At 44.9% G+C, this 55644-nt stretch carries 67 protein-coding genes, 2 tRNA genes and 1 pseudogene (2 of these 70 running past the window's edge); 11 read left to right on the top strand and 59 right to left on the bottom strand.

Annotated features, from left to right (window positions below; genetic code table 11):
* From H6798_03265 to H6798_03505, 49 genes and pseudogenes are all read right to left on the bottom strand, one after another.
* Positions 1-335, bottom strand: partial view of an RluA family pseudouridine synthase gene (locus H6798_03265; protein MCB9821529.1) — the 5' end (the start) only. Its footprint begins 547 nt before the window's first position; 335 of the gene's 882 nt are visible here — the first part of the coding sequence; its start codon is at positions 333-335; its stop codon lies beyond the left edge, outside the window.
* A 179-nt stretch (positions 336-514) separates the two neighbouring features.
* Positions 515-913 carry a 30S ribosomal protein S9 gene (gene rpsI, locus H6798_03270; GenBank protein MCB9821530.1) on the bottom strand — a complete coding sequence of 133 codons (399 nt, stop codon included), beginning with the start codon at positions 911-913 and terminating at the stop codon, positions 515-517.
* Positions 913-1353 (bottom strand): 50S ribosomal protein L13, encoded by a 441-nt coding sequence (gene rplM / locus H6798_03275; protein MCB9821531.1) that lies wholly within the window; start codon positions 1351-1353, stop codon positions 913-915. The genes rpsI and rplM overlap by 1 nt, the downstream gene beginning before the upstream one ends.
* Positions 1350-1904: a 50S ribosomal protein L17 gene (gene rplQ / locus H6798_03280; GenBank protein ID MCB9821532.1), complete on the bottom strand. Its 555-nt coding sequence runs from the start codon at positions 1902-1904 to the stop codon at positions 1350-1352. The genes rplM and rplQ overlap by 4 nt, the downstream gene beginning before the upstream one ends.
* A 1-nt stretch (position 1905) precedes the next feature.
* Positions 1906-2844 carry a DNA-directed RNA polymerase subunit alpha gene (locus H6798_03285; protein MCB9821533.1) on the bottom strand — a complete coding sequence of 313 codons (939 nt, stop codon included), beginning with the start codon at positions 2842-2844 and terminating at the stop codon, positions 1906-1908.
* Positions 2845-2864: 20 nt separating this feature from the next.
* Positions 2865-3482, bottom strand: coding sequence for a 30S ribosomal protein S4 (gene rpsD, locus H6798_03290; protein MCB9821534.1), 618 nt, complete (start codon positions 3480-3482; stop codon positions 2865-2867).
* 2 nt (positions 3483-3484) lie between these two features.
* Positions 3485-3925, bottom strand: coding sequence for a 30S ribosomal protein S11 (rpsK, locus tag H6798_03295; protein ID MCB9821535.1), 441 nt, complete (start codon positions 3923-3925; stop codon positions 3485-3487).
* A gap of 13 nt (positions 3926-3938) precedes the next feature.
* Positions 3939-4325 carry a 30S ribosomal protein S13 gene (gene rpsM / locus H6798_03300; GenBank protein ID MCB9821536.1) on the bottom strand — a complete coding sequence of 129 codons (387 nt, stop codon included), beginning with the start codon at positions 4323-4325 and terminating at the stop codon, positions 3939-3941.
* Positions 4326-4442: a 50S ribosomal protein L36 gene (gene rpmJ / locus H6798_03305; GenBank protein MCB9821537.1), complete on the bottom strand. Its 117-nt coding sequence runs from the start codon at positions 4440-4442 to the stop codon at positions 4326-4328.
* A 23-nt stretch (positions 4443-4465) separates the two neighbouring features.
* Positions 4466-4684: a translation initiation factor IF-1 gene (gene infA / locus H6798_03310; GenBank protein ID MCB9821538.1), complete on the bottom strand. Its 219-nt coding sequence runs from the start codon at positions 4682-4684 to the stop codon at positions 4466-4468.
* Positions 4685-4715: 31 nt separating this feature from the next.
* Positions 4716-6242 (bottom strand): preprotein translocase subunit SecY, encoded by a 1527-nt coding sequence (gene secY / locus H6798_03315; protein ID MCB9821539.1) that lies wholly within the window; start codon positions 6240-6242, stop codon positions 4716-4718.
* A 50-nt stretch (positions 6243-6292) separates the two neighbouring features.
* Positions 6293-6769, bottom strand: a complete 477-nt coding sequence (gene rplO / locus H6798_03320) for a 50S ribosomal protein L15 (protein MCB9821540.1) — start codon at positions 6767-6769, stop codon at positions 6293-6295.
* Complete coding sequence (rpsE, locus tag H6798_03325) at positions 6769-7242, bottom strand: 30S ribosomal protein S5 (protein ID MCB9821541.1); 474 nt, start codon at positions 7240-7242, stop codon at positions 6769-6771. Before rpsE ends, rplO begins: the two co-directional genes overlap by 1 nt.
* A gap of 46 nt (positions 7243-7288) precedes the next feature.
* Positions 7289-7639, bottom strand: coding sequence for a 50S ribosomal protein L18 (locus H6798_03330; GenBank protein ID MCB9821542.1), 351 nt, complete (start codon positions 7637-7639; stop codon positions 7289-7291).
* A gap of 3 nt (positions 7640-7642) precedes the next feature.
* Positions 7643-8182 carry a 50S ribosomal protein L6 gene (gene rplF, locus H6798_03335; GenBank protein ID MCB9821543.1) on the bottom strand — a complete coding sequence of 180 codons (540 nt, stop codon included), beginning with the start codon at positions 8180-8182 and terminating at the stop codon, positions 7643-7645.
* An 18-nt stretch (positions 8183-8200) separates the two neighbouring features.
* A pseudogene (gene rpsH, locus H6798_03340) lies at positions 8201-8602 on the bottom strand (30S ribosomal protein S8).
* A 9-nt stretch (positions 8603-8611) separates the two neighbouring features.
* Entirely contained in the window at positions 8612-8881 is a 270-nt protein-coding gene (gene rpsN / locus H6798_03345) for a 30S ribosomal protein S14 (GenBank protein ID MCB9821544.1), read from the bottom strand.
* A complete protein-coding gene (gene rplE, locus H6798_03350; GenBank protein ID MCB9821545.1) occupies positions 8881-9459 on the bottom strand; it encodes a 50S ribosomal protein L5 in 579 nt (192 codons plus the stop codon). Before rplE ends, rpsN begins: the two co-directional genes overlap by 1 nt.
* Positions 9459-9770, bottom strand: a complete 312-nt coding sequence (gene rplX, locus H6798_03355; protein MCB9821546.1) for a 50S ribosomal protein L24 — start codon at positions 9768-9770, stop codon at positions 9459-9461. The genes rplE and rplX overlap by 1 nt, the downstream gene beginning before the upstream one ends.
* Positions 9771-9787: 17 nt before the next feature.
* Positions 9788-10156, bottom strand: a complete 369-nt coding sequence (rplN, locus tag H6798_03360; protein MCB9821547.1) for a 50S ribosomal protein L14 — start codon at positions 10154-10156, stop codon at positions 9788-9790.
* Position 10157: 1 nt separating this feature from the next.
* Positions 10158-10436, bottom strand: a complete 279-nt coding sequence (gene rpsQ / locus H6798_03365) for a 30S ribosomal protein S17 (protein ID MCB9821548.1) — start codon at positions 10434-10436, stop codon at positions 10158-10160.
* Between the two features lies 1 nt (position 10437).
* Complete coding sequence (locus H6798_03370) at positions 10438-10647, bottom strand: 50S ribosomal protein L29 (GenBank protein MCB9821549.1); 210 nt, start codon at positions 10645-10647, stop codon at positions 10438-10440.
* Entirely contained in the window at positions 10647-11060 is a 414-nt protein-coding gene (gene rplP, locus H6798_03375; GenBank protein ID MCB9821550.1) for a 50S ribosomal protein L16, read from the bottom strand. The genes H6798_03370 and rplP overlap by 1 nt, the downstream gene beginning before the upstream one ends.
* Complete coding sequence (gene rpsC, locus H6798_03380; GenBank protein MCB9821551.1) at positions 11060-11692, bottom strand: 30S ribosomal protein S3; 633 nt, start codon at positions 11690-11692, stop codon at positions 11060-11062. Before rpsC ends, rplP begins: the two co-directional genes overlap by 1 nt.
* The gene (rplV, locus tag H6798_03385) at positions 11692-12069 is read right to left on the bottom strand and encodes a 50S ribosomal protein L22 (GenBank protein MCB9821552.1); all 378 of its coding nucleotides are present in this window, start codon (positions 12067-12069) and stop codon (positions 11692-11694) included. Before rplV ends, rpsC begins: the two co-directional genes overlap by 1 nt.
* A 3-nt stretch (positions 12070-12072) precedes the next feature.
* Complete coding sequence (gene rpsS / locus H6798_03390) at positions 12073-12342, bottom strand: 30S ribosomal protein S19 (GenBank protein ID MCB9821553.1); 270 nt, start codon at positions 12340-12342, stop codon at positions 12073-12075.
* A gap of 3 nt (positions 12343-12345) precedes the next feature.
* Positions 12346-13182 carry a 50S ribosomal protein L2 gene (rplB, locus tag H6798_03395; GenBank protein MCB9821554.1) on the bottom strand — a complete coding sequence of 279 codons (837 nt, stop codon included), beginning with the start codon at positions 13180-13182 and terminating at the stop codon, positions 12346-12348.
* On the bottom strand, positions 13182-13505 hold the full coding sequence (gene rplW / locus H6798_03400) for a 50S ribosomal protein L23 (protein MCB9821555.1): 324 nt from the start codon (positions 13503-13505) through the stop codon (positions 13182-13184). The genes rplB and rplW overlap by 1 nt, the downstream gene beginning before the upstream one ends.
* A 2-nt stretch (positions 13506-13507) precedes the next feature.
* Positions 13508-14140, bottom strand: a complete 633-nt coding sequence (gene rplD / locus H6798_03405; protein ID MCB9821556.1) for a 50S ribosomal protein L4 — start codon at positions 14138-14140, stop codon at positions 13508-13510.
* Positions 14137-14757 (bottom strand): 50S ribosomal protein L3, encoded by a 621-nt coding sequence (gene rplC, locus H6798_03410; GenBank protein ID MCB9821557.1) that lies wholly within the window; start codon positions 14755-14757, stop codon positions 14137-14139. Before rplC ends, rplD begins: the two co-directional genes overlap by 4 nt.
* A 237-nt stretch (positions 14758-14994) precedes the next feature.
* Positions 14995-15615 (bottom strand): hypothetical protein, encoded by a 621-nt coding sequence (locus H6798_03415; GenBank protein ID MCB9821558.1) that lies wholly within the window; start codon positions 15613-15615, stop codon positions 14995-14997.
* 38 nt (positions 15616-15653) lie between these two features.
* Positions 15654-15977: a 30S ribosomal protein S10 gene (rpsJ, locus tag H6798_03420; protein MCB9821559.1), complete on the bottom strand. Its 324-nt coding sequence runs from the start codon at positions 15975-15977 to the stop codon at positions 15654-15656.
* Positions 15978-16142: 165 nt separating this feature from the next.
* Entirely contained in the window at positions 16143-17597 is a 1455-nt protein-coding gene (locus H6798_03425; GenBank protein ID MCB9821560.1) for a hypothetical protein, read from the bottom strand.
* Positions 17598-17713: 116 nt separating this feature from the next.
* The gene (tuf, locus tag H6798_03430) at positions 17714-18898 is read right to left on the bottom strand and encodes an elongation factor Tu (GenBank protein MCB9821561.1); all 1185 of its coding nucleotides are present in this window, start codon (positions 18896-18898) and stop codon (positions 17714-17716) included.
* Between the two features lie 156 nt (positions 18899-19054).
* On the bottom strand, positions 19055-19696 hold the full coding sequence (locus H6798_03435; protein MCB9821562.1) for a hypothetical protein: 642 nt from the start codon (positions 19694-19696) through the stop codon (positions 19055-19057).
* Between the two features lie 958 nt (positions 19697-20654).
* The gene (gene fusA, locus H6798_03440) at positions 20655-22745 is read right to left on the bottom strand and encodes an elongation factor G (protein ID MCB9821563.1); all 2091 of its coding nucleotides are present in this window, start codon (positions 22743-22745) and stop codon (positions 20655-20657) included.
* A 102-nt stretch (positions 22746-22847) separates the two neighbouring features.
* Positions 22848-23237: a hypothetical protein gene (locus H6798_03445; GenBank protein ID MCB9821564.1), complete on the bottom strand. Its 390-nt coding sequence runs from the start codon at positions 23235-23237 to the stop codon at positions 22848-22850.
* A gap of 52 nt (positions 23238-23289) precedes the next feature.
* The gene (locus H6798_03450; protein ID MCB9821565.1) at positions 23290-23925 is read right to left on the bottom strand and encodes a hypothetical protein; all 636 of its coding nucleotides are present in this window, start codon (positions 23923-23925) and stop codon (positions 23290-23292) included.
* Positions 23925-24404, bottom strand: coding sequence for a 30S ribosomal protein S7 (gene rpsG / locus H6798_03455; GenBank protein ID MCB9821566.1), 480 nt, complete (start codon positions 24402-24404; stop codon positions 23925-23927). Before rpsG ends, H6798_03450 begins: the two co-directional genes overlap by 1 nt.
* A 322-nt stretch (positions 24405-24726) precedes the next feature.
* Positions 24727-24987, bottom strand: coding sequence for a hypothetical protein (locus tag H6798_03460; GenBank protein ID MCB9821567.1), 261 nt, complete (start codon positions 24985-24987; stop codon positions 24727-24729).
* Entirely contained in the window at positions 24988-25395 is a 408-nt protein-coding gene (gene rpsL / locus H6798_03465; GenBank protein ID MCB9821568.1) for a 30S ribosomal protein S12, read from the bottom strand.
* Between the two features lie 62 nt (positions 25396-25457).
* The gene (rpoC, locus tag H6798_03470; GenBank protein ID MCB9821569.1) at positions 25458-29279 is read right to left on the bottom strand and encodes a DNA-directed RNA polymerase subunit beta'; all 3822 of its coding nucleotides are present in this window, start codon (positions 29277-29279) and stop codon (positions 25458-25460) included.
* Between the two features lies 1 nt (position 29280).
* Positions 29281-32856, bottom strand: coding sequence for a DNA-directed RNA polymerase subunit beta (locus tag H6798_03475; protein MCB9821570.1), 3576 nt, complete (start codon positions 32854-32856; stop codon positions 29281-29283).
* A 246-nt stretch (positions 32857-33102) separates the two neighbouring features.
* Positions 33103-33720 (bottom strand): ATP-dependent Clp protease proteolytic subunit, encoded by a 618-nt coding sequence (locus tag H6798_03480; protein ID MCB9821571.1) that lies wholly within the window; start codon positions 33718-33720, stop codon positions 33103-33105.
* A gap of 48 nt (positions 33721-33768) precedes the next feature.
* On the bottom strand, positions 33769-33969 hold the full coding sequence (locus tag H6798_03485) for a hypothetical protein (protein MCB9821572.1): 201 nt from the start codon (positions 33967-33969) through the stop codon (positions 33769-33771).
* Positions 33969-35252 (bottom strand): trigger factor, encoded by a 1284-nt coding sequence (gene tig, locus H6798_03490; protein ID MCB9821573.1) that lies wholly within the window; start codon positions 35250-35252, stop codon positions 33969-33971. The genes H6798_03485 and tig overlap by 1 nt, the downstream gene beginning before the upstream one ends.
* Before the next feature lie 12 nt (positions 35253-35264).
* Positions 35265-35900, bottom strand: coding sequence for a hypothetical protein (locus tag H6798_03495; GenBank protein MCB9821574.1), 636 nt, complete (start codon positions 35898-35900; stop codon positions 35265-35267).
* 47 nt (positions 35901-35947) lie between these two features.
* On the bottom strand, positions 35948-37255 hold the full coding sequence (locus tag H6798_03500; protein ID MCB9821575.1) for a histidine--tRNA ligase: 1308 nt from the start codon (positions 37253-37255) through the stop codon (positions 35948-35950).
* 2 nt (positions 37256-37257) lie between these two features.
* Positions 37258-37806 (bottom strand): hypothetical protein, encoded by a 549-nt coding sequence (locus tag H6798_03505; protein MCB9821576.1) that lies wholly within the window; start codon positions 37804-37806, stop codon positions 37258-37260.
* A 297-nt stretch (positions 37807-38103) separates the two neighbouring features.
* Between H6798_03505 and H6798_03510 the strand changes: the two genes are divergently transcribed.
* Together H6798_03510 and H6798_03515 are read left to right on the top strand one after the other, a co-directional pair.
* The gene (locus tag H6798_03510; protein MCB9821577.1) at positions 38104-38796 is read left to right on the top strand and encodes a hypothetical protein; all 693 of its coding nucleotides are present in this window, start codon (positions 38104-38106) and stop codon (positions 38794-38796) included.
* Between the two features lie 253 nt (positions 38797-39049).
* Complete coding sequence (locus H6798_03515) at positions 39050-39847, top strand: hypothetical protein (protein MCB9821578.1); 798 nt, start codon at positions 39050-39052, stop codon at positions 39845-39847.
* Positions 39848-39955: 108 nt separating this feature from the next.
* Here the strand turns inward: H6798_03515 and H6798_03520 are convergent, their stop codons facing one another.
* The 3 genes from H6798_03520 to H6798_03530 form a co-directional block, all read right to left on the bottom strand.
* Positions 39956-40672: a hypothetical protein gene (locus H6798_03520; protein MCB9821579.1), complete on the bottom strand. Its 717-nt coding sequence runs from the start codon at positions 40670-40672 to the stop codon at positions 39956-39958.
* Positions 40673-40747: 75 nt separating this feature from the next.
* Entirely contained in the window at positions 40748-41851 is a 1104-nt protein-coding gene (locus H6798_03525; protein ID MCB9821580.1) for a hypothetical protein, read from the bottom strand.
* 286 nt (positions 41852-42137) lie between these two features.
* The gene (locus tag H6798_03530) at positions 42138-42443 is read right to left on the bottom strand and encodes a hypothetical protein (GenBank protein MCB9821581.1); all 306 of its coding nucleotides are present in this window, start codon (positions 42441-42443) and stop codon (positions 42138-42140) included.
* An 87-nt stretch (positions 42444-42530) separates the two neighbouring features.
* Here H6798_03530 and H6798_03535 point away from each other — a divergent pair, with 87 nt between their 5' ends.
* The 3 genes from H6798_03535 (at position 42531) to H6798_03545 (ending at position 43681) form a co-directional block, all read left to right on the top strand.
* The gene (locus H6798_03535) at positions 42531-42965 is read left to right on the top strand and encodes a hypothetical protein (GenBank protein ID MCB9821582.1); all 435 of its coding nucleotides are present in this window, start codon (positions 42531-42533) and stop codon (positions 42963-42965) included.
* A gap of 263 nt (positions 42966-43228) precedes the next feature.
* A tRNA-Leu gene (locus H6798_03540) sits at positions 43229-43313 on the top strand.
* A 282-nt stretch (positions 43314-43595) separates the two neighbouring features.
* Positions 43596-43681, top strand: a tRNA-Leu gene (locus H6798_03545).
* Between the two features lie 39 nt (positions 43682-43720).
* Here the strand turns inward: H6798_03545 and H6798_03550 are convergent.
* The gene (locus H6798_03550) at positions 43721-44290 is read right to left on the bottom strand and encodes a nicotinate-nicotinamide nucleotide adenylyltransferase (GenBank protein ID MCB9821583.1); all 570 of its coding nucleotides are present in this window, start codon (positions 44288-44290) and stop codon (positions 43721-43723) included.
* Positions 44291-44375: 85 nt separating this feature from the next.
* Between H6798_03550 and H6798_03555 the strand changes: the two genes are divergently transcribed.
* A complete protein-coding gene (locus tag H6798_03555; protein MCB9821584.1) occupies positions 44376-46283 on the top strand; it encodes an NAD(+) synthase in 1908 nt (635 codons plus the stop codon).
* Between the two features lie 7 nt (positions 46284-46290).
* Positions 46291-46965, top strand: a complete 675-nt coding sequence (locus H6798_03560; protein ID MCB9821585.1) for an NUDIX hydrolase — start codon at positions 46291-46293, stop codon at positions 46963-46965.
* Here the strand turns inward: H6798_03560 and H6798_03565 are convergent.
* Positions 46954-47928: an ADP-ribosylglycohydrolase family protein gene (locus tag H6798_03565; GenBank protein ID MCB9821586.1), complete on the bottom strand. Its 975-nt coding sequence runs from the start codon at positions 47926-47928 to the stop codon at positions 46954-46956. The genes H6798_03560 and H6798_03565 overlap by 12 nt on opposite strands.
* Positions 47925-48743 (bottom strand): histidine phosphatase family protein, encoded by an 819-nt coding sequence (locus H6798_03570; protein ID MCB9821587.1) that lies wholly within the window; start codon positions 48741-48743, stop codon positions 47925-47927. Before H6798_03570 ends, H6798_03565 begins: the two co-directional genes overlap by 4 nt.
* A 111-nt stretch (positions 48744-48854) precedes the next feature.
* Between H6798_03570 and H6798_03575 the strand changes: the two genes are divergently transcribed.
* Genes H6798_03575 through H6798_03590 form a run of 4 tightly spaced genes read left to right on the top strand, consistent with a single transcriptional unit; the run spans position 48855 to position 52447 of the window.
* Positions 48855-49589, top strand: coding sequence for an isochorismatase family protein (locus tag H6798_03575; GenBank protein ID MCB9821588.1), 735 nt, complete (start codon positions 48855-48857; stop codon positions 49587-49589).
* Positions 49576-50814 (top strand): nicotinate phosphoribosyltransferase, encoded by a 1239-nt coding sequence (pncB, locus tag H6798_03580; GenBank protein ID MCB9821589.1) that lies wholly within the window; start codon positions 49576-49578, stop codon positions 50812-50814. Before H6798_03575 ends, pncB begins: the two co-directional genes overlap by 14 nt.
* Positions 50811-51530, top strand: coding sequence for an NUDIX domain-containing protein (locus H6798_03585; protein ID MCB9821590.1), 720 nt, complete (start codon positions 50811-50813; stop codon positions 51528-51530). Before pncB ends, H6798_03585 begins: the two co-directional genes overlap by 4 nt.
* Positions 51527-52447, top strand: coding sequence for a phosphotransferase (locus H6798_03590; protein MCB9821591.1), 921 nt, complete (start codon positions 51527-51529; stop codon positions 52445-52447). Before H6798_03585 ends, H6798_03590 begins: the two co-directional genes overlap by 4 nt.
* Positions 52448-52449: 2 nt before the next feature.
* On the opposite strand, the gene H6798_03595 is transcribed toward H6798_03590, so the two are convergent.
* The 4 genes in view from H6798_03595 to H6798_03610 are tightly spaced (at most 45 nt apart) and all read right to left on the bottom strand, a layout consistent with a single transcriptional unit that may run on beyond the window.
* The gene (locus tag H6798_03595; protein ID MCB9821592.1) at positions 52450-53067 is read right to left on the bottom strand and encodes a hypothetical protein; all 618 of its coding nucleotides are present in this window, start codon (positions 53065-53067) and stop codon (positions 52450-52452) included.
* A 45-nt stretch (positions 53068-53112) separates the two neighbouring features.
* Complete coding sequence (locus tag H6798_03600; protein MCB9821593.1) at positions 53113-53646, bottom strand: RsmD family RNA methyltransferase; 534 nt, start codon at positions 53644-53646, stop codon at positions 53113-53115.
* A gap of 12 nt (positions 53647-53658) precedes the next feature.
* Positions 53659-54456 (bottom strand): hypothetical protein, encoded by a 798-nt coding sequence (locus H6798_03605; GenBank protein ID MCB9821594.1) that lies wholly within the window; start codon positions 54454-54456, stop codon positions 53659-53661.
* A gap of 18 nt (positions 54457-54474) precedes the next feature.
* Positions 54475-55644, bottom strand: the 3' portion of a protein-coding gene (locus tag H6798_03610; protein ID MCB9821595.1) for an ATP-dependent DNA helicase RecG. The gene runs 864 nt beyond the window's last position; the window shows 1170 of its 2034 coding nt (coding positions 865-2034); its start codon lies beyond the right edge, outside the window; it ends in the stop codon at positions 54475-54477.

The following is a 55644-nucleotide window of genomic DNA, read 5'->3' on the forward strand; positions in this document are numbered from 1 at the left end:
GCCACGGAAGGTTCATCCCAATACTTTCCCCTAGAGTGTGTAATAACCCCAGAGGGTTTGTTGATAACAATGATATGTTTGTCTTCATAAACCGTCTCCAGATCAAGCTCAGGTATATTTTCTAATTGTGTCATGTCGTAATCTAATACAAGTAGCCCGGTTTGACGTAATTTATAACCGCAACTAACAGGCTGATCATTAAATTTTAGACGGTTTTCTTTGGCAAGTTTCTTAATAAAACTTCGACTGAGCATCGGAAAATTTCGTGAGATTACATTATCTGCACGTAAATTTTTGTCATCAATGGTTATATTGATTATCTGTTTAGTAGCCATTTAACCTCGCGTAGTTTGATGTAGCTTGGCTACATCAGTACACAATATTATATTAACATTTATTACAGCGTATCTAAATTTGTAGACTTAAACAACCAGACGACATTAGAACGATCTAGCATACAAAAAGGTCTCTCGATGTAACAGAAAGACCTTTTGATTCTGTAGTCTGTGATTTTTTAGCGTTTTGTGAATTGGCGTTGTTTGCGTGCGCCTTTAAGACCGAATTTCTTACGTTCTTTAGCTCGAGGATCTCTTCCGAGTAAATCTGCTCGTCGAAGTGTGCTTTTTTGATCCTCATTCATGCTGGCCAAGGCCATAGCGATGCCCAATTTAATCGATTCTGCCTGCCCATGGTGTCCGCCACCAGATACTTTAACGGTAACGTCAAACTGGTCTGCTTTATCTAGAACCTTAAATGGTAGACTAAGTTCTTTTAAAAGCAATTCGCTTTCTGCAAAGTATTGAGAGGCTGGTAAGTCATTTACCACTATGCTGCCCTTACCGCTCATTACTCTAACCCTGGCTGTTGAACTTTTTCGTCGACCAGTTGCGTAGAAATATGTATCTTTAGCCATTATTTAGCTCCAATCGGGTAATTTACTGGTTTTTGAGCAGCGTGCTTGTGCTCTGTTCCGGCGTAGATTTTTAGTCTTTCTATACGTCCATCTGCTAGCTTATTCTTAGGTAACATTCCTCTTACCGCAGCTTCGATAACTCGTTCAGGCCGTGTAGTTAATACTTCACCAGCAGTTACTTCTTTTAAGTTACCCGGAAAACCACTATGTCGGTAGTACTTTTTATCAGTTAGCTTATTGCCAGATAGTCTAATTTTTTCGGCATTTATCACCACCACAAAGTCTCCACCATCTGTATGCGGTGTAAATGTCGGCTTATGTTTGCCACTTAAGAGTGTCGCTACTACTGTTGCCAGTCTACCTAAAGATATTCCGGAGGCGTCAACAATCAGCCACTTACGTTTAACTTCTGTAGATTTCTGTGAATATGTCTTCATTATCGGTTACCTCGTCTACCCGTTCTCTTGCCAGCAGTTTTGGCATCACTGGCGTGTAGGCCAGACTGAGTTGCAGTTCTCTTGGCCGCTTCAGGTGCGCTAGCAGTTTTCTTTGATTTTGCATTAAGCTTTGGTGTGTCAACTGCAGGTAGATTATCTGTCTCTACTTTTTTCGCTACAGGCGCGACATTAAGTTCATCTACAAATGTAACTGTAGCCATTGCAGCATTGTCACCACGACGACCCATCAAGTCTTTATCAATTCTTAGATGACCACTGGTACGTTTTGTAAGTTTTGGAGCGATTTCGTCTACTAATTTGTGGGCGCTTGCTGGATTGGCTAGTTTAGCAATAACTTGACGACGCGAATGTAGATCACCTTTTTTTGCTTTGGTGATTAGCTTTTCAGTGTAAGGAACTACTTCTTTTGCCTTAGGCAGAGTTGTTTTGATACTACCTCGTTCAATCAAAGCGCTGGCCAAACCTTTCAGTAGAGCTCTGCGCTGATCCCTTTCTCGGCCGAATTTACGACCCTTATATCCGTGACGATGCATCTTAAAGCTCCATCTCCGCAAGTTTATCTTTAACTTCGTCTAGTGCTTTACTGCCGAAACCTTTAAGTTCTTTTAACTCAATTTCAGACAGTGTAAACAAGTCTTTTAGAGTATGGATGTCGTTGTTGATTAAAGCGTTAGTAGTGCGTGCGCTAAAGTTTAGATCTTCAATTGAAACCAAAAGCTCTTCTGGATCTTCGCTACTTGTTTCGACATGTGATTCTTCTGACTTACTAGCAAAAGACTCACTTGCGACTTCAGTCTGTCCGGCTAATGCTTGGTATTGACTGGCTAAAATTGCTGATGCTTCTTCAAAAGCGTCTTTAGGTGTGATGGTCGCGTCTGTATCTACGGTAACCATTAGTTTATCAAGATTGGTCATTTGACCAACTCGAGTATTCTCGACATGGTATCGCACCCTTAGAACAGGGCTAAAAATTGCGTCTAAAGCAATCATATCTGAAGCTTTACGGGCAGTACTTTCTTCGACACTTTGGTAGCCTCGTCCTGTTTCCACAACCAATTCAATCTCGATCGAGTCTTTGGCGCTATCTAAGGTAGCGATTAGGTGGTCTTTATTGACTACCTCAACATCGGCATTTCCTGATATGTCAGCTGCTTTTACCGGACCAGCACCTTTTTTAGAGAGAGTTATTGTTTGAGGCTCGTCAGAAAATACTTTAAATCGTAAACCTTTAAGATTTAACATGATTTGTACTACATCTTCTTTTACACCCGGTAGAGTTGTGAACTCGTGTGATGCACCCTTTACCTTGAAAGCAGTCACAGCTGCACCAGAGATACTGGTCAAAAGTACACGCCTAATGCTGTTACCTAGTGTCATACCATAGCCAGCTAACAAAGGCTCTACAGTGAATGTAGCACTATTACCAGTTTCATCAATATTCGTGATTGATGGTGTATGAATTGTTTTAGTCATAATATATACCTCTTACCTTATTATCTCGAGTAAAACTCAACTATTAGCTGTTCTTTAATATCTTCTTCGGCGTCATCCCTGGTAGGTAAATTTGTAACAGAAAATTTCAAATTTTTTCTGTCTACTTTTATCCAGGCAGGTGTGCTCGATGGCTTAGGACTTACCTCTTCGAAATTCTTGAAATAACCACTTTTTGTGCTGTGTGGCCTAACAACAATTTCATCACCAACTTTTAAGCGAACAGATGGTATATCTACTCGTCGGCCGTTCAATGTGAAGTGACCATGCGTAACTAGCTGTCTAGCGCTTTTACGACTAGTGGCAAACCCTGAGCGGTAAACGGCGTTATCTAAGCGTCTTTCTAGAAAGATAAGTGCCATTTCGCCAGTTTGGCCACGGTTGCGGCTAGCTTCTTTTAGTAAGTTGCTAAACTGCTTTTCTAGTAATCCATATAAACGACGTACTTTTTGCTTTTCGCGCATTTGAACAGAGTACTGGCTACTTGAACTTCTTCGACCACCTGACTGCATTTGTGAGCCTGGTGTTGCTTGTTTGGCAAGATACTTATGAGCTTTTGGATGAAGCGCATAGCCTTCTCTACGACTTTGTTTAACAACTGGTGTAAGATCTCTGGCCATGTCTATCCTTTCCTCGATTTTCTTGGTCTAACTCCGCCATGAGCAACAGGTGTCTTGTCGGTTATCGACTCAATCGAAATGTCTTGACTCATTAAAGCTCGAGCTGCTGTATCGCGTCCCTGGCCAACGCCCTTTACAAATACGTCCGCTTTACGTACTCCAAAAATTTGTTTAGCCGTACTGGCTACCTTTTCCGCGGCCACTTGAGCTGCATATGCTGTGCCTTTTTTAGAGCCGCGAAAACCGCAAGCTCCGGCACTTGTAGCAGCTAAAACTGCTCCGCTTGCATCTGTCAAAGTAACGATAGTATTGTTAAATGAAGCAAATACATGAATTTGCGCGTGCGGTACGTTGCGCTTAGTTTTTTTACCACGCTTTGCGGTAGCTGTTACTTCGTTTGTAGTTGCTTCTACTGTAGTGGTTTGTTGTGCAATTTCTTCCATAATATATACCCGACTAAGTCTTAGATGGTGCTTTCTTCGTAGTTCCACCAACAGTTACTTTTTTACCACGACGAGTACGAGCGTTGGTTTTGGTTCGCTGACCCCGACTAGGCAAATTACGTGCGTGACGATCTCCTCGATAAGACTTGATGTCGCGCAACCTTTTAATATTTCCGACTACTACTCGTTGGAGTTCACCTTCAACAGTGTAGTTGGTGTTAATAACTTCTTGGATACGGCTAATCTCGTCATCAGTTAAATTCTTAACTCGAGTAGTTCGCTCCACCTTGGCGGTTTCCAAGATATCATTGCTATGCTTTTGACCAATTCCGTAAACATAAGTAAGCGCGATATGCACTTGCTTCTCTGTTGGAATAGTCACGCCACTTATTCGTGCCATTTAGCCCTGCCTTTGTTTGTGGCGAGGCTTTTTCTTATTGATCACATAAACCTTACCCTTACGACGCACAATAATGTCGTCCGGGGAGATCTTTTTAACGCTTGCGCGTACTTTCATGAGACCAGCCTCCTTGTTATTTACTAAATGCGGAAAGTTACGCGACCCTGCGAGAGATCATACATGGTCATCTCTACTTTCACGCGGTCACCCGGTACCAAGCGAATGTAATTCTTGCGCATTCTGCCTGATATCGTGCAACGTATCTGATGTCCATTTTCAAGTTCGACTATGAACTTGGTGCCGGGTAGGCACTCGACAATTTTGCCTTCAAGCTCAATAACTTCCTTGTTTTTAGACATAAGACTAACAGATGGCGATTATACAAAACTATTACTTCTTTGTAAAGAGTTTTTTAGTAAAACTACCGAAGTTTTTACTAGTTTTGGTAGTTTCATCATTTTTTTCTGTTGGTCCTAGATTACGATCGTAGTCATCATAAGTTAGCATTAATGCCTTTGATTCAAGCTGTCGCATGGTTTCAAGGGCTACAGCAACCAAGATTAGTATGCTTGTACCACCAATCGCTAGCTTGCTCGTACCGATTAATCCTTGAGCGATTATAGGTGTTAGGGCCAAGAATCCTAGGCTCATAGCGCCAAACAGGTTTAATCTGTTAACTAACTTTGAAAGATACTTCTCGGTGTCTTTACCTGGACGTATATCGGCTATAAATCCACCTTGTCTTTGCAACTGCTCAGAAATTTCTTTTGCGTTAAACACAATGTTTGTATAGAAATAAGTGAATACCATCACAAGCAACAGATATGTTAACGGATAAATATAGGTGTTGAAGGCCGTCCAATCAGCTACTCCAGTTGCTGTAGCTGAACCTGGTGTACTAAACCATTCAACTAATTTATGACCTACCGACTGCCAATGGGTGAGGCTCAGATCAGTGGCTAGTGTCGAGCCTACCAATAAACGACCAACCAGCTGTGGAACAGAAAGAAACGCAACCGCAAAAATTATCGGAATCACGCCAGCAGTAACTAGTTTTACTGGTAGTACTGTTGAAACATCACCGTATGTACGGTTTCCTTGAATCTTTTTTGCATACGAGATCTTAACCGGACGCTGCGCTTCGTTTAGATACACAACAAAAATAGTAATTAGCAGGGTTGAAATCACGACCCCAAGTGTTATTAATAGCCAGGTGCCGTTGATCGGGAGATCGAATAGTCCAAAAATACTGTAAGAAGCAGATTTATCAATAAGCTCTTTAAACAATGTACTGAAGATGAAAGGTAGTTGACTGACAATTCCGACAGTAATCAACAAGCTGATGCCATTACCGATACTCTTCTCGGTGATAAGTTCTCCAAGCCACATGAGTACCATGGCTCCACCAGTCAGGGCACTTATCATTAGAACCCATTGCGACATGCTAGCTTGAGCGATTACGTCACCAAAGCCTCCGGCATTCCCAGCTACTTGGCGTACCAAATATATAGCTCCAATAGATTGAATGATTGCTAATGGAAAAGTTAAAATACGGGTGTATTGGTTAATCTTACGTCTACCAAACTCGCCTTCTTTCTGGAGATTCTCTAACTTCGGTATAGCTTTGCCTAATACCTGCATGATTATCGATGCATTTATATAAGGCCCGAGACCGACAAGCATAATCGATAAACTAGCCAGTGCACCACCAGATAAGACGTTCAGAAAGCTTAACAGCTGGGGTGCGTTTTGGTCATTGAGAAGGTTATTAAGAATCTGTTTTAATTGAACTGGCTCTGCTAGAGGAATCGGCACATGAGCTAGGATTCTAAATACAATCATCATACCGATAACCGCAAAAATCCTTTTGCGCATATCAGCATTCTTAAATCCGCGTGCGAGCAGTTTCCAGTTCAAAATTTTACCCTCTTAAATCCTTAAATTTGGCAATTTACAGTAGTATACTACTATTTGTCATTTTTTGACGAGTTTTTCTTTGGGCGTTGCAATTTTGCAGTCCGTACAAAGCTTCCTCCAGCAGATTGAACCATAGCTAGAGCGCTAGCACTAATTGCGGAGATCTCTAAAGTTTTGGCTGTCTTTAATTCACCCTTTACTACTAGTTTTACTGTATGGTAAGCATCTTTAATCAAGCCAGCGTCAGCTAGGACAGTCGAATTGATTTTCTGTGACTTAATAGCATCTAGTTGGCCAGTGTAAATCGTATAAGCTAGCGGTCGGTGACTCTTAAAACCGCGCAATTTTGGTAAACGCTGGATAAGTGGGTTCTGTCCACCTTCAAATCCAGGACGAATATTCCCACCAGTTCGGGCTTTTTGACCTTTTGTGCCACGACCAGCAGTTTTACCTTTACCTGCCGAAATCCCTCGGCCAACTCTCGTTGGCTGTTTACGTGCTTCTATATTTAGCTCATTGAATTTCATTATTTAGTCTCCTTTTTTGGAGTCGATTTAGAACTAGCGGTAACCCATTTATTTTCAGGCACAAGACTTTGCAATGCCTCGATACATGCATAGGACGCGTTGGTCTTGTTGTTGTTACCGAGAGACTTAGTGACTGCGTTTGCTACACCTAGGGCGTCTAAAATCTCACGTACAACACTTCCGGCTATAAGACCAGTACCTTCTGGTGCGGGTTTGATTAAAATCTTAGCGCCGCCGACCTTAGCTTGTACTTCGTGTGGTAAAGTTGTGCCTTTCAGTGACACTTTAATCATATTTTTCCGAGCAATTGCGACAGCTTTTGTGATTGCAGAAGTAACATCGGCGCCTTTGGCACTCCCAACTCCTACGCTACCTTGCTTATCGCCAAGACATACTAAAGCCCGGAAACGGAAACGTCGTCCACCCTTAACAACTCTTGCGACTCGATCAACAGCCAATACTCTTTGATCCATATTTTGAGTGTCGTCGTTCAATTGTGCTTGTTTGTGTGAATCCATCTTAAAACTCCAGTCCTTTCTGGCGTGCGGCATCGGCTAATGCTTTTACTCGACCATGGTATTTTTTGTTGCCACGATCAAAAGCGACTAATTTAAGCTTAAGTTTGGTGGCGGCTATTGCAATCGTTTCACCAACTTGGGCAGCTTTTTCTGTCATATTACCATTTTTAATTTTCAACGAATTCGCACTTACCAATGTTTTATGCGTGGTATCGTCAATAATCTGGGCATAGACATTTGTATTGCTGATATGGACGCTCAATCTTGGGCGATCGCTGACAGTCTTGAGTGTTGTACGCGTACGCTTTGAACGGCTGATCTTATTTTTTGATATATTAGATAATCTCGACATGATCTAAGCTTCCTTTCCGCTCTTGCCAGCTTTACGAATTATATATTCACCGGTGTACCGTATGCCCTTACCTTTGTATGGTTCTGGCTTCTTCAATGCTCTAATTTCTGAGGCAATCTGACCGACTTTCTGTTTATCAATGCCACTCACTAAAATAGTATTTTGTTCAACCGTTGCCTGAACACCTTCTGGCAATTTATAGACAACTTCATGGCTAAAACCTAAGTTTAATTTTAAGTCTGATCCATTTAAGGCTACTTTAAAACCAACTCCGTGGATCTCTAACTTTTTGCCAAAGCCTTGTGTAACACCAATTACCATGTTTGATATTAGGCTACGCATTAAGCCATGCTTAGCTCTTAGCTCTTTAACATCAGATTCTCGACTAACTAGTAGCTCGTTGTCTGATTGACTAACTGTTATTCCCGGCATTGTAAACTGCTTTAATTCACCTTTTGGTCCTTTAACAGTTACAAAGGCCTCGTCGACAGTGATTGTCACTCCCGATGGGATTTGGATGGGTTGTTTTCCTATTCGACTCATACCTTTCTCCTTATTACTCTAATAAACGCTGCAGAGAACTTCTCCGCCAACTTTTTGTTGCTTAGCTTCGTCTCCGGTCATTATGCCTCGACTTGTTGAAACTAGGACTATGCCACGTCCGTTCTTAATTACTGGCACCTCTTTGGTGCTAGCATAGACTCGGCTCCCCGGTCGACTCAGTCGCTTAATTTCAGTTATTCGAGGTCGTTCTAGTTCGGCGTGCATTAGAATGTGTATTTGCTTAGTTTTACCTTCGCCGCTGACACTAACACTATCTACAAAATTCTTGTTTTTAAGAATGTTGGCAATCTGCTCTTTGATTTTGGAATATGGCACATCTAGCTCGTTTTTGTTTACCAGCATGGCATTTCGGATACGCGACAACATGTCGGCGATTGGATCTGTACTATACATCTATATTCTCCTTTCCTACCAGCTGGCCTTAGTTACGCCAGGGATATTACCTTTACTTGCTTGCTCACGGAAACAGACTCGGCAAAGCCCGAAATCACGCATATATGATCTTGGACGTCCACACATGTTACAGCGATTCTTGTGTCGTGTGACACTTGCCTTACGTGGCAAGTTGTGTAGACCATCGAGGTCACCCAAATTCTTTAACTCGTTGCGTTTTGCAGAAGTTTTCATTTTTGCGATGTTTCGTTTTTTATCGCGTGCAATCATCGATTTCTTAGCCATTACTTATCTCCTTCTGATCGTTCAAACGGTACACCAAACTCTTTGAGTAAAGCTTTGCTATGTTCTTTGTTCTCGCACTTTACAACGATGGTTATTTGCAAACCATGAGCGACAGCAGTTTCTTCATAGCTTAGTTCTGGGAAAACTGCTTGTTCTTTAAGACCAAAGCTATAATTACCGTTTTTATCAAAAGCTTTTAAGCTAATTCCGTGAAAATCACGGAGTCTTGGTAAAACGATATTGACTATCCTATCGAGGAATTCATACATCCGATCGCCACGCAATGTGACCATAATCCCAACCTTATTGCCTTCACGCAACTTAAAGCTTGCAATCGACATCTTGGCTGCAGTTACTACCGGTTGTTGTCCTGTTATTTTGCGAAGTGTGTTTTCGGCTACTTCAAACATACGTTTATCGTCTTTAGCTTTGCCTAAACCGATATTTAAAACTATCTTTTCAAGTTTTGGAACTTGATTAATATTAGCTAGATCGAGATCTTTCTGTAACTTTGCGCGTAAAGATTTTGCATATTCAGCTTTGAGCCTAGGCACAAAGACTGTCGTTTTGTCAGACATTACTTGATCTCCTTTCCACTAGCTTTATAGATCCGAGACTTCTTACCGTCTTTGTCTAGTTTATAGCCAATCCTTGTTGGCTTCTTTGTGGTTGGGTCGATAACGGCAACTTTACTTACCCAAATCGGTGAAGTACTTTCAATGATCCCGCCTTGTGGGTGTACCTTCGAAGGTTTTGTATGACGTTTAACAAGGTTAACGCCTTCAACGGTTACTTTATTTAGTTGAGGGTGAGTTGCTAGCACTACACCAGTCTTACCCTTATCTCGGCCTGTAGTAACCACTACTGTGTCACCTTTTTTAACGCGAATTTTATATATTCCAGACATTATAGTACCTCCGGTGCTAAGCTGACGATTTTGCTATAGCCTAAATCGCGAAGCTCACGAGGTACTGGTCCAAAAATTCGAGTTGCTCGTGGTTCTTTATCATCGTTAATAATTACGGCTGCGTTGTCATCGAAGGCTATCGTACTGCCATCTTTGCGTCGAATTTGATCGCGACTACGAACAACTACAGCTCGAACTACCGATTTTTTCTTAATCGCACCCGTCGGACTGGCCTGTTTAACACTAGCCACGATAATATCACCGACTCTGGCGTATCTTTTGCGGGTACCACCAAGCACTCGTATGCACGAGATTACTTTTGCGCCGCTGTTATCGGCTACTTTCAAATAAGATTCCTGCTGAACCATCTTATGCCTCCTCAGCTTCCAATGGTGCGTCTTGATGCTTCATTTCGGCTTGACCAACAATTTTATCTAGTTTCCAGGTTTTCTGCTTAGATACAGGACGGGTTTCACTAATAATTACGATATCGCCGATTTTGGCCTGGTTCTTTTCATCATGGGCAGCATATTTTTTGGTTGTTGTGTAGCGTTTCTTGTATAGCGGATGATTCTTGCTAGTCGCCACATTAACAATAATAGTTTTGTTATTTACATCTGATACAACTGTTCCTTGTAACGTTTTCATATTAGCTCCTTTCACCCTTTTGCTTATTAATTTCTGTCATTAATCTGGCAATTTGTTTACGCGTTGCTCGGGCAGCTTTCATATTTGTAGCTGTGCCTGATTTCTGACTGCGAATCTGCTCGTTCAAAGTTTTTCTTAATTCTAAGAGTTGGCTTTGGCTATCTTTAGCGACAGGTTCAGTAGTTTTAGTGGTAGATTTTTTGTCAGCCATTAGAACTTCTCCTTTTCGATAACTTTTGTCCGAACAGGCAATTTATGTGCTGCTAGACGTAGGGCTTCGCGAGCAATTTCCTCTGTCACGCCATCGATTTCAAACATTACCGTGCCGGGACGGACCCTAGCAGCGTAGTACTCTGGAGAACCTTTACCCTTACCCATCTTTAAGCCGATTGGCTTTTGGGTTACAGGCAAGTGCGGAAAAATCCGAATCCAGATCTTACCACCACGTTTGGTATAGCGAGTCATTGCTTGTCTAGAAGCTTCGATCTGACGACTCGTAATCCTTGCAGCGTCTTGGGACTGGAGTCCATAACTACCGAAGGATACAGCGTTACCGCGTCGAGCTTTGCCATGAATACGGCCCTTAAAAGCCTTGCGGTACTTCATTTTATTAGGAAGTAACATTAGCGCACCTCCCCTTTGTATATCCAAACCTTGACGCCGATAATGCCACTACCTGGGTAATAAGCCCTGGCATAGCCGTAATCGACATCAGCTCGTAGAGTGTGCAAAGGTACTGAACCAGCAATTTCTTTTTCGCGACGCGACATTTCGGCTCCACCTAGACGACCGGCAACTTCGATGCGTACACCCTTAGCTCCGGCGCGCATGCTAGCAGCTGCAGTACTTTTAATCGCTCGTCTAAAAGATATACGGCGTTCCATCTGGTTTGCAATGTTCTCGGCTTGAAGCTGAGCGTAAAGCTCTGGTTTCTTAATCTCTTCAATGTTGATTTTGACTGGTACACCATAAATCTTGGCCAGCTCTTTGTTGAGCTCTTGAACACCAGATCCACCGCGACCAATAACCACACCGGCTCGACCTGTGTAAATAGTGAATACGATTTGGCTAGCAGATCGTTCAATATTGATACGATTAATACTGGCCCGGATGCCTAGCTTTTTACTAATCATCTCTCGAGCCTTCAAGTCTTGCTCTAGATAACTTGCAAAATCGCGTTTGTTAACAAACCATTTGCTTCGCCAGTCTTTGCTAACCTGAAGACGCATGCTAATAGGATTTACTTTTTGACCCATTATTTTGCCTCCTTCTTAGTGGTAGCAGGCTTCTTAGCTGGTCGCTGCTCACCATTTACAATTACATAAACGTTGCTACTTCTGCGAATAAACGGTAGGGCTCGTCCGTGAGCTGCTGGTCGATAACGTTTGAATCTAGCACCAGCATTAACAAAGATTTGCTCAATATATAAACCATCTTCTTTGAAATTATGGTTCTTGATAGCGTTGGCTTTAGCGCTAGCAACTGTTTTTCGAACAGGTTGAGCGGCTCGACGAGGGACGTGGTCTAAAATTACTAAAGCTTCGGCGACAGTCCGACCGCGTACAAGCGCAGCAACTTCGTTAACTTTACGAGGACTCATCCGAACATTTTTGGCAATTGCTTTAACACTCATAATTTACCCCTTGGCCAACTTTCCACCATGGCTGCGGAACTTACGAGTTGGTGAAAATTCACCAAGTTTGTGACCGACCATGTTTTCAGTTACGTGTACCGGCACATGTACTTTGCCGTTATGAACAGCTATCGTCTTGCCAACAAATTCTGGCGAAATTGTACTGCTGCGGGCCCAAGTTTTGATGATTGTGCGGTCTTCTTTACCGAGTGCTGCAACTTTCTTAGCTAGCTTCGGATCAATGAATGGACCTTTCTTTAAGCTTCTACTCATGATTTATTTCCTCTTGCCGGCATGTCGGCTTCTTACAATAAACTTATTGGTTACTTTATTTCTAGCTCGAGTCTTGTAGCCAAGTGTCTTTTGACCCCAAGGAGTTGTCGGGGCTTTATAGCCCTTACCGCGTGCTTCACCACCACCGTGTGGGTGATCTACAGGGTTCATCACGACACCTCGTACTTTTGGACGTCGGCTCATGTGGCGACTACGTCCTGCCTTACCAAGCTTAACGTTTTGGTGTTGTTCGTTCCCAACAGCCCCAATATGAGCTTGAGCGTCTTCGTGAACTCGGCGAACTTCGCCGCTAGGTAACTTGACCTGAACATAACCTTCGTCTTTAGCAGCTAGCTGAGCCATAGCACCAGCGCTCCGAACCATCTGTGCACCGTTACCAGGGATCATTTCAACACTGTAAATAATCGTACCGGTTGGAATGTTTTTGAGTGGTAGGCGGTTTGCTAATTCAATAGGAGCATCTTGACCAGCACAAACTGTAGCACCTTGCTTTAAGCCTTTTGGCGCAACTATGTAATGGTACTTGCCTGTGCTTTCTTTTAAGCGAGCAATTCTAGCGCTTCTGGTTGGATCGTATTCGATATGTTCGACTGTGGCTTTAAAGCCTTCTGGTAGATTCCAGTTCATAACACGGTAATGACGCTTAGCACCTCCACCTCGTCTTCGCGAAGTAATAACGCCACGATTATTGCGTCCGGCTTGTTGTTTGCGTGTAGCAAGCAAGCTCTTAACAGGGCGTTTGGTGGTAATTGCACTCAAGTCTTGAGTTGTCATACCGCGTTGGCCTGGAGTTACTGGTCGGTGAGTTTTAATAGCCATTACTGTTCTCCTCCTTCAGACATCATTTCTGCAAAAACAGGGATTTGATCGCCATCTTTTAGGGTCACGTAGGCTTTTTTCATATCAGAACGTCGACCACTTAGGTAGCGACCACGTTGTTTGATTCGAATACTGCGCGCTTGTTTACCGTCTTGGACTAGGGTGCGCACATTAGTAACACTAACACCGTAAACAGCTTCGACAGCTTTTTTAATCTCAATCTTATTTGCACTTACTGGAACAACAAATGCATATACATTGTGCTTATCGGCCTGCGTGTAGGCTTTCTCGCTGATTCTTGGAATAAGTTTAATATCGATCATGATTATTTACCTGCCAATCGTGCTTCGAGAGCTTCTACAGCTTTGCTAGTTAACACCACTAAGTCTGCGTCGAGTACGCGCCGTACATTCAGGTAGCTACTGGTTAGCAAACTGACATTGGCTAAGTTGGCTACTGCCCGACCAACAGAGTCGTTCTTGGTAGCATCGACAAGTACAACCGAGCCTTTTGCGCCAAGTTTGTCGACTAGCTTAGCTAGCTCGGCAGTTTTACCGCTTGTTGGTAAACTCTCGATAACAACTAATTTATTCGAGATGTTTTTTAAGCTTAAAGCTTGACGCATGGCTTCGCTCTTGGCTTTCTTATTAAGTTTGGTGGTGTAGTTTTCGTTACCCAAAGGGCCAAAAACGATACCACCGCCAGTCCAGATTGGGTTACGTGTCGAGCCAAATCGAGCTCGGCCAGTACCTTTCTGGCGCCAAGGCTTGCGGCCACCACCGCGAACTTCACCACGACGAAGTGTTTTAGCTAGATTACGTCGCACGTCTTGGTTAAAGCCTTCGTAGGCTAGACGGACTAGTTCATGACTATTAACTTCTACATTGAATACGTCTTTATTTAGTTTAGCTGGCGAAGTAGCTTTTGCGCCTGTCTTTGTGTAAGTAGCTACGCTCATCTTCGGGCCTCCCTAACTACAACTGTGCTTTTATTTGGTCCAGGTACTGCACCTATAACACCGATAACGTTAAGTTCTGTATCAACTAGAGCTACACGAAGTCTTTCGGTAGTTACGGTAGTCCCACCATATTGTCCGGCCATTTTCTTGCCTTTAAAAATACGTTGTGGGTACATTGATCCAATCGAACCAACTTTACGTGTGTCGCCCTTACCACCGTGTGTTTTTCGTTGTCGATGGAAGTTGTGGCGTTTAATGGTACCAGCCCAGCCTTTGCCTTTGCTTGTTCCGGTTACATCCACGATATCACCAACAGCAAAAGAGTCGACTTTGACTTCGTCTCCAACCTTAAGGTCTTCGGGAAGTTCGTCGACTCGGACTTCTTTTAGTTTTGCAACTGGTTCGATACCAGCTTTTTTATAGTGACCAGCTGCCGCTTTGCCTGTATTCTTGGCTTTTCCAAAACCAAGCTGAATTGCTTGGTAACCATCTTTTTCAGTGGTTTTAACTTGGACTACCTTGTTAGGGCTAGCGGAAAGCAAAGTCACGGCAACCATCGAGCCGTTGTCATCAACGATCGAGGTCATACCGAGTTTTGTACCAAATATAGCTTTCATAGCTTTCTCATCACTGTGCCGCATAAAAACATATGCGTGAAACAGTAAGGAGTGTCTCCTTGGATTTAGTTTATAAACAGCTGTTTTATATCGCGAGCTTTGGGCATAAAAAGTACTTGGTGTCTGGTGGTTTCATCTGTTATTGTCTAGCAAATGACCTTCCGGCTCACCAAGCCTTGATGCTTGCTTGATATTTAACTAGTGCATTTTAGCAAAAATGTTAACAGTAGTCAACACCTATGCTGCCATTGGCAAGCCATCTTCTTGGGCTGCTCGAGAAACACGGAGAACTTCAGCAAACCGAACCCCACGTGCATAGTTTTCTGGCCGAGTTTCATCCGGCATAGTTAATACGCCATAAAGTCTCATTCTTGGGATGAAATTACGATAATAGCCAAGATCTTTCGCTGTCGCACGTATAGGTTCAAGATGTCTGCTAAAACTTGCCACACTAAGATACTCTAGCTCGGCTTGACCCAGTATTGTTAGATCACGCACATGAAGCCGCGCAGGTACATAATTTAAGGCGGTCTCGGCTGTGGCATGAATCGGTGTTAGTAAAGTTCTTGCTTTATCCGGTAAAAATTGATTATCAAGCGCAAGCCCAAGCTGTTTATGTTGAGTCCATACTTCACTAACAAATTCTACCTCCGCTACTTCGACTGTAGTAGACAGTTTTCCGTGCTGGGATTCTTCGATAATCGCTCTGGCAAGTACTTGGGCTAAGTTTTCGGAAACTTTACCTAATGCATCTAAGCTACCACTCCGACATACATTCTCTAGTCTATCCATTAAGGTCTTGAAGCGTGCCATTCTGTCTCTGACCACTTCCATCGCTGGGGTTAAGGTTTCTGCCATCTTAAAACTCCTTTCCCACCATGTTTAAATAAAACTTCTTACATCTTGATTTCGGCGTCGCAGCCAGCCGGCAACGATAGGTTCATCAAACTATCAATGGTCTTGGGGCTTGGCTCGGTGATATCGATAAGTCGCTTGTGGACGCGCATTTCGAACTGTTCTCGGCCTTTTTTATAAACATGTGGGCTTTTCACTACGGTGTAAGTAGTTTTACGGGTAGGTAGTGGCACTGGGCCAACAATTTTTGCCCCAGTACGCAAGGCCGTATCAACGATCTGCTTAGCAGATTGGTCGATTACTTTGTGATCGTATGCTTTTAAGCGAATTCGAATTCGCTGAGTTGGAACATTGGCCTCGGCCATAGTTTTTTTCCTTTCAATAATCTGAGATCTAAGATCCAAGATCTGTTTAGAGTGTAACATCGTCACGAGCCTATAGAGAGGTTATCGTAAAGACTTTTAGTCACTCTGATTAATAACATATTTTACTATATCTGTTTTTAATGGTTTAGTCAATCTAGCTGCAGCTTAGCCGCGTCGAACTGCACCTAAACCAAGTGATCTTTCCAACTGGGCCATATCACCTCGATAATGAATGTCGACTACAGTTATCGTTTGCTCTGTATAAGTAAAAGTGACCCGCGTATGTCTAGCGGTTTTTGAGCGTGTCGGGACTCCAACTGCGTCTTGTGGTTTCAGACCGTATACTGGCAACATTTTGCCGTCGATTTCAATCGTGTAATGATGTTGTTTTACACCCCTAACCGGCCCATTTGAAAAATCGATTTTTCTCAACCACTCAACAGCTGCAACCAGATCTTCGTATAGTAGCCTTGTGCCTCTGTATTGATTCACATAATTTTCGATTAGCTCTTCAAGGCCTAATTTTTCTGAAGCAACCTTAACCTCTCTAAGCGGACACGGCTCTTGTACATCTTGGCTTTCTGCTTGCTCTGCTTTTAGCTCGTCATTAATTTCGGCGGCCCTAGTCTTTATTTTCAATCTTCGTGGTACTGGTATGTTTGTGTTGTTACTAAACATGCGCAACGAGTGTCGTTCGTAATGCAATCTCAGCGATTGGATTACTTCTTCAACACTCCGGCCAGTAGATCGAATATTGCCAAGTTTTTTACGCCCTTCTTCGATAAAATTACCTAGCCGGTTTAATAGATCATTTCTGTAACTTAGGGCTAATTCTTGAGCTTTTGGGGGCAAGTTAATCCGACCAGAAGCTACTGCTTCGATTACCATACGCCGATCAACTTCAGCAAACGCCTGTGCGACTCTGACAGCGAACTCGACTTCACTAGCCACTACACCACTATTGGCTTCTTGTTCAATCTGATGAGCTAAGATTTCACAGTCAAATTCGCCCGCTTGATATGCACTAACTATAGCGTCTAAACGATTTGCCTTTAGCCAAAGTTCTGAGAGTACGAGCCCGGTTACTAACTTCCTCTGCATGGTTTTCTCGGTTGTATTATTTGTTTTATACATCAACAGTTCTACCAGCTGCCAGTCTGTAACCTTTTCGGCCTCTCTAGCGATCGCCTGCCCAAACTCTCGAGTACTTGCTTCGGGAGTTAAGTCAGAGGCAATTTTAGCCACATAAGCCTCGGTTGCCTCAGAATCTAGTAGCGGCTCGGTGCCAGTCAACTCCGCTATCGACCTAACTACGTCATACAGAGTTTCTGAAATTGTTGCCTCAAATGCCTGGCGATCATCTAGTAAGGCGTCTAGTTCGTACAAAGCTGCCGTTATTGCGTCTAGATCTTTTCTGCCGATATCTACATTTGGTGTTGATCGGAGCATGGATTGAGCATTCGATCGAGAAGTAGCAGATCGTAGGCTGCTTCTAGCGTGTTCTGTCGTACTCTCGTTTTCTGGGAGTAGAATCTTTAGCGAAGGAAACATAGATAACATACGTTCCAAAAACGGAGTACGTAAAGGGTCATCAATTATCTCTACTTGCTCAAAAGTCATACACCTTAGGATATATTACGACATTTCATCATCCAAGTCCGATTCCAAAAAATATGTAGTAAATTAAACTAAAAAGAAGCCCGTGAACGAGCTTCCTTTTAGTTGTTAAGAAAGACTTATTTGTCAATCTTGGTTACCACACCAGCACCTACAGTTCGGCCACCTTCGCGAATAGCGAAATTTAGACCCTGATCCATAGCGATTGGTTGAAGTAACTTAACCTTAAAGGTTACAGTGTCACCAGGCATAACCATTTCTTTGTCGGCAGGTAGCTCGACTTCGCCAGTTACGTCGGTAGTTCTAAAGTAGAACTGTGGCTTATAACCTTTAAAGAATGGTGTGTGACGTCCACCTTCTTCTTTAGTTAAGATGTAGACTTCGGCATCAAACTCGGTATGTGGAGTGATTGAACCTGGTTTGCATAGTACCTGACCTCGTTCGATATCTTCGCGTTCAACACCTCTTAGAAGTACACCAGCATTGTCGCCAGCCTTACCTTGGTCGAGGTTTTTCTTGAAAGCTTCGATACCGGTTACAACTGTTTTCTGAGTTGGTCGAATACCAACAATTTCAACTTCGTCGTTGAGGTTTAGAACACCAGCTTCGATACGACCAGTAGCCACAGTACCACGGCCTTTAATCGAGAATACGTCTTCGATTGGCATTAGGAATGGCTTGTCTAGGTCGCGTACAGGTTCTGGAATGTAGTCATCCATAGCATGTACAAGCTCCATGACTGCGTCCATAGCAGCTTCGTCGCCTTCGACAGCTTTTGTAGCTGAGCCCTTGATGATTGGGCAGTTTTCGTCGAAGTCATACTTAGCTAGCAGCTCACGAACGTCCATTTCGACGATTTCTACGAGCTCTGGGTCGGCCAGGTCCATCTTGTTTAGGAAAACAAGAATGCTTGGCACACCAACTTGTTTGGCAAGTAGCACGTGTTCACGAGTCTGTGGCATAGGGCCATCTGCAGCTGACACAACCAGTACGGCGCCATCAATCTGGGCAGCACCAGTAATCATGTTTTTTACATAGTCAGCGTGACCAGGCATGTCGACGTGTGCATAGTGGCGCTTTTCGCTCTCGTACTCTTGGTGAGATGTAGCGATGGTTATACCACGAGCTTTTTCTTCTGGAGCATTGTCGATTTGATCGTATGCAACAGGTTTGTTAACAGCGCTAGGTAGTCGCTTAGAAAGCGTCATTGTGATTGCTGCTGTAAGGGTTGTCTTACCATGGTCAACGTGTCCCATAGTACCGACGTTGACGTGAGGCTTAGACCTGTCAAAATTGTCTGCCATTTATTGGTTCCTTTCAAATGGTAGTTAATATTATTGTTTCGCGATCCATATTGCACTTGAAGCACAAGAGCAAAGCCCTCACGCGAGTTACCGAAGTAGTATACAGAATATTTTTTGCGGCTTCAAGACCTAATCTAGTTGAAATCTGGCAAGACACTATTGAATCGTGAATAAATCAACTTCGAACGACCAGCCATCTCTTTTGCCAGTTAGGTTTACGGCACAATCAGCGCTCGAAACAGTTATCTTTTCAATGCCTACTGTTGCCGATTGGATCGCCGAACCTCCTAAAGACATCCAACCATGTGGATCTCTTTCTAAAGCTACTGGGTAGGCCGGAGTACAGCCATTATACTCGAGCACTGTGCCTTCGGTGGCTACTAAAACATCTCTTTGCCAACGTCTTTCATTAGTGTCAGTCACCACCTGTAACATGCCTCTTGCTGCTAGGCTTGTTAACTCAAGGTTCTTAACGAACAATCGATTTAGGGGTATAGCCAAATCGTGTCCTCGTAAATCTCTTTCTAGTGCTAATTCTTCGACTAAAGTCGCCAACTCGCTCAGTTTTGATCCAAAGTTTACACCTATACCAATGCCTTCTTTGACTATCTGCCAGTTGATGCCATAGTTTAGACTAATATAGCTTATTAGATCATACTGCGACATAGTTATTTGGGCTTCTCTAACTGCTCGAAGCACATTTATAGCCTGAACAGCCGACAAGTAATAGGCATCTCCATATAATAACTTACCGTCTTGATCGCAAGCGTAAACTCTTTCTGGTGCAAATTGATTCATCTTTAACCTCTTTCTTTTATGAGGTTCAAAGTGCAATCGGGCAAAATCTAGGATGTTTGGACTACTTCAAACCTCTTTGGCAATAACTATTTCGGCTTGGTTTACTAGATCCACACAAAGCTTATCCTTTGTTTAACTTACGATTATTTTATCATAAAAAGAAAAAAGCCCCGGATCCTGGTTGGATCGGGGCACCAGAGCTGGTATATCCAGTTGGATTTTAAAAGTGAGTTTGGTCGAGGGCTGCCTACCCCCGACCATCCGGTCTTGAGCTGCAGCTCGCAACGCACCACCGTTCGTCTCTGATTATCCAACGAGCTTGTCGTTTTCCAATTGTCAACGTTGATGGTTCACTTGCTGAAGTCACACGGTTTCACCAAGTTTTTCCGACCTCGGCTATTCGTCTTCAGACGGGTTCTATCTTGTCCTTCTCACGCAATTTGGGTCGTCCGAACAACCACATTCTGCGTGCCGCTTCGCCAGCAGCGGTACGACATATTGCGATCCACACCAGATTCGGATCCAGTGCGGCGCAGAGGCATGACTACTTCCACGTTTTATACGTGTGCCTGACGGCAAGGTGAGCCCTAACCGAACAACATCTAGCGGCCTCACGCCAGATGCATCATTACACCAACATTCCGAGACAGACTTACACACCCATCCGTTAGGATGCGATTTTCAGACGGAACTTTTACCTCTGGCTCTAACAAACGAGGAGCAATCCGGACTGGTCTAGCCCTGGTCACAACTCGCCTGAGAGAACTTTTAGTGTCGGTGCTTGCCAAACACAGTGATGACCTGTCACTGTGCAGAGCGTAAAATGTTCTAGATTAACAAAATAGACCACTATACGCAATGCACAGTCTGGTTATACTGTGTTGATTGTTAAGTACGTTCAATCAATAAATCGATTGAACAAAAACTATTATACACTACCCCCGAGTATTAGTCAATACTAATTTTTGCGTGAATTTTTAGCAACAATCGCTTCGGCAACATTGCCGGGGACCTCTTGGTAGTTGTGAAGTTCCATGCTGCTAGCTGCGCGACCTTGAGTCATCGAACGTAAGTCGGTTGTGTAGCCAAACATTTCGGCAAGCGGCACATAGGCATCAACAACCTTGGCCCCAAACCGGTCGTCCATGGCTTCGACACGACCACGACGGCTATTAATATCACCAATCACATCACCCATAAACTCTTCGGGTGTTACTACTTCGACTTTCATAATTGGTTCGAGCAAGATTGGATTGGCTAGTTTAGCCGCCGCCTGAAAGCCCATGCTACCGGCGATCTTAAAGGCCATTTCGCTCGAGTCGACTTCGTGGTAAGAACCATCGTAAAGAGTCGCCTTAATGTCGACCATTGGGTAGCCAGCAACTACACCACTAGTCATGGCTTCTTGCACACCGGCTTTAACTGCACTTATGTATTCATTTGGAACTACACCGCCTTTGATGGCATCAACAAACTCAAAACCTGCACCAGCTTCTTGGGCATCGAGTCTTATCCAGACATCACCATATTGACCACGCCCACCAGACTGACGGACGAACTTGCCTTGGGCTTCTGAACCACTCTTTTTGATAGTTTCACGGTAAGCAACCTGTGGCTGACCGATATTGGCCACCACCCCAAACTCGCGTTTCATCCGATCGACCAGAATTTCTAGATGTAGCTCACCCATTCCACTTATAATTGTCTGGTTTGTTTCATCATCGACACTAACACGGAAAGTCGGATCTTCTTCGGCAAGTCGCTGCAAGGCATTACTCATTTTTTCTTGATCGGCTTTGGTAGCAGGCTCAATCGCAATACTTACAGGTGGTTCTGGGAACTCAATGCTTTCGAGTACAATTGTATGATTTACGTCTGTTAATGTGTTACCTGTAGTCGTGTTTTTTAAACCAACGATAGCCGCAATGTCGCCAGCCGTAACTTCTTCGAGATCTTCGCGTTTGTCGGCAAACATGCGTACGATACGGCCAACACGCTCTTTCTCGCCAGTAGCGTTATTGATTACATAACTGCCGCTCTTTAAGACACCAGAATAAACTCGCACAAATATCAATTTACCTACAAATGGGTCGGTGGCAATTTTAAAGGCTAGGCCGGCAAAAGGTTCGTCATCGCTCGGCTTGCGCTCGATCTCTTCGCCTGTTTTTGGGTGAGTACCCCAGTTTGAGCCACGATCGATCGGGCTTGGTAGGTAGTCGGTCATTAGGTCGAGGACTTTTTCGACGATTACACCGCGGCCGTCACCACCAGTGGCAACATAAAACTGGCCACTCAAAGTAGCTGTACGGATAGCTTGTTTGATCTCGGCTTCGTTCAAGCCCTCTTCGCCTACTTCTAGGTAGCGTTCGAGCATGGCTTCGTCTTCGGCTACGGCATTTTCGATCAGTAAGCTACGATATTTTTTAGCCTCGTCGACCATATCGGCAGGCACTTCGGCTTCGATAAGTTCTTTGTCGGCGAACTCCTTATAGGTATAAGCCTTCATAGTGATTAAATCGACCACACCGTTGATACTTTGCTCAAAGCCAATAGGCAAATGAACAGGGAAAATTGCTTTGCTTAGACGTGCGTGCATGCTCTCAAGGCTTTTATAGAAATCACCACCAGTTTGGTTGATTTTGTTAATAAAACAGACTCGCGGTACGTTATATTTGTTCGCCTGTCTCCAAACTGTTTCTGTCTGAGCTTCGACACCCATTTTGCCATCAAATACAACTACAGCACCATCTAGCACTCGCAACGAGCGCTCAACTTCGACTGTAAAGTCGATATGGCCTGGCGTATCGATAATGTTAATCTTCTTACCTTTCCAGTAGCAGGTGACCGCAGCCGAAGTAATCGTGATTCCACGTTCGCGTTCTTGCTCCATCCAGTCGGTAGTGGTTTCACCTTCGTGGACGGCACCAATCTTATGCTTTAAGCCTGTACGGTGCAAAATGCCTTCTGTAGTGGTGGTTTTACCGGCGTCGATATGGGCAATAATGCCAACGTTGCGGACGTCTTGGAGCTGATATTTTTGTTGAGCCATGATATTTAAGATGTCTTCCCTATTATGTTACTTGTTTTTAGCCAAGAGGAGCAATACCTACAAGGCGTTTCTAGATTATCTTACACTATTGTTAGCAATAAGTTAAGACTTAAAACCAGTTACAGGTCTACGGACAATCAAGCGCATATCATCGTTAAGGCTTTCTGTATCACCTATTGCCAGAGAAAGTATTCTACCGGTTGGCAGATTGCAGAATGTCCCATAACCTAACTCTGGTGGATTCGACTGATTCTGACGATTGCAGGTAGTGTTTTTGAGCCCGTTTAAAGATGTTTCGAGTTCGAGCATGAGTGCGTGTTTTCGCCGTGCTAGTGTTTCAGGAGAAAGCAACTGTTCGACTCTTTCAGATTCCTGAACTGCGATAGCTGCCTCGTAAACTTGAGGTAACTTACAACCAACACACGCTAATAACTTTATTTTAGTCAGAACATCGCGCATTGCTTTCGGAGTCGGTGCTTCACCTATATTCATATCGTAAATAATATATCAGCTAGATTGCAAGTTTAGCAATAGTTAAACTTAATTAGGCTTTATTAAATACAGATCTTATTTTTACCACGACACTGCGAATACCTCGGGGGACAGTCGGTTGGTTTTGGAGCGCACTTACTTGCTGGCAAGTTTCTGCGTATAAGCTTCTTTCAGCACAGAGCTCTGGATGCAGCCTAGCGGCGCTTGTATTGCCGTGCATGATAGCTTGCGCCCGAACTCGACCATCACGTGCAAGTTGTTCCGAAAATCCATATGTTTCGCCTTCTCTAAAGTCGGCCAATGTAAAAACTCGGCTGGTTGCCACTCTCGCCGGACAGACAAAATTTGGCCTATTCGGGCATCTAAGTAGTGGGTCATACGCATCTTTACCTAAAAATGCAAAGTTTCCAGTCTTGAGCAGGTTAAGGTGAGTTTGTATGCCTTGCTGAAAATCTCGACTGCACGCATGGTAGCCGATGGCGTATATTAGCCTTTCACGACCATCATTATCGGTCGGATCATCAACTACTTCGCCAGTGAAAGGGTTGTACGCACACAGGCTTTTTTCGACCAATTCTCTAGCTAGCCTAAAGTAGATATCGGTTGCAGATTCACCTACGGTTTGCTTTGGTGCCGCGAAAAATACTTCACCAATATTGGTCAGTCTGTCTGATACTCTTTTGGCCATTACGACCTTGCAAAATGAGCGAAGGCGCGGTTGCTTTCGGCCATCTTATGAGTGTCTTCTTTTTTCTTGACGGCTGTACCAGTATTGTTGAAAGCATCAACGATTTCTAGGCTCAAGCGCTTAGCCATCGGGATTCCTTTGCGACCGCGTGCAGCAGCGACGAACCACATTAGGGTTAGGTGAGTTTGACGTTGGCCCTTTACCTCAAAAGGTATCTGGTAGTTGGCACCACCGACTCGACGTGACCGAGTCTCGAGACTTGGCTTAACGTTGTCGAGAGCTTTGATCAAGACTTCGAGAGGATCTTTTTCTTTTAATGTTTTGGCAGCCTGCTCCATAGCTTCGTAAACTAGCTTTTCGGCTAACTGCTTTTTACCGTGCAACATAACTTTGTTAATTAATCTTTGAACCAACACAGATTCGTACATTCGATCTGGTTTGATATCTCGGACTAGGCTTTTAGTTACTTTTCTTGGCATGGAAACTTCCTTTATTTGCGTGAAGAATTTGAGAGCGGTAATTCGTTGTATCTCTGCGGCAAGATTTACTTCTACGTACTACTTGTACGCATCCGAATCTGTGCTCGTGATCCATACAAATTACCCTTGGCTCAAATGCATCACTTTACATCAAGAAATGATGGTTATTAATGATTTCTCTATAATCAAAGATCTGGGATCTATGATCGAATAGATTATCTAGGCTCTAGATTCGACAATTCTGAGTTCTACACTAGAACTACTGAAGTTATGTCTAGGCTTAGACCCTAGCGTAAGAGCGGTTAAGCTCAAACGTCAGTCTCTAAGCTGCTGTCTCTGGATCAATCTGGGTAGTGCGCTCTGCTAACCTTGCTTCGACCACTTTTAGCTGACAGATGCCGGAGCACCTTAGGGCACTAACTCCCCTTCTGGTGTCGACATACAATGTGTTAGCGAGTTGCTGCTTGGCTTCGGCGGAAATAGTCGGTGCGAAAGAGCACTGTTCTCCGGTATCCGGGCAAACCCCAAGTAAATAGGCTGTATTAGCGTTTGTGACTGCAATTGGTCCGGATTCGCGCGACATCTAGGCTTTCTTGGCGCCGTATTTACTACGAGCACTTTTACGATCGGAAACACCCTGAAGATCTAGGTGACCACGCACAACGTGGTAGCGGACACCCGGCAAATCTGGCACACGACCACCACGGATCATCACTACGGCGTGCTCTTGTAGGTTGTGGCCTTCGCCAGGGATGTAGGCCCAGACTTCGTGACCATTGACTAGTCGGACTCGGGCAACTTTGCGGAGGGCTGAGTTTGGTTTTTTAGGAGTTTTTGTAGTTACTTTTACGCAAACACCTCGTTTGAATGGTGCCGACTTTTCGTAAACAGTTGTTGTTAAACTGTTGGTAACCCGATGAAGTGCGGGTGATTTTGACTTAGCTTTAGTGGCCTTTCTTGGCTTTCGAACTAACTGATTGATCGTAGGCACGCTAATATGTCTCCTGCTTAATTTGTTTGATTGTCATTCGATTGCCTATCTTAACATTGAGACTATGCATTGTCAACCTCTGTCATATTGGCAAACTCTAATTCAGACTCTTCGGGCTGAACACCTGTTCCAACTGGTATTTTACGTCCCAAAATCACGTTTTCTTTTAAGCCTCTTAGGTGGTCAATCTTGCCACTTGTAGCTGCGCTAATCAGAACTCTAGTTGTGTCTTGGAAACTAGCTGCCGATAAGAAGCTGTCGCTCCAAGTACTAACCTTAGTAATTCCAAGCAGTAACTGGTTAAACTGAGCTGGCTGCTTGTTGTGCGCGACTAGTTCGGCATTGGCTGCTACAACCGCAGCTTTGCTGACAATATCACCATTTACAAACTCTGTGTCACCGGCTTCTTCGATCTGAACTCGGCTAAACATTTGGCGGATAACTACCTCTAAATGTTTATCGGATACGTGTCGACCTTGGAGTGCAAACACACGACTAATTTCGGTCAAGATATAGCGTTGAGTGGCCTCGACACCTTTAAGCGCCATTAATTCTTGGAGATTAATCGAACCGCTAGTCAGTCGATCACCAGCCTCTACAGAGTCACCTTCGCTTACTAGTACCTGCTTGAATCCTGGGATTTCATAGCGGGCAGTGCTTTCGGTGCTTGGAGTAAGAATCAGTTTGTCTTTGGCTACTTCGACCAATCCGCTGGCAGGTGCAGTTAATGGTCGCTCGCCTTTTTTATCACTAGCGATGACATCACCAGCTAGTACGGTGCTACCACTAGCAACTTGAGCTTTTCGACCTTCTAAAGCGACCTCGACTGGTTGAACATCTGCGCCAGTCACCTGGACTACATAATGATCGCCATCTTCCCAGACTTTTACCTTACCCGAAACCTGACTTAAGTAAGCCATACCTTTTGGTGCGCGGGCTTCAAACAACTCTTCGACACGATTTAGTCCAGTCGAAGTTTCATCGGATATGCTAGCTGCACCACCGGTGTGTTTAGAGTCTAGAGACAGCTGTGTACCTGGCTCACCAATACTCTGGGCGGCAATCACACCTACAGGGTGATTAATCGCTACTAAGTGACCGGTTGCTGGGTCGATTCCATAGCTTTTTGCAGGGATTCCATTTAGATTTGGAGTCGAAAGTACGCTCTGAATTCTAACAGTCTTGATATTTTCATCTTCGTGGATGGCATCGGCCATTTCTTTTGTTACTAGATCACCATGCTTGCCATGACCTTTAACGTCTTCGGCAAGGTAACGGCCAACTAATCGACTACCGAACATAATACCTATGTCTTCGGAGTCTGAGCGGTACATTGGGAAACCTTTGTCGTCAAGGCTGTCGTCTTCGATTGTAAAGACATCCTGGCTAACGTCGACTAGACGGCGTGTCAGGTAGCCTGAGTCTGCGGTACGTAGGGCGATATCAACCAGTGTCTTACGTGCACCACGTGTTGAAATGAAATATTCCAATGTTGGCAAACCATGTAAGAAGTTGCCATTAACAGGCAGCTCAATGGCTCGGCCAGTAGTATCTGCAAGCACGCCAACAGAGCCGGCGACCGATTTTACCTGTCCAGCGTTACCACGAGCACCAGATAATACAGCCACAGACATAGCTGTATCTGTCTTACTGAACTGTTCGGTCACGATTGCTTGAATCTGGTTGTTGATATCAAACCAGTTATCAACCGTTAAGCGATAGCGTTCGTCGTCGGTAATGAAGCCATGTTCGTACTGTTCGGAAATTTTGGCTGTTTTCTCGGCACCTTCTTTTAGTTTTGCGTCGACACCTTCGATTTCTGGGAAGTCGCCCATACCCATCGATAGTCCGGAGCGAGTGGCATATTCAAATGCCATGTTTTTTAGATCGTCGGCAATTTTTGCAGTAGTTTCAGAGCCATACATATCGTAAACAAGTGCCATAACTTTCTGGATGTTCTTCTTGTTCATCACCTCATTTTGATATGGGAAATCTTCTGGGAATAGCTCGTTGAACAGCACCCGACCAAGTGTAGTTTCATGAACTTGACCACGGAATCGTATAGTAATTGGCGACTGCCATTGGATTATTTCTTGATCTCTGGCAAAAATTGCTTCTTCGATACTCGAGTAAGCACGTCGCTTATGTTCAGGATATTTATCGTAGGTCATGTAATATGCGCCTAGAACGATATCTTGTTCGATGTGTAAGATTGGTGAGCTGTCGGCTGGGTGAAGCAAGTTCTTGCTAGCAACCATTAACTCACGGGCTTCTTTCTGGGCAGCGTCGGATAGTGGTAGGTGAACAGCCATCTGGTCACCATCGAAGTCAGCGTTGAAGCCTTTGCAGACTAGCGGATGGAGCTGAACGGCTTTACCTTCGACCAAACGAGGCCGGAAAGCCTGGACACTCAAACGGTGCAAGCTCGGTGCGCGGTTAAGCAGTACATATTTGCCTTCGATTACGGCGTCTAGGGCGTCCCAAACTTCGGTTTCGCCTGATTCAATCATTCGAGTTGCACTCCGAATGTTGTGCGCTTGCTCTAGTTCGATCAATCGACCGATTACAAATGGCTTGAAGAGTTCTAGGGCCATCATCTTAGGCAGACCGCATTCATCCATACGCAGTTCTGGGCCAGCTACAATTACTGAACGACCAGAGTAGTCAACACGCTTACCGAGTAAGTTTTGGCGGAAACGACCTTGTTTACCTTTAAGTAGGTCGGCTAAACTCTTGAGCTTACGGCGCTGACCGTTGGTGCTAACCGAGCGTCCAGCTCGCGAAGCGTTGTTGTCGATCAATGCATCGACTGCTTCCTGAAGCATACGCATTTCGTTGCGACGAATAACTTCTGGGGCCTTAAGCTCGTTGAGTTTCTTGAGACGATTGTTACGGTTAATTACGCGGCGGTAAAGATCGTTAAGGTCACTGGTGGCAAATCGTCCACCGGTTAGTTGAACCATCGGACGTAGATCGGGTGGGATGACTGGCAAAACTGTTAAGCACATGTCGACAGGGGAAATACCAGCGCGTTTCATACTCTCGAGTGTTCGGAGTCGCTTAAGAATCTTTTTCTTGCGTTGGCCTTTTGTGGTTTCGGCTTCGGCACTTAAATCTGTAATCAGTTGATCAACATCAATACTTTCAAGCAGTCCTTTTATGGCTTCGCCACCCATAGAAACTTCGATTAGCTCGGCATACTCGTCTGGTAATTTGCGATAATCAGTCTCGTTGATCATTGCGTGAAGCTGCAAGCTGTTTAGCTGTTCGCGAGCAACTTCGAAGTTTTCGGCTAACTCGTCGAGCTCTTTGGTGCGGGCTTCGGCTAATGCCTTCACGTCTGCGTCTTCGGCTTCGGCAGCTTTTTCGTAGCGAATTTTAACAGCAGCTTGGGCGGCTTCGTACTCGGCTTCTACGTCGGCCAACATAGAATCGCGCTTTTCCAGATCGACTTTTAAGATCAAATATGAGGCAAAATAAACAATTCGCTCTAAGTTTTTAACTGTCATATTGGTGATTTGACCAATCGCACTTGGCGTACCTCGCAAGAACCAGATATGTGTAACTGGTGCAGCTAAAGTAATATGCCCCATTCGTTCGCGACGGACAATCGACTTTGTGACTAGTTCGCCGTTTTTATCGACAGCTGCTTCACGTGAACGGATGCCTTTGTATTTGCTGTCGTTTGGATTGATATCTTTAACTGGTCCAAAAATCTTTTCGCAGAATAGACCATCCTTTTCTGGTTTTTGGGTCCGGTAGTTGATGGTTTCAGGTTTAAGCACCTCGCCATGCGACCAGTCTAAGATGTTGTTTGCACTAGCAACTGCTAAGCGGACGGCGTCGAAGTCGGAAAAACTTGTGCCTTGCGTAACGTTTCTCATTTTACGCCTCCTCACTTTCATCTATTAGTTCATCATTCTCATACAAAATGTCGTCTGGGTCTTCGAGATTGTCGTCGCTAATCTCCGACTCTTCAGAAAACTCTTCACTAACCATTTCTTCGGTTAGGTCGAGACTACTATTTTTGTCTTCGGGCACCTCAACCTCGATTTTTTCCTCGGCCATTTCTTCGATGTGTTCTTCGAGAATGTCTTCGGCATCGATTTGGTGGTTAGTTTCGGCATCGACTAAATCGACCTTCAAACCTAGACCTTGAAGTTCTTTAACCAAAACGTTAAAGCTTTCTGGGACTTTTGGTCCAACGATATCGGTACTCTTAATGATAGCTTCGTAGGCTTTAGCCCGACCAAAGACATCGTCTGACTTGAGGGTAAGCATTTCTTGTAGTGTATTCGCGGCACCATAAGCCTCTAGAGCCCAAACTTCCATTTCTCCAAAGCGCTGACCACCATTTTGGGCTTTACCGCCGAGTGGCTGTTGGGTGACCATGGTGTATGGACCTGTGCTACGAGCATGGATCTTATCGTTAACCATGTGGTTTAGCTTGAATATATGCATGATACCAACGGTTGTGCGCTCTTTAAACGGCACTCCGGTGCGTCCGTCGTAGAGTTGTTGTTTGCCATCATCAGGTAGTCCTGCTTCTTTGAGTAGTTCTCGAACCTTTTGGTTGCTTACGCCGTTAAAGGCTGGCGAGCTAACATGAATACCTAAGGCGTGTGCTGCCATACCCAAGTGAGCTTCGAATAGCTGTCCGATGTTCATACGTGAAGGCACGCCGAGCGGGTTTAGTAAGATATCGACTGGTGTTCCATCTTCACTAAATGGCATATCGGCTTGTGGCAGGACTCGAGCAATCACACCCTTGTTACCATGTCGACCAGCCAATTTGTCGCCAATCTGGACTTTACGCATCTGGGCCACAAACACTTGAATTTGCATCAGAACGCCAGCTTTTAGTTCGTGACCATGTTCTTTACTAAAGATTCGGATTCCAACTACTTTACCGTGTTTACCGGTTGGCATACGTCGGCTTGTATCGCGAACATCTTTGGCTTTTTCGCCAAATATGGCCCGCAGCAATCTCTCTTCGCTAGATAGTTCTTGTTCACCTTTTGGAGTAATTTTACCGACAAGAATGTCGCCGGCGTGAACTTCGGCACCAATTCTAACAATACCGTCTTCGTCGAGGTGACGTAATGCATCTTCTGAAACATTTGGTATGTCGCGTGTAATTACCTCAGGACCAAGCTTTGTTTCACGAACTTCGACCATGTGATCTGTAATATTTACGCTGGTCAATTCGTCTTGTTGAACTAACCTATCGGAAATAATGATAGCGTCTTCGAAGTTATAGCCGCTCCAAGGCATGAATGCAATCAAGGCATCTTTGCCTAAGGCAAGTTCACCTTCGCTAATCGAGGTACCTTCGATCAGGACATCTCCGGCACTAACTTTTTGGCCATTGTTAACAACTACTCGTTGAGTCATAGCCGTACTGTCGTTGCTACGAATAAAGTGTTCTGGGTAGTAATGAGCTTTGCGGTCTTTATATTCAACCACTACTTCATCGGCAGTCGACTTACTAACCACACCAGCGGCTTCGGCATAGATAACTTGGCCTGAGTTTTGGGCAATTTCGTGTTCCAGACCAGAGCCAACAATCGCTGCTTTTGGTTTGATTAGAGGTACGGCCTGACGAGCTTGGTTTGAGCCAGTCAAGCTACGCAACACGTAGTCTTTCTCAATAAACGGAATTAGACCAGCGCTGGTACCAACAATCTGATCCCTGGCTGCGTCGAGGTGAGTAATTTCTTCGATATCGTACTCTCCAGCAACTCCGGCTTTACGTCCGCTTACACGGCTCGAGATAAAATGACCATCTTCGTCAAAATCACTACCTGCACCGGCAATTACCGACTCGAGTTCGCGGTCGGCGTCTAGATACTCAACTTCTTGAGTTACGACTGGTACGATAGGCCAAGTTTTCTGTGATTTAACAGTTTCGAGTTGTTTTGCATCGGCACCGGTGATTTTTGCACCAGCTTTAACGATTACTTTACCTTTTTCGTCTTCTAGATTGACACGGGCGGTTTTACCAACTGCTTCTTTGGGGGTAACATTGCTAATTACTTTAATGTATGGCGTTTCTAAGAATCCGTATTCGTTTGCTCGGGCATACATAGCCATATTCAATACCAAACCAATGTTTGGACCTTCTGGTGTTTCGACTGGGCAGATACGACCGTAGTGAGTAGTGTGGGCGTCACGCACCTCAAAACCAGCGCGTTCACGGCTTAAGCCGCCTGGGCCCATTGAACTCAATCGTCGCTTGTGTGCAAGCTCAGACAGTGGGTTGACTTGATCCATGAACTGCGACAACTGCGAACTTGCGAAGAATTCTCGCACTGCAGCCACTACTGGTCGAGCGTTGACTAATTGACCAGGTGTAACAGTTTCGATTTCGCACATAGACATGCGATCTTTCGTGTTGCGTTCCATGCGCAATAATCCAACTCGAAACTGTCGCTGGACTAGTTCGCCAACCATTTTAATGCGTCGATTCGACAAGCTATCGATATCGTCGGCATGCTCTTGGGTATTGTTCAATCTAATAACTTCGGCGATGATTGCAATTAGATCTTCCATACGAAGAATACGATTTTCGGATGTATTTGAAACTTCTAGATTTAAACGCTTATTAACTTTGTAGCGACCCACACGGCTAAAATCAAACCGTTTAGGGCTAAAGAACATCGATTCGAGCATACCTCGAGCATTCTCGATAGTCGCAAGATCACCTGGACGGAGGCGTCGGTACACTTCAATTAACGATTCGTTGGCACCACGAGCGACATCTTTTTCGAGTGTTGACTCTAGATAATCAATCGTACCCTGGTTAACGTGCTTAAAAGCCTCTTTCATGTCTGCATCAGACATACCTAGGGCACGTAGCAGTGTCGTAACAGCAACTTTACGACGACGATCGATCTTAACGAAAATTGCGTTGTTGTTGGCGGTTTCAAATTCTAACCATGCACCTCGTCCCGGAATAACCTTTGCACCATAATAGTTGGTACTGCCAACTCGATTACCCGAGAAGAAGACACCAGGGCTTCGGACTAGCTGGCTAACAACTACACGTTCGGCACCATTGACAACAAAAGTTCCCCGTTGAGTCATCCATGGATAGTCACCCATATAGATTTCTTGCTCTTTTACTTCGCCTGTAACCTTGTTGGTTAGTTCGACTACAGCTTTAAGCGAGGCTTCATAACTACTGTTATTGTCTCGAGCTTGCTTGTCGGTCATTTTAGGTTCGTCGAACCGATAACTCTTAAAACGTAGATTAAGTTTTTCGCCAGTGTAGTCTTCGATTACGTCAAGCTCGGCAAAGAGTTCGCCTAAGCCTTCCTCGACAAACCACTGGAACGAATTATTTTGATGGTTAATAAGATTTGGAAGGTTGATCATACTTGGTGCACCGTATGAAACCCGGGTGTTTGTTTGAGCACTAGCATTGCTAGCGGTTTTATTGGCGGTTGTTGCTTTAGCCATTAATTACCGATGCTCCTTAATTTAGGTTTAGAGTTATAAATGTTACTGACAACAAAAAACCCACTTCGAGATTAATTGTTGTAGTTTTGGCGCCGAAGTTATCTGTTGCAAGCTAGAGATGCATGTTTTAGGCACACGCAAGCAAGGCTTGAATTACTCTACTTCTTGGAGTTGAGTTTGATAGATGTCTGAACATTAGTCAAGCAAATACGTTGTGTAATTATCTACGTTCGTCCGAATATGTTTTTAACGGCTTGCGATAACCGTGTCGACGATACCGTATTCTTTGGCTTCGACTGCTGTAAGAAAGCGATCTCGATCCCAATCTTTTTGAATCTGTTTAATCGGTTTACCGGTGTGTTTGCTCATAATTTCGGCAAGTGTATTTTTAATCTTCAGGCCTTCTTCCAGACCGATTTCCATATCGGAGATTTTACCTGTAGCACCACCACTAGGCTGGTGGATCATTACTTTGGCGTTTGGCAAGGCATGGCGCTTGCCTTTGGCTCCCGCGGCCAGTAGCACCGAACCCATGCTCATAGCCATTCCAATACCGTAGGTTTGAACATCTGGTTTGATAAATTGCATGGTGTCATATATAGCCAGTCCGGCATAAACCATTCCGCCAGGACTATTTATATAGAAGTGGATGTCTTTATCTGGATCCTGCTGCTCTAAGAACAGCATTTGCGCCACAATTATGTTTGCCGTATGCATGTTTACCTGATCGCCTAAAAATATAATCCGGTCTTTTAATAGCCGAGAGTAGATATCGTATGCACGCTCAAACCGACCGTCTTGTTCAATTACAGTTGGTATCAACACATTAGAAATAGGTGTTTGCGTAGTAGCTTGTAAATCCATACTATCAGCATATCACAAACTTAGCACTCAGCAAACTAGACTGCTAGATTAGTGTCTGGACTTTGGTTTTCGGGGATATAGCGCAGCTGATCCGAGGAAGCATGGTATGGCAAAAGCTGCTAACACTGGTAAGTGTTCACTTAAGGCACCTACAACCGCAACTACTCCGAGCCCGGTAAATAGACCAGAAACTTGAGCTCTCTCTGAAGGGTCCTCGATTGATCGTAAAAATGATTTTTGCTTAGCCATTATTTATAGATGATTTCTTTTAGTTTTGTTAAAGTCCGATCAGTCAAAAGCCGAGCAGCGATATCGCGTCGAGCAGCTGGCTTGTCGAGTTCGGCTTGCATTTTGGCATCGGCGGCATATTGCTGTTTGTAGTCGGTAATGGCTGCTTCGATATCTGATTCCGAAACCTCGACATTTTCGTTCTTGGCAATCTCGGACAATATGATTCCACCTTTAAGCCGACTAATAGCTTCGTCGCGCAAAGACTGCTTATGGCTTTCGGAACTCAAGCCTTCTTGCTCTAACCATTCCTGATAGTTCTGGCCTCGATAACTTAAGTTTGCCTGGTGATCGTTTACCATTCTTTCAATTTGGTCAGTTATCAAGCCTTCAGGGATTTCAATTTCGGTTTTGTCGGCCAGTTCGCGCATGACTTCGCTTTCCAGCTCGAGCTCGGCCCGATGAATTTTGTCGGCTTTAATCTGTTTTTCGATGTCTTCGAGTAACTGCTTCGCAGTGCTATATGGTCCAATTTTTTTTGCCAGTTCATCGGAAATTTCCGGAACATGTACAGCCTGAACCTTCTTGACTAGACATTTAAAAGACACCTGCTTAGATTGCAATGCCTTAACGCCATAATCTTTAGGGAAAGTTAGTTTAAAGGTTGTCTCTTGACCAGCTTTTGTGCCGATTAGATTGTCTTCGAATCCCGGTATGAAAGTATTACTACCTAAAGCCAGCGGATAGTCCTGACCTTTGGCTCCACTGATTGGATTGCCTTTACTATCGACGCCATCAAAATCTATCCAAACTTGATCGCCTTCTTTTGCTTCGCGCTCCACATCTTCTCGCTCGGCCATATCAAATTGAATTCTTTTGGTAACAGCATCGATGTCGGCTTGGCTAACAGACACAACTGGTTTAGTCTTTTTCACTTTTTTATAATCGGCTAATTTAATCGCTCCGAGCGTTTCGCAGACAACCTCGAGTTCTAGCTCACTAAACGGGACAAACTTGGTAACATTTACACTCGGCGGAACTACTGTTGCGAGTTGCTGACTGTCTAAAGCTTTGCCAACCACAATTGGTACAATTTCGTTCAAAAACTCTTGAGCCAGCAGATTCTGATCGAGTTGTTTGGCTATCGCTGATATTGGCGCTTTACCCTTACGGAATCCATCCACCTTGATTTCTTTACCAAGTCTTTGGATCACCTTATCTTTGGCTAATTCGATATCGGCCTTAGCAACCGAAACAACAAGCGTCTGAGAAGTGCTTGTTTTATTTTTAGACGTAATTTTCATAACCGCCACACTCTAACAGAGTGAACGATAGTAGTCAAAACCATCTAGTTCGATTTCTATCGCAGTCGCCCATGCTCTTAGAGCCTGCTTGCCAACTTTACCTATACCATAGATATCAAATGGTTGGGTTACAAAATCCACAAACGACTGCGGGTTTAAGCCGATCGGTGTTTCTACCAAAGTTCTTGCACCCCTGCTATCTCTGCTAGCCTTAAAAACAGCCGCAAGGTGCAGCGGGCAGCCACACGACCAATCGGCATATTTAGCGCCAGCATGAGTCCCGTAAAAGTTTTGCTCGAGCCCGTTTTCTACCGACCAGGCATGGTTAAAAGTCGCATGGCCAATCAGTGCATTTACTGCATGAGTCAGGATTCGACTCGCCGACGAGGGAATAATAGCACCTCTACCGAGTGTACATAAATATGGCACCAACGAACTCGAGACATAGGCTACAAGCCGGTTGTCTCGGTCATCATGGGCTAGCTCGAAGAATGTCGGATTTAATCCGGATTGGCCAAGCAGCCTAAACCGTGCAGCTCTGGCAACTCCACTAAGCTCAGTTGCAGCTGCCCGCGCTTCGGCAAGCGAGGCACGCCCAAGCGATTCTCCTTCGATTACATATCTTAAAGACTGATGATATTCGGCCATGTAGGCTACAGCATACAGCCCGAGCTATGGATACAAAAGCACTAGTATTAACGATTCTTTATGGAGTCGATTAAATGATCAACGTCATTGCAAATCTCTTCGCCAGTTTGCATATTTTTGAGTTTTAGTTGCCCTGACTCTAGCTCGGCATCACCAATAAACAGAACCCAGTTTATGCCTTTTTTGCTCGCCGCTTCAAGCTGTTTTGCTAGTTTGCGACCGCTAAAATCTATTGCCACATTGACGGCTTGTTCACGCAATTTTTGAGCGATTGGCAAAGCGTGCCGATATGTATCGCCAACCAGTGCAACGTAAACTTGAGTAACAGGCTGAAAAGCAGGTAGCAAATTGTTTCCACTTAAAAACTCTCGCAATGTCACATCACCCATCCCAAAGCCAACTGTCGGAAGTGGTTCGACGCCGAAAGCACCAACTAAGCCATCGTAGCGACCGCCACCAAACATTGAACGCGGATTATCGGGGTTGTTATCAAAGGCTTCAAAAACATTGCCCGTATAGTAGTCAAAGCCACGCATAATACAGACATCAAATAGAGCGTTTGTAACCCCAGCTAACTCGAGCAAGTCCAACAATTCGGCTAATTCTTGGTAGCCGTCGGATTGCTTAAGCTCCTCTGGCAATCCAGCCAACTCTTGGATACTCAGCAGATCCCAAAGCCGTCGATCTAAGCCTTGGCTAAGTTGCTGATCATCAAGGCAATCCCGAATACCAGACAAAAAATCTTCCTCAGTCAACTTGGCTTTTGCATCGATTAATCTAGAGATCTTAGGCAATTGATTGTCTTCGAATCCCAAGAAACCTTTCAGTGCAGAGTCCATGAGCTTGCGGTTATTTAACCGAAATCTAAACATCGAATCGTTGGCACCTAAAGTTCGCAATATATCGCGGACAACTAAAATTAGTTCTTGCTCGGCGGCTACATTTTCGACTCCAAAGATATCAACATTTAGCTGCCAGTGTTCACGTAAGCGCCCTTTTTGCGGGCGTTCGTAACGAAACAGATTGGGTTTGCTCCACCAACGCAGCGGATAGACAAGTTCTTGGCGACGTGCAGCGACCATCCGACTAACCGTCGGTGTCATTTCTGGCCGCAGGGCAACTTGGCGCTCACCCCGATCGCTAAAGCTGTACATCTGATCGTCGACAATCTCTTGATTGGTTTGGTTCTTTAACCGAAACAGTTCGAGTGGCTCGAGTATTGAAGCGTCGTACTCTTCGTACCCATAGCGCTCGGCTACGCTTTGCCAAGCCGCAAATAAATAGTTCTGAATTTGTTTATCTGCTGGGTAGAAGTCACGGACACCTTTGTAGCTTTGGGTAGAAATTTTAGTCATATCTAATCATTCTCCTTATTTATGCGTACTTGTGCAAGTTTAACAGCTTGAGCTACAGCTTGACGAGCACTTTTTACTGCCCTGAATCTATATCTCTTTCTTGCATCTAGATACTTTCCAGACAGATTGGCTGACCATCCTGGAAATTGATCTATTACTACAACTGGGATACCTGCTTGATATGCCACACATATTTCGTTTAACGTACCAGAACCACCAGCTATTGCGATTATCGAATCGCAAGACAAACTCTGTACCATCTCCCGCCCCCCTCCACGTACTAAGCCCGTTGCTATCACTACACTCGCAGACTCAGGTTTAAATATTTCCAAGCCTATATCATATGTGACACCAATGGTTAAACCGTTATTCTTTCTGGCAGATAGCGCTGCCTCCGTGGAAAGCGAAAGCGAATCTTTTTCTGCTCCAAACACTAAAGTACAATTGGTGTATGCAAGGTTTTTACCAATACTTCTTGCTATTTGAATTGATCGTTGGCTGTAGTTAAGATCACTGCAAGACCCTATTACTCCAATTTGCAAATTTCTCATATACATCTCCATTAAATTTTTAATGTTATTTATAAACAAAAAGCCGGGTGCTAGCCCCGGAATGATGAGTTATTCAGATATTAGAAACTACCTACCACTTACGAGGCTAACAACCGGCTGAATATGTAGATGTAGTTTGATCACTATCTTCTTATTATAGCATGCTTTGCCTAGTAATGTCAAGCTTATGCTTGCTCTTTATGGGTTTTGATGGTTAAATCTTGGCAACTTTGGAGGCAAAAGTCTCTGGAGAAGTACATCCTGTCCTAAATCAGACCTAGCTCCCGAGGAGGAGTCATGTTCGATCGTTTTACGCAAGAAGCCAAGAATGCGGTAATTCTGGCGCAAGAAGAAGCCCGCCTGCATGGCCACACTTATCTTGGCACCGAGCATCTGCTACTGGGGATTCTGCACCAGAACAACAGCATGGCCGTTACAGCCCTCGAGTGTCTTGGGCTAACATTGGAGCCTGTCCGCCAGCAAGCGCTCGAGATTCTCGGTGTTGGTAGCACATCCCCAAACGTGCTTCCGTTTACGCCGCGGGCAAGGAAGGTGCTCGAGCTGGCCTACCGTGAGTCGGAACAACTTGGTTCGAATTATATTGGCCCTGAGCACTTGTTGCTCGGCATTCTGCGCGAAGGAGAAGGCATCGCTTGCCAGACGATTGTGGCGCTCGGCGTCGATCTCGAACATGTCGAGCGCACTGTGATGGGTTCGATCGAAGCTGCGGATGCCGACACCAAACTCGTTGACGCTGTAAGTAGAACGGTCTATCAGATGTTCCATCGGCACGTCGCAAAGATTGCCAACGCACCACGACTGGAGGTCGTACCGGTAGTAGTCGTCATCGAGCCAGGTGAGCAGTCGTCGCATAGCGCGACCATCTTGCCGGTTGAACCCGACGTCGAGCAAGTTCTCTTGGCAGCGCTCGAACGCAGTGACAAAGCCTGCATCACGCTCGCCGATCTCCGCATGGTTCTCGGTAATTAACGACTAGACGACAGGATGTAAATCTAGACGCTTCTCGAGGCACCACCAAGCCTTTCGAGACCGTCATAACCCGCTGAGGAAACTCAGCGGGTCTGTCATTTTAGGCAGATCTCTAAGTGCCAAGTAACTTACATCCATTTCATGTCTTTGTTGCAGACTACATATTGTGTTATAGTATAGGTAACTTTGGAGGCAAAAGTCTCTAGAGAAGTACATCCTGTCAAAATAGACACCTAGCTCCCGAGGAGGAGTCATGTTCGAACGTTTTACCGACCGAGCTCGTCGTGCTGTCGTTGACGCTCAAGAAGAGGCACGACTGCTCAACCACTCGTACATCGGCACCGAACACCTGCTGATTGGGCTGACATACAACTCATATGCGGATGAAGGTGGTCTTTCTCAGCAAATCATGGCAGCCCTCGGGGCCGACGTTGAGACACTGAGGGAACAAGCACGCGAAGTATTCGTAAACGACACCCAAGTTAGGGCTGGCTCGCATATCCCGTTTACACCGCGGGCCAAGAAGGTGCTCGAACTGTCGCTCCGCGATGCCCTCCAGCTTGGGCACAACTACATCGGCACCGAACACTTGCTGTTGGCGTTGGCGCGTGAAGGCGGTGGCGGAGCTGCCAAAATCATGGAGAACCTTGGCATCGACTTCAGGTACGGCTTCATCAAACAAGTTGTCATTTACATGTTGAACCAAAAAACCAGCGCTCGGGTGGCGGTTGCTCATGCTGTGAGCGAGAAGATGCAACCAACGCTCACGCCTAGCCAAGCCGCCGAGGTCGACGCAATGGTCGACCGGCTCATGCCCCAGCTCGTCGCTCAGACTGTTGCCGGACAAGAATCAGTGACAAGTGATGGCAAGCTCGCACGTCTGGTGCTGACGACAATCCAAGACAGCCGTCCTGGAATGATTCGAGTCGAGCCGGCAGTGCTGGAACTGGTGTTAAGAGCTGTCGAACTCAACCCGAATACAGCCAGCGTTACGACTGGCCAACTGATGGCGATTCTTCAGTCGCCGGAGGCACCGGGGCTGCAGAAATAGACAGGATGTAAATCTAGACGCTTCTCGAGGCACCACCAAGCCTTTCGAGACCGTCATAACCCGCTGAGGAAACTCAGCGGGTCTGTCATTTCAGGCAGATTTTGTTTGTTAGCTGTGAACGTAGACTAAGCCTAACTCCAGACGGCTCAAGACGGAGGCTGTGACTGCTTGTGTATGATTACGCTCGCTTAATCTACCAAGCCTAGCTAGATAGGCATATTCAAGCGAATAAATGTCTAGCTCGCTCCTAAGTGCCGATTGGGCTACAATTCTTAGCAGTCGAAGGCCGGCACGTAGTGTCGAGTGCGAGTCGTATCTCTCGTTAAAGTACATCAAGTCGGCGATAACTTTAGACACATCGATGTATTCGGGATGTTTTGGCTCGATACGTGTCGAAACCCAGTAATCCTCGACAAGCTGGCGAAGCGTGGTCGTGTCGAAAATCTTAGGGTATGTGCTTGGCATAGCGTCTGTAGCCGACTCATCACTGACCATCTCTGTCTCTACTTCGTCGACTATAGGTGGTGTTGGAAAATTAAGACCAGAATCAAGAATTAGTGCCAAGCCGTTATACACCAAGTCTGGAACAGCTTCTAAAGCGACACGCTCGCGAGCCTCTTCTTGAGCAGCCAGGTTGTTGGCATGGCCTAAAGCCTCGTCGTAGGCCGCAAACTTGCCGACTATTTTACCTAGATGGGTGGCAATGTGTACTCTCGGACTATGTGTTTCGGCGTCACGTAAATCGTTTACTCCCAAAAATGCTTTTTGAATTCTGGCCAGTTCGACCATTGTGTACTCACCTCGAAATGACTGTAGTCTTATCATGCAAAAATTATAGGCATAAATAAAACCGACCACAAGCACAAGGGTTATGGTCGGCTAAAATTCTTTTTTTGTTTATTACATATCGAAATCGCTAATGTCTGGTATCTGATAATCGTCTAGTCCAAAGCCTGACATTAGGTCTATATATAGCTCACTAAATGGTTTAGCATTGCTTGGGGCATCGATATTAACTTGTTTATCTAGGTCGATGTCGAGGGTTAACGTATCTGTGCCTTTGTTGTCGGCAATTTCGACTCGCTTTAGTTTGCTGCCATCTAGGTAGAAATACAAACTGCTATCATCCGAACCATCTTGGTTGGTTAGACTATTTGTATCGAGCTCTTGCCCAGTACAGTCCGACAGAGCCTTGACTACTGGCATATTGGCGACAATATCGTTCAAAAAGGCCTCGGCAGTTGCGTCGTCGGCTGGTTCTAGTTTGTATTTTGGATATTCGGTGCCATTGACATCGCCTTTGCCATCCGCCGTTACAACAAACAGCGGATTTTTATCGTAGGCGTTCTTAAAGGCCTCACGATCGGCTTGAGCTTGGTCGGATGTAAGTAGAGTCGACACGTCGCACTTAGAGGTGTTTTCGCCGAGCAAACTACCAGCTTGATCTAGGTCGATCTGATACCAATTGCCTTCTAGGCCATCAAGACTGATCGACTCACCCAAGAATGATGTAGCTAGTGACGATAAGCCGGAAGCGTCTTCGAGACTAATATATGTTTTACCATCTACTGCTCTAGCTACTGCCTTGATCACGAATCCATCTGCACCAAAGCTTAGGCTCACTTCAGCAGCCGAGGCTTGTAAGTTGAAGTCACCAGTCACGGTCACCGACGTATCGGCAGCTTTTAGGTTAGCAGTGATCTCCATCTGATCGGCATCAACTAGGTCATAAAGGGCTGTCTTGACCTTGTTCTCGGGCTTGTTTGGAACAAGCACCATGTAATAGGCTGCAGCTACGCCACCTAGTAGAAACACCAACACTGTCGCCAAAATAACGAATAATTTTTTCTTGCCACCTTTGCTTGTCGGCTCGACCGGTGCGGGCATAGAAGTCGATGTATCTTCTGTTTTAGGTTGCGCGACATCTGTATGTGGCGATGTATCGCTAGTTGCTTGATTTGTATCTGGAGCCGTAGTTTGCGGCTCTGGTGTATTTGGATCCATATTCCCCTCACTATTTATACCTTAAATATATCATAAGCTCTTTTTAGCAAAATGCCTATAGCTTGTTATAATGCTGTTACAGATATTGACACTTCGTCACCGTTGTGTCATTATATATGTTGTTTTTTACCAAATTATCGGTCGAAAAACAGCACATTGACAGCGTACGAATAATTCTTACTTCTTGCTAAGTATGCCCACGAACAACCCTGTTCATGTGCAGATCGGCAAGATCTAAGAAAGGAATGCCGACATGACTCACCAAAAGAATTCTGAATCCCGCGCACTATACGCGCTCATGGTGGTCCTCTTGGTCTGCGTACTCATCTTGGGGCTTATTTCCGCCTTCGGCAGTCCTTGGAGTCAAGCTCAGCCAGCTGACGACTATACGTCGTCCGAGTTGTACTCGTTGCAGGTTCAGCAGATCGCCGATCTCAAACAGCAGGTCGAAGACATGCAGCAGCAGATCTCCGAACTCCAGACCGAGCTCGATAGTACGGCGGTGGGCGTCTTCGACACGCCACCCAGTGACACAGTGGTCACCGCAACCACTATCGACCTCGACGCGGCTTCGCGCGAGGCATGCATCCACTACCGTGATGATCCGTTCTTTTTGGCCGACTTTTCCGAGGGCTTCGTCTTCGGAGGCGCCGAGTGCACCCCTGGCCACTTCTGGGGCGTGCTTTGGCCGGCCAACGACACCTATGTCATCACCACGCCCGAAGGGCTTAACTTCGACGATGGGTTTGCCAGTGTCGGGTTCGACGACAACTGGTACGGCATACCCGCCAGCCTGCGTCATCCGGCCTATGCAGACGCACTAACCCTGGAAGAGCTGACTCAGCTCCCACCAGGGACAATCATCTGCCGACGGACTGGCAACAACCCCGAACATGCCACAGAGCATGTCTTCTTCGAGGCAAGTCTAGTGGTCTACGAATACGACGGGTCACTTTATCCTCGCTGGACAGACAGTCAGGGTATGGCCTCGAGCTTGAGCTCGTGGAGCCTCGAAGATGACGGGGTGATCCCATACAGCAACTACACCGATACCGAATGGTACGGCGGCTGGAGTGGGACTCGTCTGACACTGGGAAGGTGTAACGCGGTGTAACCAATCAGAGACGAAGCATTCGTACGCTGTCGTCTCACCAGAGTTATCGACATATCGATACTTCTGGTGAGATTTACTTGAACAAGCAAACTAAAAAAGCTAAAATGCCCTAGCACTTTTTTAGTCTACTCCCCAATTTTTCAAACCATTAAATTTCTAATTTATGTTTGCAAAATTGAAAGGAATGGTTATGGTCTGCCAAGCCTTGGATTTTGCTACTTGATTGCAAAATCCAGCGCTTGGCAGTCGCCATAGACCATGACGCGGATGTGGTGGAATTGGTAGACACGCTAGCCTTAGGAGCTAGTGCCGCAAGGCGTGAAGGTTCAAGTCCTTTCATCCGCACCAAACTTATGACCGGCTATATGCCGGTTTTAAGTTTGATTAGGGTTAAAGATTTGATGAAAACCCTAAGCCGCGAAGGTTAGAAATGCCTGTGGGATTTCGCAAGAGAACCTTTCAGGTTCAAACTTGTTTGATGCATGAAAGTTCTGGGCCCGCAGAATGTGGGCAAGTCCTTTCATCATCATCAACTTGAACACCAGTTGATAAAACTTGATATTGATTTGGCTTTAGTCAAAAAAAATCTAAAGTTCACAATATGTCACACCGGTAGTATATTTAGAGAATGCGGATGTGGCGAAATGGCAGACGCGCTAGCTTCAGGTGCTAGTGTACGCAAGTACGTGGAGGTTCAAGTCCTCTCATCCGCACCAAAATATATTCGATCTAAGACAAGCTTATATCTTATTATCTCAACTAGAAGAGCCGAGATTCATCACAGCCTCTGGTACTAAGTGAGCAATTGGTTGACCATCTATCATACGTTGTCGAACTTCTGTTGAACTAACCTTTATGTTACCAATGTCTATCGTGTGAAGTAGTTTTTTTGGGCGATTTAAGCACTTATAACCAACCCGGTTAACTAAGATAAAACTTAGATGATTTAGCAACCACCTACCATGTCGCCAGTCTAGAATCGTGTTTAGACTGTCTGTCCCAAACACCCAAATAAAATTAATATCAGGATATTCCTTCTTTAACTCTAGAGCAGTGTCGTAGGTTTCTGTAGGCTTAACGCGGTATAATTCGTCAGTTTTTATCACTATCTTGACGGATGTACTGACTGACGCGGCTAATGCTCTAGCCAGATCAAGCCGCTGTTGAATATTGGCAGTTATTTGTTTATCTTTCCGGTTGCCACTTAACATTAACCATATTTCTGCTTGTATGTGCTCAGCGTAGCCTGCTAACTGCTGTAAGACTGCTTGGTGCGCAATGGTCGGAGGATTAAATGCTCCTCCATAGATAATGATGTTTTTCATAATAATGTGCTTTCTTGTTATTGTATGCTTGACACTATATAGTAACTAAAATATAATGTCAATATGACACTAAGTAAGGATTATCATGAAAAAATATCTACCCAGCAATAGTTATATTCGCGTTGCCGCTGCCACACCTGTAGTTGGTCTAGCCGACGTCGAAACAAATGTAAAAAATATTTTAGAGCTTTATGAACTTGCTGCCACACAAGAAGTGTCGATAGTTACCTTCCCCGAGATGTCCCTAACTGGCTATACAATCGGTGATTTGGTTTCACAAACTCAGTTACTAGAAGACGCCCTAAATGGCTTAAAGCAACTAATGCAGTTTACTAAGGGCTCAAATACTGCGATAGTTGTCGGTTTGCCAATAATGATTGGCAATGCTCTGTACAATGCGGCAGCTGTACTTGCACGTGGTAACTTGACAGGTATCGTACCAAAGGTCAACTTACCGACATACAAGGAGTTTTACGATAAACGGTGGTACCAAGCTGGCCCTATCACAGCTTCGGAAATCCAGTTATTTGGAGAGACGGTACGCTTTGGTGCCGATCAGCTATTTGAGCTTGATGGCGTAAAATTTGGTATCGAAATCTGTGAAGATGTTTGGGTGCCCGAACAACGCTCGATTAGTTTAGTAGCAGGAGGTGCTGATTTGATTCTTAATCCGTCGGCCTCACCAGAGCTAGTTACGAAAGCCGATTATCGACAAACGTTAATCGCCAATACGTCTGGGAGGTTATCTGCCGGCTACATTTACGCTGGAGCCGATCAAAGTGAATCGACCATGGACATCGTGATGAGTGGCCATGCGATGATTTTTGACCAAGCTAGACTCCTAGCCGAAAGACAGCCATTTTCACAGAATCAACACAGACTAATCTGCGCCGATATAGATATTGATCATATTCGGCACGAACGACGCTTAAATACCAACTACCCCGATCGTTTACTACCGATAACAAAACTGCCGCTCAAACGATTTCAGACTAATTACATCCAGGATATCGCGCAGCATGTATTTGTTCCGAACGGAGATCAGAAAGAAGTCGACAAGCGCCTAGAAGAAGTTTTTACGATTCAAGCCATAGGCCTAGAGCAGCGGATTATCCCTAGTGGAGTCGAGAGAGTTGTTTTGGGTCTTTCTGGTGGTTTAGATTCAACGCTTGCACTGCTAGTCGCGATTAGAACTGCAAGATTGCTAAAAAAGAAGCCCCAGGATTTTATTTGCTGTATCGGCATGCCAGGACTAGCTAGTTCTAAGCGGACTCAAGATAATGCCAAGATGCTTGCCGAGGCACTACAAACAGACTTTAAAAGAATCCCAATCGATAAGTTAGCCAAAGATCAGCTCCACGCGATTGGGCACAACCTGACCAGCCAGGATATTACTTATGAAAACACTCAGGCTCGTATGCGCACTAGCACCTTGTTTAACTATGCCAACCAGTCGAAAGGGCTAGTACTTGGAACTGGTGACTTGAGCGAAATTGCCCTTGGCTGGAGTACCTTTAATGGCGATCATATGTCCGGCTACAATGTTAATGCTTCGATCCCAAAGACTTTAGTACGTTCATTGGTCGAGTATGCAAGTCGAGCAGTGATTGCCGACAATCCAGACGCACAAAGCATCTTGCAAGACATATTAGCCACTCCGATCTCACCCGAACTCACAAAATCTAGTAAAGATCTTGGCCAGAAAACTGAAGAGATTGTTGGTCCGTATGAACTACACGACTTTTTCTTGTACTACTTTGTACGCTGGGGTGACTCGGTACAAAAGATTTACTTCTTAGCCTGCATGGCCTTCGAGGGGAAATATACACCAAGCGAGATTAAAAAGTGGCTTGAGATGTTCTTGAACAGATTCTATAAGAACCAGTGGAAACGCTCGGTTATGCCCGATGGGCCAAAAGTTGGCTCAGTAAGTTTAAGTCCTCGTGGCGATTGGCGAATGCCTTCTGATATAAATTTAAGCTTCATGTTATAGTTTAAACATGTTTAAAGGACCATACATACCTCCGACTGTGACTGTTGATTGTGTAGTATTCCAGATTATCGACAGACAGCTCTATGTCGCACTCGTGCAACGTAGCCAGCAGCCATTTGATGGCAAATGGGCTCTTCCAGGCGGGTACAACCCTGCTGGCGAAACAACCCTGCAGGCGGTGACACGGATAGTCAAAACAAAAACAGGCATTGATATTAAACACCATGCCAAATACATCGAACAACTGTATACCTTCGATTCGGTTGCCCGCGATCCACGTGGTCATGCGGTTGCAATAAGCTATATGGCCTGTGGGTTAGACATTATCCCGCATGGTGGCACTGAGCCGATCCAATTCTTTGCAATTGATAGCTTACCGGAACTAGCCTTTGACCATCATCAGATTATTCAGTATGCTCACTCTCGCTTAAGTGCAAAGTTGAGCTATACAAATGTTGTTTATTCGTTGCTACCAGAAAAGTTTACGCTAACAAACTTACAAACCGCCTACGAAGCAGTTTTCGAAAGACCTTTAGATAAACGAAATTTCCGAAAAAAATTCATGCAACTAGATATGATCGAAGAAACCGGCGAACTTTACCGCGAAGGCGCACACCGGCCAGCAATGCTTTACCGCTTTAAACAAAAGACCTTACAAACCCTTGTAAGGTCATTCGATTAAATTATTTATGGCTCCGCAGAACTGAGCGCTCAGACTCTTTAAAGACTCATAATCCTGGAGTTTGTTTACGTCTCTCGGTAATATCAAGTTTTCTGGGTTGGCTAGGCACCACATACTACCGGCAATTGCCGCCGTGCTATCACAGTCACCACCTTGAGCAACTACTAGTTGCAATAGCTCGAGTAGTTCGGCCTTCTGGTTGGCTTCTAGGCAAGCATAAGCTAACGACTGAACGGACTGGCTACTAAATGCCTCTTTGGTTGAATCGTAAATCTGATCCGCTAACAGTTCTCGGTTACTCGTAGCTATCCGACTTAGCTTGTCGCTGAGTACCGAAGGCGCACTATATTTCGTTTCGTACAACTTCGCTTGCTCAAGGGCAAAACTCATCAAATTTCTGGCACTAGACTTGATTACATATTTTAGACATTGAAAGTGAACTAACGCGCTAACAACCGCGAGCTCGGAGTTGTGCGTTAGACGTGTAGATACCTCGACAAAATCTTCACCGCCACCCGGCAGACCGATGTCAAAATAGCTATAGAGCGCTAAAGGCGCCAATCGCATCAATGGCCCGCAACCATTTGAGTCTGGATTACCATTATTAATAATCTGCTCTAGACTCGATTTAGATTTTATACGTATTAAGGCACTCTTTGTGCCCTTGCCCCAACCACGATCAGAACGACTCATCTCTAATTGTAATTCGTCGATCAAACCCCAGATATCATATGGTTTTTTCAGTAAACTTTTAACCATCGCAACAGTGTGTTGCGTATCGTCGCTAACGGTTCCAACTGGATATCCCTTAAAGTCTGCGAAATCACTATATCTATCTGGCAAAATTAAATGCCTACTTGGGCCACCAAGATTCACGATTTCGGCGTAAGTTCGCGTTTCATATGGTAAGCCATAAGCATCACCGTATGCAGTCGCAACCACTAAGTTTATGAACTTGTTCATTCTTCCTTTCTAGTATGCGGTGGGGTAAGTTGAAGCCTACGCTTTAGTTGAGCACCACTTAAGACTCTTTTTTCGATAATTGGCTGCCATTTACCTCCATGTGGTGAATTGCTCTCATCATAAGGATAGATCATTCTCATCCAGCCGATGTGTTTGGCAATATCTTTAGGATCATCAGGATTTACTCGTGAATAATGGATGATAGTGCAATTTTTCATATCTTGTTGCCGATCAATCTCAACCGCTTCTTCTGGCATTAACCGTTCTAATACATAGCGTATAACCATCATAAGTTCACCGTGGCACACCGCTATGACATCTTTTCCGGCAAGATCACGGTGAAAAGTGCCGATAATGTCTCGCACACGCATTTGGACTGTAGACAGACTCTCACCTCCATTTAGACTGGTGTAAAAGTAGTTGGATTCCTGAGCAGCTATCGTATAAGGAAATTTGCGCTTGCGCTCTTCTTCTGGCGTCGCTCCAAATTCCCCCCAATCACGTTCTCGAAAACGGTCATCAACATGCCACATTGTGTGTTCGTCTCCAACATAATATGCAGTCTCGATAGCCCGCTGATATGTCGAAACATAAGCTCGATCGAACTTATCTGGAGTTTTGAGATTGTCTTTTAACCACTTGCCGGCAGACTTTGCCTGGCTTATACCTAAATCTGTTAACCTGTGTTGCCAATCATGGTTCGCATATACCACATCGTGGGCTTCGTGTAGCTTCCCTGATCTTTCAGCTTTATGAATCAGATTTATTTCTGATTGACCGTGGCGGATCAGGACAATGTTTAATGGCATGCTCATCGATATACTCCATTTAATATAATTTTATTATAATTTAGTGTTGACACTACACTAAGTATGATATATCATGTTAATGTAATTGTCAATGTTACACTAATTAAGGAGAATGCCATGAATAAATTATCAACGAAAGCACTAGGTATAGTCGACGCTCAACGAGGTTTTATGCCGGTAACTGAAGGTGACCGGCTGGGTCTTGCAGGTTTTGGTGAGTTACCTGTCGACGAAGGTGAACTGATTGTCCCTGCCCTAAACCGGATACTGATTAGCCGTTTTCGACCAGACTTTATATTTACTACCCAAGATTGGCATCCAGATGGCACTGCTCACATCTCTGAAGAACCTAACTATGACACCACCTGGCCAACTCATTGTATGGCAAACACCCCAGGTGCTAAGTTGCATCCACTACTCGAGTTGCCAGATGATATCGTCATTTACAAGAAAGGAATGGAGAAACTACTCCAAGGAGTCGATGACACAAGCTATTCTGGCTATAACTCGTTTACTCTACAGCGGGAGTTTGATCCGAGGGGCGGTTGGGATCTCAACTTTAGACAGCTACATGAGTCCGAGGCCTGGTTAAGATTTTTGGCAGGTGAACGCCCTGAAACTAGAACAGTGTATCTTGGTGGTCTGGCTCTAGACTATTGCGTACAGGCTACAGGAATAGACTTTAAGATCAAACTAGGTGTTGATGTCGCAATCCTAACCGATGCAACACGCCCGGTAGATAAACAAGCTGGAGAAAAAGCATTACGCGAAATGGCTGCACTCGGGATCCGTATAATTACAGTAGACCAAGCTTTAGCCGAATTAGAGGAGGCTTACCGTGCAAGCAACTAGACCAAATAGGATTAGTCAAGGACTAGACTACTATAAACCAACCATGAGCCAGCTAGCATATATAAAACATCCGGATGCCGAGGTAACTTTCGAACTTAAGAATCGCGGGGCAAACCGATTGTTGGACTACGTGCCAATTACCGATCTGGCAGCTCGACTGGCTATATACCAATCAGGCTTTACTCAAGCAGAAGTAGATTTCTTAGCTACACATGAGCGCCGCGATGGTCAACCATTATTTAGGCCGGGATTTCTGGAATACTTACTCGCGAACGACCTCCCGCCGGTTGATATCCATACTGCAGGTGACCGAGATGATCTGCAAATCACCGCTACCGGTAGTTGGCCTATGGTAACTTTTTGGGAAACAGTCGTCATGAGTGAACTCAACGAACTTTATTTCGAGAACTATGTTAAAGCCAACGGGCTAGATATCGATCAACTTTACGCCGAAGGCGATCGTCGACTCTCGGAAAAGATAGAAATCCTTAAGCATCGACCAGATATCAAAATTGCCGAGTTCGGGACGCGTCGACGCTTTAGTTATGCTTGGCAGAAACACGTCTTAGAGAGGCTAGTTCGAGAGTGTCCAGACAATCTGATCGGCACCTCGAACCTTGCGCTTGCCGAAGAATTTAATCTGATGCCGATCGGCACCTTCGCTCATGAACTTCCGATGGTTTATGCAGCCTACGAAGATATGGCTGGCGATAACCCACTCGACGGACAAGCAAAAGTTCTGAAAGATTGGCGCGAACTCTACGACAACAACCTATCAACTGCTCTAACCGACACCTTTGGCAGCGATCTGTTCTTTGCCGAATTCGATCGAGACCTAGCCTTAGTATGGCAAGGCTTGCGCCACGACTCTGGCGATCCATTCAAGTTTGGTGAGCAAGCAATTGCTCTGTACCAAGGCTACGGTATAGACCCTCGCGAAAAAACTATCGTCTTTAGTGATGGGTTAGACATTGACATGATTGTTCGCCTCGCCGATCATTTCAAAGACCGCATCAAGGTGGTCTTTGGCTGGGGAACCGATCTAACCAACGATCTTGGCCTACCCGCCAATAATATCGTAATGAAAGCAGTTCGCTTGTTCTGGGCAGGGACAGTAAAGCTCAGTGATGCACTCGGCAAGCACACGGGTTTTGCTGCAGACGTGGCACGATATCAGCGCTTAAAACAAACCATATTGCACCAATTGGAGGTAGTAACCGTATGACCAACTTAGAAAAACGCGAAGCTGTCAAAGCTTTCAGTCTGGCTAATATACCCATCAGTCTCGCCAATCATGACCCATATGCCCGAATTCAACGATATCATGGCCTGCCTGGTGAAGATATCCTAGACCCATGCTACTTTGCTGGTCAGCACTGCGAACTACCAACAGACATTAGCTCACAACTTGCAGATTACGATTACAAGTTTGGATACGACCTAGCAGGAAGACCGCTACACCCATGGATCAACGAACTGATAAAAGTCTCGGGAGTCGTAACTGGTACCGGTGAATACTGGCTATGGGGGCCTAATGAAACTGTCGATCCAGTTATCATCACGTGCGAACCCGAGCCGAAATTACTTCTAATAATGCGGAGATCTGGTCGTTGGGCTCTCCCTGGTGGTTTTCGTGAAGGGATGGAGGTAGTCGATGGCTGCGTTAAGGAGACAGCTGAGGAGACGAACCTGATATTAACACAAACCGAAATAGACACTGCGCAGACGATATATGATGGAATTGTGGCTGATGGTCGAGTCACGGCAAACGCCTGGGCACACACCCATGCGATGCTGTTTAGACCAGAGGCAGCCAGACCGGTTGTTGGCGGTGATGATGCGATTGATGCTAGGTGGTTCTCGACAGATGAGTGGCAAAAAATACTAGGCGGATCGCACCGAAAGATAGTAGAATTTGCCTTCGAAGACCTAAATACATGATAAATAAACTCCAGAAACCTCATACAGACTATTTGCTGAGTCTGACGACTCCAGACAAGATCAAGCCGGCCGAAGGCGGGCATATGGCTTACTATCGTCTAATTGCACAGTTAGATGAGCAAAAATCACTGTTTGCCAAAGCATATCATCCAAACCTACTAACAGATCCACACCGCCAGAGCGAAATGCTCGAATTCTTAGCCAAAGAAGCTAGTATTTACGAACATTTACACAAACATGGGTTTAGCCATACAGTTGGCAGCTTTGAATATATTGATGGCATGCTACTACTAGAGGGTTTAACGGCCGCAAGCGGTTGGCACTGGCGCGCGCCTAGAGACAATTTAAATAAATATATTGCCGATGCAGAACAAGCCTTCACAAAACTTGAACAAATTTCCCCACCATCGTTGCAAATATTAAACGAGAATGTCTTAGGTTACATGTTTGAGCACGGGTGGAATAAGATCCACCCAGGTTCAGTAACAGATATAATTACGGCTCAACTCAAGCGATGGGAGGAACTGCTACACCCAGATTTCATGATTCTAGCTAGAAGTTTGGGGAGTCAACTTGAAAACCTTAGATTAAATTCTGCACCGGTTGGAACAGTTCTAAACCACCATGACGCCCGCCAAGCAAATTTAGCTTGGCACCCTGAGCGTGGCACTCGGGTTGTTGACTGGTCTTGGGCTCATCTAGGCCTAAATGGTGCCGATATGACCATGCTCCTGATCGACCTACACAAGTCAGGCTATGATATAAACAAATATAAAACTAAGTTGAATAAAACATACGCCCGGCTGTTGATTGGTTATTGGCTGAAGCACTCAACCGATCCTCACCCTGAAGCTAGTGAAATAGTACGTATGCACCAATTTATTAGTGCCATCACTGCTGCCGAACTATTATTATAAGTTTAAGAATTCAAAATATCAGCTGCAAACGATTGTGCAGCTTGGCCAATCACACAAATCCGATCTAACTCTCGGAGTGCATGACTTTCTTCAGCCTCTTCACCACTATTTCGGAGAGCTCGCGCTGCCAAAACTACATCGTTTAGTCTACTCGGCAAGACGTCTCGAAAACGTGCTTGCTTAATCGGTAACCTGTCGCCATACAATCCCTTTGGCATCCGAAATAAATATTTTGGGGTCCTCGAATTTGGTTTATGCACCATATACTGAGATCCTCCGATGTCGGCCGGTACTTTATGCGGTTCCACAAACCATTCCGTGATATATGCCAAGTCTTCATAGGCTCGACCTAAAACAGCTGCCGGAAGCAAATCGCATCCCGTAACCTCACATAACGCCGTTGAAGTTATTGGACCTAGCCTGTACCAATCAGTTGAACCATCATACTTACCGCAAAATTCTCCATCTATCCTAGCTTCGTGCCGTTTTAGGACCGCAACTAGTAAGCTGACACCAGAAAATAGTGTGTCTGCTTGAGCTAAATCATCTCGAATTAGCTCAATTGACTTTTTAGGGGTAGCCTCGACTATGCTTGGACCGATATCTTTGCTTAATGCCATGATTAGAATTGTATTACCCTCTAGATTTTATGCAAAGCTTGAGAGTTATGGTTTCTTGTAAATGCTGATGTTAGCGTTGGCGTATTGTTTATGGCTTAAAAGTTGCCAGCCCTGTTCGTTAAAGTTTGGGCGATAAAATGCACCGTGACTAATCACCAGCAAGCCTTCAGACTTGACAGCTGTCGCTAGCTCCTCGATATGCTTGGGGTTAAGGTCGTAATATGGTGGATCGGCAAAAACGATGTCATAACTCAGATCTTGATTATTCTTGACCCAAGTGCTGCAGTTCGCCCGGCTAGCGTGCACTTCTTTTTCGAGTCCGAGCAACAGGATATTTTCGGTTAAAGTTATGTAGGCTTTTTTGTCGATATCTAGAGCCGTCGCACTGCTCGCCCCACGACTAATGGCTTCGAAACTTAATGCACCACTGCCCGCGTAGGCGTCTAAGACTGTCATGCCAGTTAAATCACCCAGAGCGTTAAAGATCGCACCACGTGGTTTTTCACCCATCGGGTGGGTTCTTTTACCGGGAGGTGCTTTGAAAATTCTACTTTTTAGTTTGCCGCCGATTATTCTCATAACCAAATCGTATCATGTTTGTTGAGCTTCGAGAGCAGCCGAATGCCAAGCCAAGGTAATTGTGCGCGATATTAGTGGAGCCATAACCCTACGGACATCCTTTGCAAGACTAGGCGTCCACCCACGCTTGTAAAATCGATCATACATATCTAAAAGAGCGATTTCACGGGCAGTTCGTTTAAAAAATTCTTCTATACCTAAATGTTTAACAGTTTTAATGTCGTACTCAGTTGGCATGGCGTTATGCATTTTGAGAGGTTTGATGATTGCCGTAACTCCCCACTCAAACCACCAATGGGTCGTAAACAAGCCTTTTGGTCCCCAGAAATGCCAGTTTTTCTTAACTGTCTGGAATGTATTTTCACCTTTTATGATATTTTTGGCGGCTATGCTATTGCGAGTCGAGTTATCTTCTCCACGTAGCTTTTCTAATTCTTCTTCGTAGGGAAAGTGATGCGCAGGTGTTAATCCGTCGGTCAGAACATGGGCCAACCACGCTGCCTCGTAAGAAGCTTTTTCTGTATCTTGTTTCTTTAGTGACGCAACCAACTTTGAATAATGATCATTTAAATACTCTAATAACTCAGTATAAGTAGGGTCAAAAGGGTCATAAAAGTGGTAAGGTTCATCGTGTCCAGGGCTTTTGGCCTTGATACCATCTGGTCCATTCTTTCCTTCAAAACGGAGGATCTGCTTAAGGCTCGGGAAACTAATATTTCGTAACTCTAATAGCTCCCGAAGATGCCTATGAGCAACTCGATTAAACTTCTGATGGGCGCCAATGAAATCACCCGACTTATTTGTCAGCATCCAGCCTGAATACATATACTAATTAAGGTTTGTTATCTTCTGTAAATACACTATTTTTGCGTGTAACTTCTTGTATTTTATCAGTTTTAGGTCGAGTGCTACAAATTCTTTCGCAGCTTCACGTGCTTTACTTACGAGTTTTACATCTGTCAACTTCGCAACGCGTAAATCTAGCTGTCCACTTTGCCTTGTGCCATAAATTGCACCCGGACCACGCAACTCTAAATCTGCTTCGGCCAACTTAAAGCCGTCGTCCAATTTCTCGATCAATCTTAGTCTTTTGGTTGGCGGCTCGTTGTCGTTCAAACACAAAAAACAGTTCGCTGGGCGTTGCCCACGTCCTACACGGCCACGTAATTGGTGAAGTTGGGCTAAACCAAACCTGTCTGGGGACAGAATAATCATGTTCAAAGCATTCACAATGTTGACCCCGACCTCAATAACAGTTGTTGCTAGCAATAAATTAAATTTTCCGTTCAAGAAATCAGACATTACTTCCTCTTTTTCTTGAGCTTTCAAGCGGCCATGGATAACTCCGTAGCCTAAATTTGGAAAATGTTTTTTTAACCATTCCTCTGTTTTACTGATCGAGTCTGCTTGATCAGGTGAATCAATATTCGGGCAGACCACAAACACTTGGTTTGTCGGACTAGACTGCTCTATCACTGCTTTAAATAAGTCGAGTCTTTGAGAGAGACTAATAAGTTTGGTGGTTATTTTCTGTCGGCCTGGAGGTTTCTCGGCTAAGACGCTAATATCTAGCTCACCGTAAAGAACCAACGCCAGTGAACGAGGGATAGGTGTGGCCGTCATAGTTAGAACATGAGGCATTCGAGCAGCCTTTGCCAGCAAGAACTCCCGTTGATTAACGCCAAAACGATGTTGTTCGTCAATAACTAATAATTCGAGATTCCGAGCCTCTACATATGATTGGAACAAAGCATGTGTGCCGATAATTAGCTTAATCTTCCCTGTTTTTAAACCATCGATAACCAGCTTGCGCCGAGGTGTATTTAGAGAACTACTCAATAATGCAATCTCACCGTCTTCCAGATTCTTGCCGAAGTATTCTTGCATAGACTGAAAATGCTGATTAGCAAGTAGCTCAGTCGGTGCCATTACGGCAACCTGGCCTCCAGACTTAATGACATTAAATGCAACTATAGCAGCGATAGCAGTTTTGCCAGA

The organism is Candidatus Nomurabacteria bacterium (assembly GCA_020631905.1).
In the GTDB taxonomy this organism is placed as follows: domain Bacteria; phylum Patescibacteriota; class Saccharimonadia; order Saccharimonadales; family VXPC01; genus JACKGQ01.

What these genes read in the sequence shown, in the direction of transcription:
- rpsK (MCB9821535.1), bottom strand. Translation starts at nt 3,925, where the DNA reads ATGGAAGAAATTGCACAACAAACCACTACAGTAGAAGCAACTACAAAC.
- H6798_03370 (MCB9821549.1), bottom strand. Translation starts at nt 10,647, where the DNA reads ATGGCTGACAAAAAATCTACCACTAAAACTACTGAACCTGTCGCTAAA.
- tig (MCB9821573.1), bottom strand. Translation starts at nt 35,252, where the DNA reads ATGAAAATTACGTCTAAAAATAAAACAAGCACTTCTCAGACGCTTGTT.
- H6798_03575 (MCB9821588.1), top strand. Translation starts at nt 48,855, where the DNA reads ATGAATAAATTATCAACGAAAGCACTAGGTATAGTCGACGCTCAACGA.
- rplD (MCB9821556.1), bottom strand. Translation starts at nt 14,140, where the DNA reads ATGAGCGTAGCTACTTACACAAAGACAGGCGCAAAAGCTACTTCGCCA.
- H6798_03330 (MCB9821542.1), bottom strand. Translation starts at nt 7,639, where the DNA reads ATGTCGAGATTATCTAATATATCAAAAAATAAGATCAGCCGTTCAAAG.
- H6798_03415 (MCB9821558.1), bottom strand. Translation starts at nt 15,615, where the DNA reads ATGGCAGAAACCTTAACCCCAGCGATGGAAGTGGTCAGAGACAGAATG.
- H6798_03435 (MCB9821562.1), bottom strand. Translation starts at nt 19,696, where the DNA reads ATGAATCAATTTGCACCAGAAAGAGTTTACGCTTGCGATCAAGACGGT.
- rpsN (MCB9821544.1), bottom strand. Translation starts at nt 8,881, where the DNA reads ATGGCTAAGAAATCGATGATTGCACGCGATAAAAAACGAAACATCGCA.
- rpsI (MCB9821530.1), bottom strand. Translation starts at nt 913, where the DNA reads ATGGCTAAAGATACATATTTCTACGCAACTGGTCGACGAAAAAGTTCA.
- H6798_03450 (MCB9821565.1), bottom strand. Translation starts at nt 23,925, where the DNA reads ATGGCCAAAAGAGTATCAGACAGACTGACCAATATTGGTGAAGTATTT.
- rpsJ (MCB9821559.1), bottom strand. Translation starts at nt 15,977, where the DNA reads ATGGCCGAGGCCAATGTTCCAACTCAGCGAATTCGAATTCGCTTAAAA.
- H6798_03510 (MCB9821577.1), top strand. Translation starts at nt 38,104, where the DNA reads ATGTTCGATCGTTTTACGCAAGAAGCCAAGAATGCGGTAATTCTGGCG.
- H6798_03595 (MCB9821592.1), bottom strand. Translation starts at nt 53,067, where the DNA reads ATGGCATTAAGCAAAGATATCGGTCCAAGCATAGTCGAGGCTACCCCT.
- H6798_03560 (MCB9821585.1), top strand. Translation starts at nt 46,291, where the DNA reads ATGTTTAAAGGACCATACATACCTCCGACTGTGACTGTTGATTGTGTA.
- H6798_03475 (MCB9821570.1), bottom strand. Translation starts at nt 32,856, where the DNA reads ATGGCTAAAGCAACAACCGCCAATAAAACCGCTAGCAATGCTAGTGCT.
- H6798_03520 (MCB9821579.1), bottom strand. Translation starts at nt 40,672, where the DNA reads ATGATAAGACTACAGTCATTTCGAGGTGAGTACACAATGGTCGAACTG.
- infA (MCB9821538.1), bottom strand. Translation starts at nt 4,684, where the DNA reads ATGTCTAAAAACAAGGAAGTTATTGAGCTTGAAGGCAAAATTGTCGAG.
- rpsE (MCB9821541.1), bottom strand. Translation starts at nt 7,242, where the DNA reads ATGGATCAAAGAGTATTGGCTGTTGATCGAGTCGCAAGAGTTGTTAAG.
- rpsM (MCB9821536.1), bottom strand. Translation starts at nt 4,325, where the DNA reads ATGGCACGAATAAGTGGCGTGACTATTCCAACAGAGAAGCAAGTGCAT.
- H6798_03590 (MCB9821591.1), top strand. Translation starts at nt 51,527, where the DNA reads ATGATAAATAAACTCCAGAAACCTCATACAGACTATTTGCTGAGTCTG.
- tuf (MCB9821561.1), bottom strand. Translation starts at nt 18,898, where the DNA reads ATGGCAGACAATTTTGACAGGTCTAAGCCTCACGTCAACGTCGGTACT.
- H6798_03565 (MCB9821586.1), bottom strand. Translation starts at nt 47,928, where the DNA reads ATGAACAAGTTCATAAACTTAGTGGTTGCGACTGCATACGGTGATGCT.
- rpsC (MCB9821551.1), bottom strand. Translation starts at nt 11,692, where the DNA reads ATGGGTCAAAAAGTAAATCCTATTAGCATGCGTCTTCAGGTTAGCAAA.
- H6798_03600 (MCB9821593.1), bottom strand. Translation starts at nt 53,646, where the DNA reads ATGAGAATAATCGGCGGCAAACTAAAAAGTAGAATTTTCAAAGCACCT.
- rpmJ (MCB9821537.1), bottom strand. Translation starts at nt 4,442, where the DNA reads ATGAAAGTACGCGCAAGCGTTAAAAAGATCTCCCCGGACGACATTATT.
- H6798_03555 (MCB9821584.1), top strand. Translation starts at nt 44,376, where the DNA reads ATGAAAAAATATCTACCCAGCAATAGTTATATTCGCGTTGCCGCTGCC.
- rpoC (MCB9821569.1), bottom strand. Translation starts at nt 29,279, where the DNA reads ATGAGAAACGTTACGCAAGGCACAAGTTTTTCCGACTTCGACGCCGTC.
- H6798_03585 (MCB9821590.1), top strand. Translation starts at nt 50,811, where the DNA reads ATGACCAACTTAGAAAAACGCGAAGCTGTCAAAGCTTTCAGTCTGGCT.
- rplQ (MCB9821532.1), bottom strand. Translation starts at nt 1,904, where the DNA reads ATGCATCGTCACGGATATAAGGGTCGTAAATTCGGCCGAGAAAGGGAT.
- fusA (MCB9821563.1), bottom strand. Translation starts at nt 22,745, where the DNA reads ATGGCTCAACAAAAATATCAGCTCCAAGACGTCCGCAACGTTGGCATT.
- rplV (MCB9821552.1), bottom strand. Translation starts at nt 12,069, where the DNA reads ATGAGTGTTAAAGCAATTGCCAAAAATGTTCGGATGAGTCCTCGTAAA.
- rplE (MCB9821545.1), bottom strand. Translation starts at nt 9,459, where the DNA reads ATGTCTGACAAAACGACAGTCTTTGTGCCTAGGCTCAAAGCTGAATAT.
- H6798_03515 (MCB9821578.1), top strand. Translation starts at nt 39,050, where the DNA reads ATGTTCGAACGTTTTACCGACCGAGCTCGTCGTGCTGTCGTTGACGCT.
- H6798_03485 (MCB9821572.1), bottom strand. Translation starts at nt 33,969, where the DNA reads ATGGCTAAGCAAAAATCATTTTTACGATCAATCGAGGACCCTTCAGAG.
- H6798_03605 (MCB9821594.1), bottom strand. Translation starts at nt 54,456, where the DNA reads ATGCTGACAAATAAGTCGGGTGATTTCATTGGCGCCCATCAGAAGTTT.
- rplN (MCB9821547.1), bottom strand. Translation starts at nt 10,156, where the DNA reads ATGGTTCAGCAGGAATCTTATTTGAAAGTAGCCGATAACAGCGGCGCA.
- H6798_03550 (MCB9821583.1), bottom strand. Translation starts at nt 44,290, where the DNA reads ATGAAAAACATCATTATCTATGGAGGAGCATTTAATCCTCCGACCATT.
- rplB (MCB9821554.1), bottom strand. Translation starts at nt 13,182, where the DNA reads ATGGCTATTAAAACTCACCGACCAGTAACTCCAGGCCAACGCGGTATG.
- H6798_03500 (MCB9821575.1), bottom strand. Translation starts at nt 37,255, where the DNA reads ATGACTAAAATTTCTACCCAAAGCTACAAAGGTGTCCGTGACTTCTAC.
- H6798_03505 (MCB9821576.1), bottom strand. Translation starts at nt 37,806, where the DNA reads ATGAGAAATTTGCAAATTGGAGTAATAGGGTCTTGCAGTGATCTTAAC.
- rpsG (MCB9821566.1), bottom strand. Translation starts at nt 24,404, where the DNA reads ATGCCAAGAAAAGTAACTAAAAGCCTAGTCCGAGATATCAAACCAGAT.
- rplO (MCB9821540.1), bottom strand. Translation starts at nt 6,769, where the DNA reads ATGAAATTCAATGAGCTAAATATAGAAGCACGTAAACAGCCAACGAGA.
- rpsD (MCB9821534.1), bottom strand. Translation starts at nt 3,482, where the DNA reads ATGGCCAGAGATCTTACACCAGTTGTTAAACAAAGTCGTAGAGAAGGC.
- rplW (MCB9821555.1), bottom strand. Translation starts at nt 13,505, where the DNA reads ATGATCGATATTAAACTTATTCCAAGAATCAGCGAGAAAGCCTACACG.
- H6798_03570 (MCB9821587.1), bottom strand. Translation starts at nt 48,743, where the DNA reads ATGAGCATGCCATTAAACATTGTCCTGATCCGCCACGGTCAATCAGAA.
- H6798_03445 (MCB9821564.1), bottom strand. Translation starts at nt 23,237, where the DNA reads ATGAATATAGGTGAAGCACCGACTCCGAAAGCAATGCGCGATGTTCTG.
- H6798_03425 (MCB9821560.1), bottom strand. Translation starts at nt 17,597, where the DNA reads ATGACTTTTGAGCAAGTAGAGATAATTGATGACCCTTTACGTACTCCG.
- rpsS (MCB9821553.1), bottom strand. Translation starts at nt 12,342, where the DNA reads ATGAGTAGAAGCTTAAAGAAAGGTCCATTCATTGATCCGAAGCTAGCT.
- H6798_03480 (MCB9821571.1), bottom strand. Translation starts at nt 33,720, where the DNA reads ATGGATTTACAAGCTACTACGCAAACACCTATTTCTAATGTGTTGATA.
- rplC (MCB9821557.1), bottom strand. Translation starts at nt 14,757, where the DNA reads ATGAAAGCTATATTTGGTACAAAACTCGGTATGACCTCGATCGTTGAT.
- rplF (MCB9821543.1), bottom strand. Translation starts at nt 8,182, where the DNA reads ATGAGTCGAATAGGAAAACAACCCATCCAAATCCCATCGGGAGTGACA.
- rpsQ (MCB9821548.1), bottom strand. Translation starts at nt 10,436, where the DNA reads ATGAAAACGTTACAAGGAACAGTTGTATCAGATGTAAATAACAAAACT.
- H6798_03460 (MCB9821567.1), bottom strand. Translation starts at nt 24,987, where the DNA reads ATGTCGCGCGAATCCGGACCAATTGCAGTCACAAACGCTAATACAGCC.
- rplP (MCB9821550.1), bottom strand. Translation starts at nt 11,060, where the DNA reads ATGTTACTTCCTAATAAAATGAAGTACCGCAAGGCTTTTAAGGGCCGT.
- H6798_03525 (MCB9821580.1), bottom strand. Translation starts at nt 41,851, where the DNA reads ATGGATCCAAATACACCAGAGCCGCAAACTACGGCTCCAGATACAAAT.
- H6798_03495 (MCB9821574.1), bottom strand. Translation starts at nt 35,900, where the DNA reads ATGGCCGAATATCATCAGTCTTTAAGATATGTAATCGAAGGAGAATCG.
- H6798_03285 (MCB9821533.1), bottom strand. Translation starts at nt 2,844, where the DNA reads ATGACTAAAACAATTCATACACCATCAATCACGAATATTGATGAAACT.